General features: G+C 53.7%; 51 protein-coding genes and 3 pseudogenes (2 of these 54 running past the window's edge). 30 read left to right on the top strand and 24 right to left on the bottom strand.

All coding sequences use genetic code 11. The features are described from left to right. The 3 genes from AC6I7T_RS01655 to AC6I7T_RS01645 form a co-directional block, all read right to left on the bottom strand. On the bottom strand, positions 1-110 hold the 5' portion of the coding sequence (locus AC6I7T_RS01655; RefSeq protein ID WP_497788054.1) for a TetR/AcrR family transcriptional regulator. It extends 529 nt beyond the left edge of the window; only the first 110 of its 639 coding nucleotides appear in the window; its start codon is at positions 108-110; the stop codon falls past the left edge of the window. Between the two features lie 980 nt (positions 111-1,090). After that, on the bottom strand, positions 1,091-1,348 hold the full coding sequence (locus AC6I7T_RS01650) for a hypothetical protein (protein ID WP_497788053.1): 258 nt from the start codon (positions 1,346-1,348) through the stop codon (positions 1,091-1,093). Between the two features lie 222 nt (positions 1,349-1,570). Next, positions 1,571-2,164: a TetR/AcrR family transcriptional regulator gene (locus AC6I7T_RS01645; RefSeq protein WP_497788052.1), complete on the bottom strand. Its 594-nt coding sequence runs from the start codon at positions 2,162-2,164 to the stop codon at positions 1,571-1,573. Between the two features lie 154 nt (positions 2,165-2,318). Here AC6I7T_RS01645 and AC6I7T_RS01640 point away from each other — a divergent pair, with 154 nt between their 5' ends. After that, positions 2,319-3,203 carry an SDR family oxidoreductase gene (locus AC6I7T_RS01640; RefSeq protein WP_497788051.1) on the top strand — a complete coding sequence of 295 codons (885 nt, stop codon included), beginning with the start codon at positions 2,319-2,321 and terminating at the stop codon, positions 3,201-3,203. Positions 3,204-4,081: 878 nt separating this feature from the next. On the opposite strand, the gene AC6I7T_RS01635 is transcribed toward AC6I7T_RS01640, so the two are convergent. Continuing rightward, positions 4,082-4,720 (bottom strand): TetR/AcrR family transcriptional regulator, encoded by a 639-nt coding sequence (locus AC6I7T_RS01635; protein ID WP_497788050.1) that lies wholly within the window; start codon positions 4,718-4,720, stop codon positions 4,082-4,084. A 98-nt stretch (positions 4,721-4,818) separates the two neighbouring features. Here AC6I7T_RS01635 and AC6I7T_RS01630 point away from each other — a divergent pair, with 98 nt between their 5' ends. The 5 genes from AC6I7T_RS01630 to AC6I7T_RS01610 all read left to right on the top strand — a co-directional run bounded on the left by AC6I7T_RS01630 (position 4,819) and on the right by AC6I7T_RS01610 (position 14,828). Then, positions 4,819-5,739, top strand: a complete 921-nt coding sequence (locus AC6I7T_RS01630) for an NADP-dependent oxidoreductase (RefSeq protein ID WP_497788049.1) — start codon at positions 4,819-4,821, stop codon at positions 5,737-5,739. A gap of 2 nt (positions 5,740-5,741) precedes the next feature. Next, a complete protein-coding gene (locus tag AC6I7T_RS01625; RefSeq protein WP_497788048.1) occupies positions 5,742-6,479 on the top strand; it encodes an SDR family NAD(P)-dependent oxidoreductase in 738 nt (245 codons plus the stop codon). Next, positions 6,476-7,672 carry a TCR/Tet family MFS transporter gene (locus AC6I7T_RS01620; RefSeq protein WP_497788047.1) on the top strand — a complete coding sequence of 399 codons (1,197 nt, stop codon included), beginning with the start codon at positions 6,476-6,478 and terminating at the stop codon, positions 7,670-7,672. The genes AC6I7T_RS01625 and AC6I7T_RS01620 overlap by 4 nt, the downstream gene beginning before the upstream one ends. Positions 7,673-9,085: 1,413 nt before the next feature. Further along, entirely contained in the window at positions 9,086-14,191 is a 5,106-nt protein-coding gene (locus AC6I7T_RS01615; RefSeq protein WP_497788046.1) for an Ig-like domain repeat protein, read from the top strand. A gap of 13 nt (positions 14,192-14,204) precedes the next feature. Beyond that, positions 14,205-14,828: a hypothetical protein gene (locus tag AC6I7T_RS01610; RefSeq protein WP_497788045.1), complete on the top strand. Its 624-nt coding sequence runs from the start codon at positions 14,205-14,207 to the stop codon at positions 14,826-14,828. Between the two features lie 35 nt (positions 14,829-14,863). Here AC6I7T_RS01610 and AC6I7T_RS01605 read toward each other — a convergent pair whose 3' ends face one another. Further along, on the bottom strand, positions 14,864-16,186 hold the full coding sequence (locus AC6I7T_RS01605; RefSeq protein ID WP_497788043.1) for a site-specific integrase: 1,323 nt from the start codon (positions 16,184-16,186) through the stop codon (positions 14,864-14,866). Positions 16,187-16,998: 812 nt separating this feature from the next. Here AC6I7T_RS01605 and AC6I7T_RS01600 point away from each other — a divergent pair. The 6 genes from AC6I7T_RS01600 to AC6I7T_RS01575 all read left to right on the top strand — a co-directional run bounded on the left by AC6I7T_RS01600 (position 16,999) and on the right by AC6I7T_RS01575 (position 20,524). Beyond that, positions 16,999-17,283, top strand: coding sequence for a hypothetical protein (locus AC6I7T_RS01600; protein ID WP_497788042.1), 285 nt, complete (start codon positions 16,999-17,001; stop codon positions 17,281-17,283). Between the two features lie 28 nt (positions 17,284-17,311). Further along, complete coding sequence (locus tag AC6I7T_RS01595) at positions 17,312-17,764, top strand: hypothetical protein (protein ID WP_497788041.1); 453 nt, start codon at positions 17,312-17,314, stop codon at positions 17,762-17,764. A 136-nt stretch (positions 17,765-17,900) separates the two neighbouring features. Then, entirely contained in the window at positions 17,901-18,857 is a 957-nt protein-coding gene (locus AC6I7T_RS01590) for an AAA family ATPase (protein WP_497788040.1), read from the top strand. Next, positions 18,854-19,342, top strand: coding sequence for a lytic transglycosylase domain-containing protein (locus AC6I7T_RS01585; protein WP_497788039.1), 489 nt, complete (start codon positions 18,854-18,856; stop codon positions 19,340-19,342). The genes AC6I7T_RS01590 and AC6I7T_RS01585 overlap by 4 nt, the downstream gene beginning before the upstream one ends. Continuing rightward, complete coding sequence (locus tag AC6I7T_RS01580) at positions 19,339-20,316, top strand: hypothetical protein (protein ID WP_497788038.1); 978 nt, start codon at positions 19,339-19,341, stop codon at positions 20,314-20,316. The genes AC6I7T_RS01585 and AC6I7T_RS01580 overlap by 4 nt, the downstream gene beginning before the upstream one ends. Next, positions 20,294-20,524 carry a hypothetical protein gene (locus AC6I7T_RS01575; protein WP_497788037.1) on the top strand — a complete coding sequence of 77 codons (231 nt, stop codon included), beginning with the start codon at positions 20,294-20,296 and terminating at the stop codon, positions 20,522-20,524. The genes AC6I7T_RS01580 and AC6I7T_RS01575 overlap by 23 nt, the downstream gene beginning before the upstream one ends. 33 nt (positions 20,525-20,557) lie before the next feature. Here the strand turns inward: AC6I7T_RS01575 and AC6I7T_RS01570 are convergent, their stop codons facing one another. Continuing rightward, positions 20,558-21,154: a hypothetical protein gene (locus tag AC6I7T_RS01570; protein WP_497788035.1), complete on the bottom strand. Its 597-nt coding sequence runs from the start codon at positions 21,152-21,154 to the stop codon at positions 20,558-20,560. A 341-nt stretch (positions 21,155-21,495) separates the two neighbouring features. On the opposite strand from AC6I7T_RS01570, the gene AC6I7T_RS01565 reads away from it, so the two are divergent. Continuing rightward, on the top strand, positions 21,496-22,437 hold the full coding sequence (locus AC6I7T_RS01565) for a LysR family transcriptional regulator (RefSeq protein ID WP_497788034.1): 942 nt from the start codon (positions 21,496-21,498) through the stop codon (positions 22,435-22,437). A gap of 445 nt (positions 22,438-22,882) precedes the next feature. Here AC6I7T_RS01565 and AC6I7T_RS01560 read toward each other — a convergent pair whose 3' ends face one another. From AC6I7T_RS01560 to AC6I7T_RS01540, 5 genes are all read right to left on the bottom strand, one after another. Continuing rightward, positions 22,883-23,671: a nucleotidyl transferase AbiEii/AbiGii toxin family protein gene (locus AC6I7T_RS01560; protein ID WP_497788033.1), complete on the bottom strand. Its 789-nt coding sequence runs from the start codon at positions 23,669-23,671 to the stop codon at positions 22,883-22,885. Continuing rightward, positions 23,664-24,455 (bottom strand): type IV toxin-antitoxin system AbiEi family antitoxin, encoded by a 792-nt coding sequence (locus AC6I7T_RS01555; protein WP_497788032.1) that lies wholly within the window; start codon positions 24,453-24,455, stop codon positions 23,664-23,666. Before AC6I7T_RS01555 ends, AC6I7T_RS01560 begins: the two co-directional genes overlap by 8 nt. A gap of 911 nt (positions 24,456-25,366) precedes the next feature. Beyond that, positions 25,367-25,735, bottom strand: coding sequence for a calcium-binding protein (locus AC6I7T_RS01550; RefSeq protein WP_497788031.1), 369 nt, complete (start codon positions 25,733-25,735; stop codon positions 25,367-25,369). A gap of 180 nt (positions 25,736-25,915) precedes the next feature. Continuing rightward, a complete protein-coding gene (locus tag AC6I7T_RS01545; protein WP_497788029.1) occupies positions 25,916-26,938 on the bottom strand; it encodes a nucleotidyl transferase AbiEii/AbiGii toxin family protein in 1,023 nt (340 codons plus the stop codon). Continuing rightward, positions 26,935-27,543, bottom strand: a complete 609-nt coding sequence (locus tag AC6I7T_RS01540; RefSeq protein WP_497788028.1) for a DUF6088 family protein — start codon at positions 27,541-27,543, stop codon at positions 26,935-26,937. Before AC6I7T_RS01540 ends, AC6I7T_RS01545 begins: the two co-directional genes overlap by 4 nt. Positions 27,544-28,020: 477 nt before the next feature. On the opposite strand from AC6I7T_RS01540, the gene AC6I7T_RS01535 reads away from it, so the two are divergent. Both AC6I7T_RS01535 and AC6I7T_RS01530 read left to right on the top strand, forming a co-directional pair. After that, complete coding sequence (locus AC6I7T_RS01535; protein ID WP_497788027.1) at positions 28,021-28,251, top strand: type II toxin-antitoxin system Y4mF family antitoxin; 231 nt, start codon at positions 28,021-28,023, stop codon at positions 28,249-28,251. A 3-nt stretch (positions 28,252-28,254) separates the two neighbouring features. Next, the gene (locus tag AC6I7T_RS01530; RefSeq protein ID WP_497788026.1) at positions 28,255-29,517 is read left to right on the top strand and encodes a type II toxin-antitoxin system HipA family toxin; all 1,263 of its coding nucleotides are present in this window, start codon (positions 28,255-28,257) and stop codon (positions 29,515-29,517) included. Between the two features lie 98 nt (positions 29,518-29,615). Here AC6I7T_RS01530 and AC6I7T_RS01525 read toward each other — a convergent pair. Together AC6I7T_RS01525 and AC6I7T_RS01520 are read right to left on the bottom strand one after the other, a co-directional pair. Continuing rightward, positions 29,616-30,637 (bottom strand): annotated as a pseudogene (locus AC6I7T_RS01525) (RtcB family protein). 109 nt (positions 30,638-30,746) lie between these two features. Next, positions 30,747-31,157, bottom strand: a complete 411-nt coding sequence (locus AC6I7T_RS01520; protein WP_497788025.1) for a hypothetical protein — start codon at positions 31,155-31,157, stop codon at positions 30,747-30,749. 433 nt (positions 31,158-31,590) lie between these two features. On the opposite strand from AC6I7T_RS01520, the gene AC6I7T_RS01515 reads away from it, so the two are divergent. Both AC6I7T_RS01515 and AC6I7T_RS01510 read left to right on the top strand, forming a co-directional pair. Beyond that, on the top strand, positions 31,591-32,331 hold the full coding sequence (locus tag AC6I7T_RS01515; RefSeq protein WP_497788024.1) for a hypothetical protein: 741 nt from the start codon (positions 31,591-31,593) through the stop codon (positions 32,329-32,331). Between the two features lie 248 nt (positions 32,332-32,579). Then, complete coding sequence (locus AC6I7T_RS01510) at positions 32,580-32,933, top strand: hypothetical protein (RefSeq protein WP_497788023.1); 354 nt, start codon at positions 32,580-32,582, stop codon at positions 32,931-32,933. A 189-nt stretch (positions 32,934-33,122) separates the two neighbouring features. Here AC6I7T_RS01510 and AC6I7T_RS01505 read toward each other — a convergent pair whose 3' ends face one another. Continuing rightward, on the bottom strand, positions 33,123-33,398 hold the full coding sequence (locus AC6I7T_RS01505; RefSeq protein WP_497788021.1) for a hypothetical protein: 276 nt from the start codon (positions 33,396-33,398) through the stop codon (positions 33,123-33,125). A 58-nt stretch (positions 33,399-33,456) separates the two neighbouring features. On the opposite strand from AC6I7T_RS01505, the gene AC6I7T_RS01500 reads away from it, so the two are divergent. Both AC6I7T_RS01500 and AC6I7T_RS01495 read left to right on the top strand, forming a co-directional pair. Then, a complete protein-coding gene (locus AC6I7T_RS01500; RefSeq protein ID WP_497788020.1) occupies positions 33,457-34,149 on the top strand; it encodes a hypothetical protein in 693 nt (230 codons plus the stop codon). 24 nt (positions 34,150-34,173) lie between these two features. Further along, the gene (locus AC6I7T_RS01495) at positions 34,174-34,692 is read left to right on the top strand and encodes a hypothetical protein (RefSeq protein ID WP_497788018.1); all 519 of its coding nucleotides are present in this window, start codon (positions 34,174-34,176) and stop codon (positions 34,690-34,692) included. Between the two features lie 170 nt (positions 34,693-34,862). Here AC6I7T_RS01495 and AC6I7T_RS01490 read toward each other — a convergent pair whose 3' ends face one another. From AC6I7T_RS01490 to AC6I7T_RS01470, 5 genes and pseudogenes are all read right to left on the bottom strand, one after another. Next, positions 34,863-36,077, bottom strand: a complete 1,215-nt coding sequence (locus AC6I7T_RS01490; protein ID WP_497788017.1) for a hypothetical protein — start codon at positions 36,075-36,077, stop codon at positions 34,863-34,865. Between the two features lie 60 nt (positions 36,078-36,137). Then, positions 36,138-36,515 (bottom strand): energy transducer TonB, encoded by a 378-nt coding sequence (locus AC6I7T_RS01485; protein ID WP_497788015.1) that lies wholly within the window; start codon positions 36,513-36,515, stop codon positions 36,138-36,140. 915 nt (positions 36,516-37,430) lie between these two features. Next, positions 37,431-38,375: pseudogene (locus AC6I7T_RS01480) on the bottom strand (macro domain-containing protein). Positions 38,376-39,222: 847 nt separating this feature from the next. Continuing rightward, entirely contained in the window at positions 39,223-40,290 is a 1,068-nt protein-coding gene (locus tag AC6I7T_RS01475) for an MBL fold metallo-hydrolase (protein ID WP_497788014.1), read from the bottom strand. Positions 40,291-40,964: 674 nt separating this feature from the next. After that, a complete protein-coding gene (locus tag AC6I7T_RS01470; RefSeq protein WP_497788012.1) occupies positions 40,965-41,498 on the bottom strand; it encodes a YybH family protein in 534 nt (177 codons plus the stop codon). Positions 41,499-41,741: 243 nt separating this feature from the next. Between AC6I7T_RS01470 and AC6I7T_RS01465 the strand changes: the two genes are divergently transcribed. Together AC6I7T_RS01465 and AC6I7T_RS01460 are read left to right on the top strand one after the other, a co-directional pair. After that, on the top strand, positions 41,742-42,848 hold the full coding sequence (locus AC6I7T_RS01465; protein WP_497788010.1) for a sensor histidine kinase: 1,107 nt from the start codon (positions 41,742-41,744) through the stop codon (positions 42,846-42,848). Next, a complete protein-coding gene (locus AC6I7T_RS01460) occupies positions 42,829-43,614 on the top strand; it encodes a LytR/AlgR family response regulator transcription factor (protein ID WP_497788008.1) in 786 nt (261 codons plus the stop codon). The genes AC6I7T_RS01465 and AC6I7T_RS01460 overlap by 20 nt, the downstream gene beginning before the upstream one ends. 1,175 nt (positions 43,615-44,789) lie before the next feature. Here the strand turns inward: AC6I7T_RS01460 and AC6I7T_RS01455 are convergent. Together AC6I7T_RS01455 and AC6I7T_RS01450 are read right to left on the bottom strand one after the other, a co-directional pair. Continuing rightward, positions 44,790-45,458 (bottom strand): annotated as a pseudogene (locus AC6I7T_RS01455) (zinc-binding dehydrogenase); the annotation flags it as partial. A 240-nt stretch (positions 45,459-45,698) separates the two neighbouring features. Continuing rightward, a complete protein-coding gene (locus tag AC6I7T_RS01450; RefSeq protein WP_497788007.1) occupies positions 45,699-45,839 on the bottom strand; it encodes a helix-turn-helix domain-containing protein in 141 nt (46 codons plus the stop codon). 81 nt (positions 45,840-45,920) lie between these two features. Between AC6I7T_RS01450 and AC6I7T_RS01445 the strand changes: the two genes are divergently transcribed. The 9 genes from AC6I7T_RS01445 (at position 45,921) to AC6I7T_RS01405 (ending at position 55,710) form a co-directional block, all read left to right on the top strand. Next, on the top strand, positions 45,921-46,706 hold the full coding sequence (locus tag AC6I7T_RS01445) for a helix-turn-helix domain-containing protein (protein ID WP_497788005.1): 786 nt from the start codon (positions 45,921-45,923) through the stop codon (positions 46,704-46,706). A gap of 77 nt (positions 46,707-46,783) precedes the next feature. Further along, positions 46,784-47,173 (top strand): VOC family protein, encoded by a 390-nt coding sequence (locus AC6I7T_RS01440; protein ID WP_497788003.1) that lies wholly within the window; start codon positions 46,784-46,786, stop codon positions 47,171-47,173. Between the two features lie 9 nt (positions 47,174-47,182). Next, a complete protein-coding gene (locus AC6I7T_RS01435) occupies positions 47,183-47,488 on the top strand; it encodes a TfoX/Sxy family protein (RefSeq protein WP_497788002.1) in 306 nt (101 codons plus the stop codon). A gap of 1,072 nt (positions 47,489-48,560) precedes the next feature. Beyond that, positions 48,561-48,911: a PadR family transcriptional regulator gene (locus AC6I7T_RS01430; protein WP_497788001.1), complete on the top strand. Its 351-nt coding sequence runs from the start codon at positions 48,561-48,563 to the stop codon at positions 48,909-48,911. Then, positions 48,908-51,637 carry an ABC transporter permease gene (locus tag AC6I7T_RS01425; protein ID WP_497788000.1) on the top strand — a complete coding sequence of 910 codons (2,730 nt, stop codon included), beginning with the start codon at positions 48,908-48,910 and terminating at the stop codon, positions 51,635-51,637. Before AC6I7T_RS01430 ends, AC6I7T_RS01425 begins: the two co-directional genes overlap by 4 nt. 309 nt (positions 51,638-51,946) lie before the next feature. Beyond that, positions 51,947-52,462, top strand: coding sequence for a DUF6431 domain-containing protein (locus AC6I7T_RS01420; protein WP_497788341.1), 516 nt, complete (start codon positions 51,947-51,949; stop codon positions 52,460-52,462). Positions 52,463-52,544: 82 nt separating this feature from the next. Then, on the top strand, positions 52,545-53,534 hold the full coding sequence (locus tag AC6I7T_RS01415; protein ID WP_497787998.1) for a CHC2 zinc finger domain-containing protein: 990 nt from the start codon (positions 52,545-52,547) through the stop codon (positions 53,532-53,534). Then, positions 53,531-54,574, top strand: coding sequence for a tyrosine-type recombinase/integrase (locus AC6I7T_RS01410; RefSeq protein WP_497787997.1), 1,044 nt, complete (start codon positions 53,531-53,533; stop codon positions 54,572-54,574). The genes AC6I7T_RS01415 and AC6I7T_RS01410 overlap by 4 nt, the downstream gene beginning before the upstream one ends. After that, entirely contained in the window at positions 54,544-55,710 is a 1,167-nt protein-coding gene (locus tag AC6I7T_RS01405; RefSeq protein WP_497787996.1) for a tyrosine-type recombinase/integrase, read from the top strand. Before AC6I7T_RS01410 ends, AC6I7T_RS01405 begins: the two co-directional genes overlap by 31 nt. Before the next feature lie 116 nt (positions 55,711-55,826). Here AC6I7T_RS01405 and AC6I7T_RS01400 read toward each other — a convergent pair whose 3' ends face one another. The 3 genes from AC6I7T_RS01400 to AC6I7T_RS01390 all read right to left on the bottom strand — a co-directional run. Then, entirely contained in the window at positions 55,827-56,309 is a 483-nt protein-coding gene (locus AC6I7T_RS01400; RefSeq protein ID WP_497787994.1) for a YybH family protein, read from the bottom strand. A 129-nt stretch (positions 56,310-56,438) separates the two neighbouring features. Continuing rightward, entirely contained in the window at positions 56,439-57,293 is an 855-nt protein-coding gene (locus AC6I7T_RS01395; RefSeq protein WP_497788339.1) for a DJ-1/PfpI family protein, read from the bottom strand. 121 nt (positions 57,294-57,414) lie between these two features. Beyond that, positions 57,415-57,671, bottom strand: partial view of an SDR family oxidoreductase gene (locus AC6I7T_RS01390; RefSeq protein ID WP_497787993.1) — the end only. It continues 490 nt past the right edge of the window; only the last 257 of its 747 coding nucleotides appear in the window; the start codon falls outside the window, past its right edge; it ends in the stop codon at positions 57,415-57,417.

The following is a 57,671-nucleotide window of genomic DNA, read 5'->3' as shown; positions in this document are numbered from 1 at the left end:
CGCACACTCACGTCGTGTATGCCTTTTTCGGTAAACAGACGCAGGGCCGCCATCTGAATACGCTGCTGAGCTGTGGTGAGGGGCTTGGGGAAGAATGCGTGTCTCGCCATCGAATTGAGATTGAACAATAGTGTTCAATCAGCTGTCAACAGATTTCTGAACGCATGGTAAGAAAAAGGTTTTGTTGACAGTATTGAACACTTGTGTTCATAATGGCGAACCCCGAATAATAACTATGTCATTGGGGCTTGCCATTCCGTTGGCAGCTGCTTCTCGGCTGTAAATCTGAGTAAATATAGAGATGCCGTATTTTCCAATCGGCCGCCAAGTCCAGGTTATTGCAGATTCCCAACAGATTCAACAGCTACGGACGAAGCGACGTGTCGATGAACCAAGTATCAACGAACTGTTTGGTAGAGTTAAGGTAAATTATCGAGTCGGCCTTGTTTGCTACATTTCGCCGACTAGGTTCCGATGAATGTCTGACGCTGTACAGTGAGATTTCCTGTTCATCTCAATAACATATGAGTTATAGAGATCTAGTGATGGATGAGGCGCAGTTGCGATGGTGTGTCCAGATCAATTCGTGACACAACATGTCACGAATTGGAAATGCCTGCTAAAACAGGCGTACGTAACAAAGGTTGGAGTTATTAGATATAGCTCATTCATCCGAGGGCTTGCCCTCTACACTCTCTGTGGGAGCAGGAAGCGGTTATCCGTTTCCGGCCACTTTGGGGAGAGACGAAGCCTATTCGCTCTCTATCCAGCAACTTGTTAACCGCGGTATGACGTACTGATTGCCTTAAGTGAAGAAAGGGAACCAACCGCAATTACGCCCACACGAGCCCAGTCATAAAGGAACCAGTGTCTGACCAAAGTTTTCACTTCCTGGGCATCCATGTTGAGCTTGTCATTTGGCCACGCGATACAGCGTGGTGATAATCGGCCAGAAGATATGATTCACTCTTGAACGAGACATCTAGCGACCTCCTTATAATGGGGACGAAACTGCAATGTTGAATTAGATATTGAATTAGAACCACCGACATCCGCAAATGGGATTATTCGCGGTCTCCTGTATCCATAGCTAACGGCCTCCCAAGCGTACTTGGATGCCTGTCGACAGACGCAGATCGTTCTGATGCTCGTCTCGTCCGTTTGAGAAGGTTGTGAGCAGGTATGTTGCGCGGAAAGGAACCAGGGTCCACCTCTGACCTAAAGGGATATCAAATCCACCTCCAGTTTGAAACGAGAACGCATTTGCACCTCCCAGGCCGGTGCGGTCCGGGGCCAGACTTCCAGAGGCGTGCGCGCCGCCCAAGAGCAGATCGCCAAAAGGGCGCATTCTCAAAAGGGGGGTGCGGAGAAAAATACCGCAACGGAAGTTCGAACTGGAGTAACGGAGGCTTCACGACTACCAGTAGCACTGTGATAGATGATTTTGATTGGGCCGCTTCAGAAATCCGCTGCGGGTGTTTGGAATAAATCCTATTGTGTCGGCTTTGCGGCGTTTCTCGCAGACATCGACCATACCTGCTGCGAGGCTGGCGAGCCAGCTTCCCAATACCTATTTTCTCTCCGACTTGGAACCTGCAATGAGAATGTCGACGATTCTGCGGGCGCTCGCTTCCCAACCTGGCAGCGCCATCGTGTGAAAGGTCCCGACGAGAGCACGGACGAAGTCGCTCGGTTCAGTGTCTGAACGCAGATCCCCACTATGGATGGCCCGCTGGACCAACGAAAGAAATGTACCGTGAATACGACCTTGCGCACCTTCGATGAGTCGCTTGGAACCGCCCGCGACGGTGTCCATAGCTGGAAGAATGAGTTTCTTACCGGCTACGTGATCGATGAAGAGAATCATCCAGGCTCGAAGCGCATCGAGCGGAGGTAGCTCGACCACGAAACGCTGCCCGGCAGCAGTGAGCTTTGCGACTTCACTGGCGTAAACGGCTTCGATCAAGGCGTCGCGGGTTGGGAAATGGCGGTAAAGTGTGCCGGAACCGATACCCGCTTGACGAGCGATATCATCCAGCGAAGCCTCTGCTCCGTGCCGGGTAAAGGCAAGCTTAGCAACCTCCAGGATGCGCTCGCGATTGCGCTGTGCATCCGCTCGAGGCTTACGTGTTTGTATAGGCTTTGCAGACTGTTTTTTAGGCATCAAGATTCTTTTCAGAAATTTTGTAACCGGAGACAGTCTCCGTTTATCTGATTATTCGGAGACAGTCCCCGTTTTACCTGGCGGGGGCTCTGACGTCAACCCTGGCATGGAGTTTCTGTACTCAGGCCAGCAAACGATGGAAGGACGGGAGTCTATGCGAGTTTTTGTGACAGGAGCAACAGGCTTTATTGGAACAGAACTGGTCAAGGAACTGATCGAGGCGGGCCACCAAGTACGAGGGCTCGCCCGTAGTGATGCCAGTGCGGAGCAATTGAAGAACATGGGCGCTGAAGTGCATCGTGGCAATCTTCAGGATCTGGACAGCCTACGCAATGGAGCAGTGGGTATGGATGCCGTTGTCAATCTTGCATTCAACCACGATTTTTCTAAGTTCGCACAGAATGGAGAGGATGAACGCAAGGCTGTCGAGGCGCTGGGTTCAGCCCTAGAACCCGGAAAGCTGCTGGTCGTAACCTCCGGGATCGGATTAACGAGCGGTGGACGCGGGCATGTGCGTACTGAGAACGATCCTCCGGCGAGCGTGACGGAACTTCCGCGACAGCCCGAGGATACAGCGAGAGCAATCGCCGAACGAGGTGTACATGTGGCGATCGTACGGCTACCTCAGGTACATGACACGCGCAAGCAGGGACTTGTGATACTGCTGACGCAAATGGCTCGGGAGAAGGGGATCTCTGCTTATATCGGCGATGGCAGTAACCGCTGGGCCGCGGCTCCGCTGAAGGACGTAGTTCACCTGTATCGTCTGGTGGTCGAGGGGGCAAGGAGGGGCGTGGCGGTATATCACGCGGTGCAGGAAGAAGGCGTGGCATTAAGGCAGATTGCGGAAACTCTTGCTGAAGGACTGAATCTATCGACTGTATCGATTGATCCTAAGAAGGCGGTTGAGCACTTCGGGTGGTTTGCCCATTTCGTTGGGCTGGATATGCCGGCTTCGAGCGAATGGACACGCAAAGCGCTGGGCTGGGAGCCAATCGGACCAGGATTGATTGAGGACCTGCGCAATATGAGGTACTAACTGAGTTGCTGTTACCGTTTTAAGCCACTGTGGACATCGAAATACGAAGGACCCAGCCTTGATGGGTCCTTCATCGCAAAGCGCTGGGTAGCCTGGGCAAGCAGGCTGTCACGATCTAGATGCAATCTTTTCCATTATTCTGGTCCATCATTGTAGCGACGCATTCTTCTCAAGAAGCGTGAGTACACAGGTGCTCTGTTGGTTACAGGAGGAGCATGGGAGTGTCAAATCTTTGGTGTAAACGAGTTTAGGTTAGGGTTGATGATGAGTTAGAGGCATTGCTGTGGGATGCGAACATCCCACAGCAATGCGAAATGTTTGAGGGCCTCTTTCACAGCACAGCAAACATCGTGAATGAGAGCTGGATCACTGCATTCCAACCAAGCCTTTGCTGGGTTAATTCTCTCGGTACCTGATTATCTGCGGCGATAAATGGATTGAGCCAGCCAAAGTGTTTGCGAGACTCCCCGCGTGAATTATCTCCGGCGTTTGTGTACGCTGAGGTCCCTTTTCCCCTGCAATCTCTACCGTCCTGGTGACGAGGCTGTTTTGCCCCCGTCGTGCACTCAAGGCGGAAGACGCACGAGCTGTGCGCGAATAAGTCCATTGCTAAACTTTTGTAGCTTCCCATACTCGACGAATGCTTTCACAAAGTCTTCGCGAAATGAGTTATAGGCGTAGGACCGCTTGACACCTGCACACCACTCCCCAGACTTATCGATCACTTCCCAGAACAATTGCGAGCTGATCGACCTAAGTCCACGTCTGCAAGCACGATAGCTGCATCATGGCCATCCATTTCCATTTGTCACTAGTTAGATATTGCTCGCAGACCTACGGAATACGCGGTTGCCACAGGATCATAGGACTTGAATCGCTCAAGCATACGGTGTGCCTGCCATTGCAGCTTTTAATCCGATGGCTCCTTTATCCACGATGGTAAGAAATGTTGTTCGCGCTTTTTTTGTGTTCTGAGTGTGTCGAAAGATACGGTGTGCCTGGACGAAAGCCACGGTCCATGTCGCCATTTGCAGGCCAGCCAACAGATGAGCATCGGAATCGGCAGGCTCTCGCCCTACAGATGCGGATAGTGCCTCTGATAGTAATTGTGCGAGTTCGTCCCGTATCGCCCTGGCACGGGCTTTGAGAGTTTCGCTGTGCTCTACGGTTTCGATAAAACTTTGGCTCGAAATAGAGAAATCAAGGTAGGGAACTCGTTCGCTCACGAGCCGATGAGCGAGGAGGCGTAACGTCTCGATCGGAGTTATGTGGGGATCGCGCTTGCGCAATGCTTCGCGCAGGACCTCTCGTGCCTCTTCATCGCGATCAAAGAACATGTCTTCCTTGCGGGCAAAGTAATTGAATACCGTCATTCGTCCCACATCGGCAGCATCCGCGATTTCGTCCACGGTTACATGATCGAAGCCTCGCTCCCGAAAGAGACGGTCGGCTACGGCCGATATGGCCCGCCTTGTAGCGAGGCGCTTGCGAGATCGGCGATCAGAGGGCATGGACATGATTCATCCTTGACATGAATTTGTACTGAGTACATACTAGCATCCAGTATGACTATACTCAGTACAAATATAAATCGAGTACATATTCGGAGAGGTACATGAAAGCCATCCAATTCAGCGAATACGGAGGCCCCGAGGTTCTGCGTGTTGTCGAAGTCGAGGAATCCCACGCGGGTCCGGGCCAAATTCGGATTGCGGTTCGCGCCGCCGGTGTCAATCCTTCAGACTGGAAAGATCGTATGGGAGACGCTCGCGATTCCGAGCCGGTTCCATTGCCATCAGGGGTTGGCTTCGAAGCATCGGGCGTGGTGGACGAAGTTGGCCCCGGGGTTTCCAACACCGCAGTTGGTGACGCCGTCTTCGGCTACGGCATAAACACCGTGGCTCAATATGCAGTTCTCTCGCATTGGGCACACATGCCTTCCAGTGTGCCGTTTGAAGTCGCTGGCGGTCTTCCTGTGATTGCCGAAACGGCATGGCGTTGTCTTGAGCAATTGGGAGCACAATCCGGTGAGACGCTTCTGGTGAACGGAGCCGCCGGTGGGATTGGTTCGGCCGTCATCCAGTTTGCGCGTCTTCGCGGAATGACCGTAATTGGCACTGCGAGCACACCAAAGCATGATTATTTGCGCAGCCTGGGCGCGATTCCGACCACCTACGGATCAGGCTTAGCGATGCGCGTAAGAGAGCTGTCCCCAGAAGGTGTGGATCGCGCTCTCGATCTCGCCGGATCGGGAATCATCCCGGAGTTGATCAAGATCGTTGGCGATCCCGCGCGCGTAGTTTCTGCCGCTGATTTATCAGCTCCTCGGTACGGCGCGAAGTTCTGTTATGGTCCGCCGAAAGATCCCGAGCGAGTTTTTGCCGAAGTAGCTCGACTTTGCTCCGAGGGTCGATTCCATTTGCATGTGGAACGGACTTTCCCGCTTGAACAAACGGCAGAGGCGCAGAGAGTCAGCGCCGAGGGGCACGTGATGGGCAAGCTCATTATTGTCGTGGCCTTCTCGAAGGAGAAGTAGAGATGAAAGCGCAGAACGCCTTGGTAACCGGCGCTAGCCGCGTGCTCGGTCTGGGATTCGAAGTAGCTCGGCAACTTGCCGAATTGGAGTACCACGTCATCCTGACCGCGCGCGACATTGGTCACGCGGAAGAGCTTGCCATTGAACTCCGCCGAGCGGGCCACACAGCAACTGCTCTGTGCCTCGATCTCACTGATCGGACTAGTATTGACAAAGCTGCTTGTTGTCTAGCCGGGACTATCGATCATCTCGATGTGCTGGTAAACAATGCGAGCAACATGCCAGACTATCTCACCCGTTCTGCTCTCGATGTTGATCTTGATGTGCTCCACTCCGCATTCGAGGTTAGTGTGTTTGGGTGTTGGGGGCTTATTCAGGCACTGCTGCCACTGCTTAGGCGAGCCCCTGCGGCTCGTATCGTCAACGTCTCAAGTAGCGCAGCCCAACAGATCGGAAATCTCGGCACCGACGTTCTCTTCTCGCCAGCGTATTCGCTCGCTAAGTATACGCTGAATGCACTGACGACCACACTTGCAGCGGCGCTTGCAAACACGCCGATCTTAGTGAACGCTGTCGACCCAGGACGAGTAGCCACTCATCCCGAGAGAGGCGCCGATAACGATGATCGGTCTCCGGCCGAAGCCGCTAAGGGCGTCCTGTGGGCCGCGACTCTTGCCCCTGGTGGACCTACCGGTGAACTCTTCTTTGATGGCAAGCCTGTGAATTTAGCCCTAAGATGAACAGACCTCTTTTTGTTATCTACACCGCAATCGCCCTCGACGCCATTGGGATTGGGATCATCTTTCCTATTCTGCCGCGCCTTCTTGAGCAGATGACACACACTCATAATGTTGCGCCCTACATCGGGATCATGACCGCGCTCTATGCGTTTATGCAGTTTCTCTTTGCGCCCATGCTTGGAGCATTGAGTGATAACGTCGGCAGGCGTCCCGTCCTGCTTATTTCTCTGACGGGCGCTGCAATCAATTATGTTGTCATGGCATTTGCGCCGCAGCTTTGGATGTTATTCCTCGGCCGTGGACTTGCAGGCCTGACCAGCGCCAACATTTCGGTGGCAACGGCCTACATCACCGACATTTCACCCGAAGACAAACGAGTCCATCGCTTCGGCCTGTTCAACGCCATGTTTGGCATCGGCTTCATCATTGGGCCGGTTCTCGGCGGACTGCTCGGGAACTATGGTCTCCGGCTCCCATTCATTGCTGCAGCCGTCCTGAATGCGTGCAATCTTTTCCTGGCTTTGTTCCTCCTGCCGGAGTCTCGCACGCCTGCCCACCAGAAGTTCGATCTTCCTGCACTCAACCCCCTTCGACCGCTTGGTTGGATCTTTGCAACAAAAGGGCTTCTGCCTGTCATTCTTGTTTTCTTCCTTATAAGCGCCACAGGAGAAGCCTACGGTACTTGCTGGGCGATGTGGGGTTTCGACACCTTCCAATGGAATGGCCTCTGGATAGGCTTTTCCTTGGGCGCATTCGGAGTCTGCCATATGCTGATGCAGGCGCTCTTGCCCGGCCCTGTGACGAAATGGCTCGGAGAACGTTGGGCAGTAGTTGTAGGGTTTGCCTGTGCCTCAACCGCTCTTGTCGCCATGGCTTTCGCTACTCGCGGCTGGATCGTGTTCGCCATCATGCCCATATTCTCTTTCGGCGACATCGGCACACCGGCATTTCAGGCGCTAGCCACAAGGCGGGTTCCCGCGGCCCTCCAGGGGCAGTTGCAAGGCGTCCTAGCATCGGCAATGAGCCTGGCTTCCATTGTCGCGCCTCTCGCTTTCTCCACAATCTACTTCGTCTTTCAGGAACGATGGCCTGGGGCCATCTGGCTTTCGGTGGTTACTATTTATGGAATCGCAATCCCACTGGTTCTTCTCATTACCAGTAACGCCCGGTTAGGGGCAGACTATCCAGGCTAAGTCTCGAGCCAGTATATGAATCTCATGCGGCAGGCCAGTACATCATGGAAAGATACACATGCCTGGCCAGTTATGGTGCGGGTTCTGGCATTTAGCCCGCTCCCGTGGAGTCTCATTCCTCAGATTACCGGTTAGCTCCCTATATGCATGTTTCCGGTAAAAATCTGTTCCTACTCGCTATGCGGAACTGGACAATAGATGCTATAGAGATTATGGGAGTGAGAGTTGCCGTTGCTACTGACGAAGCAGCAGTTGTTGCTCTGTGGTGCTCGTGCGAACTGATTGTTAGCTACAACGAGCCTGGTTCGGATGTCTTACCGCTTGAACAACCAAGACCGCTGTAATTGAATGTATTCAGGTTGGTCAGCCCGGCTGGTTGCGCTAACTACATCTTCCAGTAGGATGTTAGCATTCGCCGCTGTTAAGATAGTTCCGTTGATAGCTGCATAGACTTTGCATCTAGCGCAGTATCGGTCGAGAGATCATCCTAAATTTTCAAAGCGTTGAATCTGAGGCTGGTAAGAAGCTTTGCGAGACGTGTCCCAAGGTCTGAATGCGGGAAGGCTCTGAAGGCACAGATCCCGAAAGTGGTGGAGTCAACACTATCGCTTTGTCTTTCCTTTCTTTGCTGTGCAATAACTCCCCTCACCTATGCACATCACATAACGGGTATTCTGGTAGGGGACTAGACAGAGCGTGATACTCGGAAATGATTATGGTATGTCTTTTAGCCATGAAGAGTTATACCTCTCCATGGCACCTTGGAACAAAATTTCTGTAATACAAATGAATTCAACATTCAGTTGACTTTAGTCTCACTGGTTTTCTGGCTGAGGATAATAGCAGCTTCTATCGCCTGGGTTGAAACGGCGCCACAACTCAAGGCATCTTTGCGATCTCTATGATGCACTGCCTTATTGGTAAGTGCTGGACTGTCTTTAGGATATCCTCGTATTAGTATCAATATCGATTTCATATATTAAACCAATATTTCTCGGTAGGGGAAGCTGCATCTGTCAGAGACCAATTCGGAACTTCAAGAAACAAAATTTATACAGAATTAGGTGGACCTACTGATAATTACGCCTTAGAGTGACGTAGATGTGAATTATCGAGCGTCCTTATCACGCAAGAGGCTAGATCGCGTGTGTGTTTTATGTGGATATAAAGAGAGAAGTTATCGCCATGCGAGAGTTGCCCTGTCTTTTCCCGAGCCTATTTGCCATCAAGTCTCGTTATAGCAGATCCCTGCTGTATGCGTTCTCTACATTGTTCTTCGGCACCGGGACGACTTCATCGTCTATTTCTCGGCGGAGAACCTCTAACCTGGAGTGTACAGTGCGTCCTTCTTTTGTAAATTGCCGCAGCGCTGTAAGAATTGCGTGCCTTTCGTTTCTTGTCTTGGGAATGTGTGTGGCCTCCGCCTTTGCGGGACCAGGTGCATCGATTACCCTCGTGCCATCGATCGGCACTCTGGCGGGCAACGGGACTTTCGGTTTCACCACCGGTCCGGGTGTGGCGACAGCTCTGCCGCTGGAACAGCCTATCGGCATGACTACGGATGCGGTTGGCAATTTCTATTTCGCCGACGGTAACCTCAACGCTGTCTGGAAGATCGATCGCACCACGGGAATCATGAAAATCATTGCAGGTATTCCAGGCCCCTCCGTTGAATCCGGAGACGGCGGTCCGGCAACCAGCGCAAGGTTCCGTGGCCCGGAAGGTGTCAGGTTCGACCAGGCAGGCAATCTCTACATTGTCGATACCGGCGGCTTTGTCGTCCGTAAGGTAAATACCTCGGGTATCATCTCTACCGTGGCTGGAACCCCCAAAACCCCCGGCTATACAGGGGATGGTGGACTGGCTACCAGTGCGACTCTTGGCGGTGCATCCTACATTGCATTAGATCACTCCGATAATCTCTATATCACCGATCTCGCGAACAATGTGATTCGAAGGGTGGATGCGACCACTCATATCATCAGTACCTTCGCGGGAAACAACAGCGGAACCGCCACCGTCGGAGATGGAGATGTAGCGACAAACACCAAGTTCAATATTCCGAATGGAATCGAGTTCGATTCCAAGGGTAATCTCTACATTTGCGAGAGAGGAAACAATGCCGTCCGTATGGTGGCGGCCGGCACAGGTATCGTCTCAACGGTGGCAGGCAATGGAACACCCGGCTCCTCAGGAGATGGTGGAGCAGCGACCAGCGCGGAGCTGAACTCACCCTGGTCCGTCACCCTGGACAGCAATGACAACCTTTACATCACGGATTTCGGTAACCACACGGTTCGGAGGGTCGACGCAATCAGCCATATTATTACCACCGTGGCTGGGACCGCCGGAAGCCCAGGGCATAGCGGAGACGGAGGGGCAGCTACTAATGCTTTGCTCGACACCCCGACAGATGTGCTCTTCGAGAGGAAAACAGGCAACCTGTATATCGCCGTTCCCTCCTTTAATTTGAATATGCCGGTGATTCGTACCGTAAACTTGCAGGCTGCCTTTCCCAACACCACAGTTGGGTCGACTTCCAGCTCGCAAAATCTGGTTCTAGATATCACAGGAACGCTCACGATTAACAGCATCACCGTACCCACTTCTCAAGGTGGCACTGCGGAGTATGCCGTCGGTTCACTAAGCGGAACCGGTTGCAGTGTGGGTTCGCCGATAGCGGGAGGGGCAGGTACGAACTGCACCTTGCCGACAACCTTCAGCCCTCTCTATCCGGGAATGCGTAACATTCCACTGATCATTTCTGCTACCGTCAGCGGAACGCCGACGACCTTCCGTGTAGGTTTGGTCGGAGACGGCTTGGGACCCCAGGCGGCATTCTCTCCAGCGGTGATTACCACGGTGGCAGGAACGAGCACCGCAGGTTATTCCGGAGACAGCGGCCTTGCTACTGCCGCCACATTCCATAGTCCCGCGGCCGTTACGGTAGACTATGCCGGCAACCTCTATATTTCCGATACGGGCAACAACGTCGTCCGACGCGTCGATGCAAGCACCAACATCGTCACCACTATCGCCGGCAACGGCACTGCGGGCTACAGCGGAGACTCTAATGCGGCTACCGCGGCCGAACTGCATACTCCCGACGGCATATCGTTTGACAGTGCAGGGAATCTCTACATCAGCGATTCCCAAAACAATGTAATTCGCAAGGTAAGTGCCAGTACGGCAAATATTTCCACGGTTGCCGGAATCGGAGATCCGGGTTATACGGGCGATAACGATCTTGCTGTCAGCGCGACCTTGAGAGGTCCCGATGACCTGATCTTCAACAATACAGGCAACTATTTCATCGTCGATCATCTGAACAGTGCCATTCGCCGAGTGGAGGCCAATCCCGATCCGAATCAGGCAATTATCAATACCATTGCCGGCAACGGAAGTGCCGGCTCCAGTGCAGACGGCCTTCTCGCCTTCGATTCCCTTCTCAATCTGCCATCGGCGATTACGATTGACTCTGTTGGAAACCTATACATAGCCGATAATGGGAACTTTCGCGTTCGCAAAATTACCGCCACCGGAGGAAGTCTGAATACCGTTGCAGGAAGCGGTGTTTCGGGATCCAGCGGAGACGGCGGCGCCGCCACCAGCGCGACATTGAATAGTGTGCTGGGCCTGGCGGTAGATAGCGCCGGGAATCTCTATATCGCAGACTCCGGCAACAACGTATTAAGGGAAGTCAATGCCTCAACCCAGATCATCAGGACGCTGGCAGGTGACGGAACCGGTCATACCAGCGGCTATTCCGGCGATGGAGGTACTCCAGCTTCTGCCTTGCTTAACTCTCCGGAACACCCGGCAATCGATAGCCTCGGCAACCTCTATTTCGCCGATACGGGTAATCATGTCGTCCGCAAAATTGGAATGGCGGCGGCGCCTCTGACCTTTACCTCAACTACCCTTGGGTCGAGTTCTTCCTCCCAGAACGTGACCATTACAAACAATGGAAACGCAACGTTGACCATCAGCGCCTTGACTTCGCCAGCCGATTTTAACCTGAGCGGCGTCGACAATAGCTGTACAACCAGCACCAGCCTGGCTCCGGGAGCAAGCTGCATTCTTGGTATTGTCTTTGCTCCGACCACTGTCGGTTCATTAAGCGAGACCCTGACCATCACCGACAATCAGGGTACGCATACCATTAGCCTCTCCGGCACGGCGACGGCTGCCATTACTACCACAACACTGCAGATTTCCCCCAATCCAGCAGGCCCCGGAACTGCAGTTACTTTCACCGCAACCGTGTCACCCACACCTACCGGCACGCCCACGGGTACGGTGAGTTTTTACAACGGCACGACCCTCTTAGGCACAGGCAGTGTGAACAGCTCCGGTGTTGCCACGTTCACCACCAGCAGCCTGACAGCAGGAACGCTGAGTGTGACGGCGACGTATTCCGGTAACACCGGCTACGACACGTCAACATCTTCAGCCCAGACGCTGACCGTGAATGCTGCTACCACAACGACGCTGGCTGTAACCCCAAATCCAGCTACAGCTGGACAGACAACCACTTTCACTGCAACTGTAACGCCTCCACCGACTGGAGAATCTACAGGAACGGTGAGTTTTTATAACGGCACGTCGCTACTAGGAACAGCCAGCGTAAACAGTTCCGGTGTTGCCACGTTCACGACCAGCAGCTTGACCGCGGGAACAATAAGCGTATCGGCAGTGTATTCCGGTACTTCAGGATTTACTGGATCGACCTCTGCAACTCAGACGTTGACAGTGAATGTCGCTGGAGCTTCAACTTCCACTTCTTTGGCCATAACTCCGGGTTCACCAACCACTGGACAGTCAGTTGCCTTCATAGCAACTGTGTCTCCCGCGCCGAGCGGCTCGACTAGGGGCTCTGTAAGCTTCTATAACGGCTCGACCCTCCTAGGTACGGAACCTGTTAACGCCTCGGGAGTGGCAACCCATACGATTACCAGCTTGACGGCAAATAATTACAGCATCACCGCAGTATATAGCGGCGTAAGCGGAGTCTACTTGTCGAGTACCTCAACTGCGCAATTACTGACCGTTAGCAAGGCTGCTGTTACGGTAACTGTTCCGGCGCTACAGGTTACTGTCGGCCAGACCGGTTCCGCCTCTGTAACTGTGACAGGGCCCTATCAAACTCTCTCGGCCCCTTCAGGCACTGTCAGCTATGTTCTGCTGAATGCCTCGGGGACACAGGTTGGGTCCGGAGTGCTTACTCTTATTGCCGGAAGTACCTCTTCTACGGCAACGGTATCCATCCCGAGCACGCTAGCCGCAGGTACATACACACTGAAAATTGTGGCGTATAGCGGTGATAGTAGCTATGCATCGTTATCCAGCGTCCTGGCCACAACATCGATCGTAATAGGGCAGATCACGCCCACCATCACCTGGAATCCGCCTTCATCCTCCATTCCCTATGGCTCTACACTGAGCGGAATCCTGAATGCCAGTGCGTCGAGCGGAAGCGCCTCGATCCCCGGAACCTTCACCTACAGGGCGGTACCCAGTGGTGGAAGCGCCAGTACAGTAACCAGTGCAAGTGTATTGGGAGCGGGAAGCTATGCCTTGACCGTGACCTTTACGCCAACAGACTCCACAACCTACGCGACAGTTACAAGGGCCATCGACTTTACAGTCGCCAAAGCGGGTGCGGCTTCTACCGTCGTAAGTTCTTCCAATCCGGTATTCGTTACTACAGCAGTTACCTTTACAGCAACTGTAACTTCATCTGTAGGTACGCCAACCGGTTCTGTCGGCTTCTATGATGGAACGACGCTCCTGAGCACAATTACTCTGTCAAAGGGGTCGGCTACTTATACGACATCCAGCCTCGTCTCTGCGATTCACTCTATTACGGCTGTTTACTCTGGGGATGCGAACTTTGCCACGGCAACCAGTGCTCCTCTTGTAGAAACGGTACAGGACTTTGTTCTGGGTGCGCCCACTCCTGGAGGCGGGGGAAGCGGAGGTAGCGGAGGTAGCGGAGGTTCGGGTGGCGGTGGAGATACTACTCCCACTCAGACTGTATTGCCCGGTGACACGGCGACATTCTCTGTACCATTGGGTCCCACAAATGGAAGCACATTGGCGGCGCCCGTAGTCCTCACCGTTACTGGCGCCCCTCCGGGAGCAACCGCAACGTTGAACCCGAGCTACCTGCCTGCGGGCGCATCGCTCACGAATGTGGTTCTCTCTGTGGTATTGCCCAAGACAACGGCTGAGTTGCATCAGCATGAGATGTTCAACGGCAAGCTGGGTATGACACTGCTGGGAACGCTCCTGCTTCCGTTTGCTGCAAAAATGCGGAAGACTGCCCTGAAGTTGAAACATCTGGCTTGTTGCTTATTGCTTGTCCTACTGGGAGTCGGCTTCGCGATAGGGCTTTCCGGATGTGGAACTACTGCCAGCGGTTTCTTTGGGCAGAAGCAGAAGAGCTATACCTTGGTAATTACAGCTACGTCTGCAGGCATTTCCCGGTCAACCTCTGTAAATCTTACGATCCAGTAAAGGAGCACCCTTCATGTTCGATATATTTCGCAAGAGTGTGCTCCTGATAGGAGCAATAACAATGGGCCTGCACCTGCAGGCCCAATCCCCCCATCCTAAAACCCTTAATACGACGTCGGCCGATATAGCAATTACTTATACGGCAGAAAGAGGAAAAGTCGCCGCGGTGGACTGCGGCTGCTTTTGGCTGCAGGGAGGCAGCGTTGACAGCGCGATTACTTTCTTCCATGGTCTCGGAGTTGCAGCCAATCTTACGGGCGTGCATGCGTCTGACGTCACGTCGGGCGTGGATCTGGATAAGGTGTCATTCATGATGGGGCCTCGCTACACCTTCCGTCCGGAACACTGGAAAAACCGGCTTTTGGGACAGGGTCACGGAGTCGCTGTTTTCGGCGAGGGATTAATTGGAGGGGTCCATGGATTTAATTCTGTTTTCCCCTCTTCGCAGGGAGTGCGGGGAGCTGCAAGTTCCTTCGGCATTCAGGTCGGAGGAGGACTGGACTGGACTGCTGCAGAAAAAATAGGAATCCGGCTAGTTCAGGCCGAGTATATTCGCTCGACACTACCCAATAATAGTAATGATACTCAGAATGACTTGAGAATCTCGGGCGGTATCGCTTTCCATTTCAGATATTGAGTTTCCAGTTCCTTCGATTCATTCAGCCAAGACTCTCAAGGTGGATTTCCGCCTGAGAGTCTTTGTCGCATTCTTGTCGCAAATTCCAAAATCACTCCACGCTTCGGTTGTTCTTTTCCTAAGGAAACAGCGGTTGCTCCATTTGCTTTTCGGTCTGCTTCGAACTGCCTCCTCGAGTGCAGTTGTGGCCCTTGTCCGCTCGTACGCGGCCCCATCAACTCTGCGTGGATCGAGTTAACGGCTGCCCTCACCTCCGGTTCGAGAGACTGCATATAGATATGGGTTGTCGTCGAGGCCTTTGAGTGACGCATCAGCCCCTGGATGTCTTTGACATGGCCCTTGGTTTTACCAAGCGTTGCGATGGTGCGGCGGATCACCTGGAACGTCAGCTTCGGCAGTTCCAACTCCACGGCCAATTTATGTAAGACGCGCTTCCGATAATTGTTCGGATCCATCGGTTCGCCAAAGCGTCCGGCGAAGATGAACCCATCCGGGGAAACGTCCTTGCCTTTCCTTCTGCACTGCTCCCGCCAGACAAGCAGTTCGTCAGCGAGCACGTCGGCAATGGGAACTTTGGTCAGACTTCCCTTGGTTTTCCCGAACGGTCGGATTTTTCCCTTGTAGAGCGTCTCCTGAATATCCAAGACACGTTCTTCTTCGAGAAAGCACCGCCACCGGAGAGGAAACAGTTCGCTCGGCCTAAGTGCATTCGACATCTCCAGCTTCATCAGGATCCAATCTCGCAAGCTCAGTTCATCCAACTTCTGAAGCACCAAGCGCAGCTGATCCCAGCTCAGAGTGGTCTTGTCCACCGCCCGCAGGTTCGCGGGGGGCTTGATTCTGCGCGCAGGATCCTTCGAAAGAAAATCCTGATCGACGGCTTCCGAAAAGATCGAACGCAGGTAGGCACGCATTTGCAATACCCTGTCGCGGGAGCGGGTTTTGGCCAGCTGATTGAGATGGTTCTGCAGGATGAATTTGTCGAAGTTCTCCAGCCGGATATCTTCGAACTCCTTCACGAGATCGGCCTCAAGCAAATACTTCTTTGTCTCGACCGTTCCTTCTCTCCAGTCCGCCTCTTTCAGTGGCAGATACCGATTGCGAACAAACCATCCGAAGGTGACGGTTCCGTTCTTGATGGTTCCGTCTTCGGCGAGTTGTCCAGTAAGTCTTGCGATTTCCACCTCCAGCTTTTCTCTTGCTTCGTGCTTGGTCATCTCCGACCGCAAGCCCAGAGCTACTGGAGTGGAGATGTTTTTCGGTTGCTTCGTCAGAGGGTCTGTAACGGTCCTGCGGAAATAGCCGTACCATTTCTTTCCGCGGATCGATACCCACCCTTTTTGGTGCGATTTACCCATCCATTCCTCATCTTCTGTGTGGAGGGAATAAGCGGGCCAGCCCTATTTTACCGGTGCTTTCGCCGTAAAGAGGACACCTGCTCCCTTTGTCTGAGGAACTCCTCGATTCCGTTTGCCCGATAACGCAGGGCGCCGTCGCTCATGCGAATGACGGGCAAATAAGGCGCTCTGCGCGAGGAATGGTCCCAGACCCAGTCGATGCTGACTTTCAGCCGTAGGGCGACGTCTGCTGCGGTGAGGAGAGGCCCTATTTCTTCCTCCTCCCGCCTGAGCGGCAAAGAACCCATATCTTTATTTCTCCCTCTTAATGGTTGCTGGCACAGACTGGCCAGCGAGTGGGGAGATCATGTTGCCCTTTCGGTTTTCGGTCAAATTTACGCCGTCTACTTCCTTTTGCTCCGGCTGAACGGGGAAGCGCCGCGTGCGCCGCTCGAAAGTACACTTCTGCGGCGGCTAATTCTTTAAAGCGAATCTTTGCGGGTGGGGCATTTTCTGGCTCCAAGTTACTTGCAGCACACAAACGTCTGCTTGATTCAGCTTGGCATCAGGGAACATCTCCCCAATTGCGCACTTGGGTGCAAACCCTCCCCGAATTTCCTCAGGCATTCAAGGAACAATAGTGAACGAGGCGAATAGTGGATCTGCGGACTTCCGCACTCCCTGTCCACTTTCGTAGAAGAGACGAGTTGTCGCGTTGCTCAACGATCCCAAAGGCGAGAAATTTCTAGGCAGGACTGATTAGGGCAGACCACTTCGCTCCATGTTTTCCGGGGTGTCACTTGAACTGAATCTACGAAGAAGGAAGTAACCATATGACAGAAGGAAATGGGCGTGACCATTGGCAAGAGGATCCTCTTGCGCAAGCCAAGCGTGTTGTAGAAGAGTTGCAGGACAAGATTCTTGCGCTTATCGACTCTTGTGCGAAAGAACATTCGGAGTGCAATCCTGAGGCTTTTCCTGTGGCAGTGGGACAAGCTTTTGTTGCTCAGTGCCTGAAGACCTATGGAGAACAGGGATTCGAGGAGGCGCGAAAACATACCCAACTCATTGTCGAAGCAATGGAGGCCGCGTTTCATGAAGAGGCGGGTGAATTATGAGCCTGCTCAACGTATGGAGGTGAAATTTATGAAGAAGGTAACAGCGGCTGTCTTTTTCCTCGTCGTCAGTCTTCTGTCGGGATGCAAATCCACCCCGCCTCAGGTTGAGGGGAAATGGCATGGGGCAACGCAGTTAACCGCTACTTTTACAACGGCTCTGAGCAGCAAGCCTCGAACGGAGAATTTTCCAGCGGATTTTATTCTGGTCCTCACGCAGACCGGCCAAAGCATTCATGGAGACGCCTCTGTCACTGCGGCTAAAGCTCCTCCGCTTCATATTCCAATCGGCACGGGCGTCATCGAGCAAGATGGGAAGATCTCACTCGAAGGTGATGGGAACTCCACCTTCTCTCGAGCGCATCTCAGTTTCGATGGCAAAGCTCAGGGAGGAAAGATAGCCGGCACGATCGACGTTGCGTTGAACGGTGTAAGTGGAAGCGCGGAAAATAAAGGCCCGCTTACGCTAGAACCAGCAAACTAACGTAGGTTTTTGGCGCTTTGCTCAGAGTAGTCTTCTCTTCGTAAGCCTCAGAACCATCGGATACTCGAAAACTTGACCGAAGATCGGATGTGTTTCACTGTGTCCTTCGCACAGCTTACCTGCGCGGAGGTGACCAGTGTTTCAAAGTCCGGCTCAGACGCTCGAAGCGCTTGCACGGGTCGGTTATCTGACCGACCCCATTACTGCAACTACCGTCTATCTGGCCGACCAACTGCATAAGCCCCTGTTGCTTGAAGGGCCTGCTGGCAGCGGTAAGACGGAGTTGTCGTACGCTGTCATGCGTGCAGTTGATGCGCCCATCGAGCGGCTCTCGTGCTTCGAAGGCATTACTCCCGAACATGCGATTGGAAAGTTTGATGAATCTCTGCAACGCCTCTATGTCGAGTTAGCCACGCAATCGGGAACCCCGGATTGGCAAGCCCTGGCTCGGGAGATTAGTACCCTGAGTTTCTTTGTTCCCGGACCACTCCTCAAGGCATTGCTTTCGAAAAGACGCTCCGTTCTACTTATTGATGAACTGGATAAGGTCGATCATGCCTTTGAGGCGACCCTGCTAGAAATCCTCTCTGTATGGCAGTTGTCGATTCCACGTCTGGGAACAATCAGTGCCGAATCCATTCCCTTTACTGTGCTCACCTCAAACGAAGAACGCCGTCTCGGTGACCCTGTTCGTCGCCGCAGCCTTTATCTGAGGATTGAGTATCCAACTCCTGAACGTGAAGCGGAAATTGTCGCACGCAGAACACCCGAAGCTTCTCATCAGACGCAGCGGCTGATTGCGGGATTCGCCAAAGCGTTGCGTGCCTATCGGCTGGAGAAGCCGCCGTCTGTAGCGGAAATGATTGATATCGCCTTAGCGATTGAATTGCTTTCGATCAAGGAAGTCACGGTAGAACATCGCGATGTGCTGCTGCCGCTATTTGCTAAAACTCATCGCGACCGTAAAAAGCTGGCTGATTTGAAGGATGCCTTTGCAGCAATTCTTCATGCCGCCAAACTTTATGCGAAAGAAACTGCGGCTAGGAGTGTCACGGAGGTGCTTGAGGAAGTTATCGAGGAGCAACTTGTATGAAATGTTTGCTGCTTTTCGTTCTATCTGCTTCGCGCGTCTCTGGCTTTTGCTATACCCAGCACGAAGATCCGGAGTCACGATACTACGTCAATGCCTATGCGAGCCACTACAGGATTCCTCGCGCACTGATCTACGCAATCATCCCACAGGAGTCGGGTTGGGATCCGATGGCGATCTCCAGCAAAGGCGCGCTCGGTCTGATGCAATTGATGCCGGCCATGGCGCGACGATATGGAGTGCGGAATCCCTTCTCGAAATCCGACAACATCGGCGGCGGCGCACGTTATCTACGACATCTTCTTGAGTTGTTTCACGGCGACCCGAGGTTGGTTCTTGCCGCCTATTGCACGGGTGAGGATCGCATAGGACGCCGCGGACTGGCTTACAGCAACCCCCAGGTCGTCGTCTACGTGGAGCAGATACGGCGGCGATACGTGCGGGAGTTTGAACGCGAAGAACCCGTTCTACTGAAGGAGAATCAATGAACAGCTTAAAGACCGTCTGCTGGTTTCTGATTTGCTGCGCTATTCCCGTCGCAGCACAAACTATCTCGTCTCTATCGTCTCTCAACAAAGATGCAGCCAAAAGCGCTCCGCCGCAAATTTGGGAGCTGGTCATTTCTCCTGAAACTATCTCGGAGATTCATCTCAAGCCGAATTTTGCCACGACTATCCTGATGCCTGAGCCGGTGACCAATGTTGTACTTGGTGCGCCGACGCTCTTCGATGCCGAGCACTCCGAGCACGCGCCGGAGTTGGTTGTGGTGAAGCCGCTCACCGAGCATTCTGCTACCAGCAATCTTTGGATTGCAACGCGCTCCGGCCAGCACGTCAGCCTCAAGCTGCTTAACGACGGGGATACTAGCCCTGCGGGATCGGTAGATTACGTGCTGATCTACAGGAAAAGTCACGATTTTCTGATTGCCTCGGACGATCCGGCCGATGCAGTTATCGCTGATCAATCGCTCGGCGCGAGACAGCCTTCTCTTTTCAAGACCGCATTTGAGAACCAGCAGCGTATAGCCAGTCCCTCCTGGAATATGCAGCGTAATGCCAAATCGCTGTTGAAGATCACAGCCTCCATCGGCTCTGTAATCGGCGATGGAGACAGCACAATCGTTGCCTTTTCTGTTCTGAACCAAAGCAAGCAGTGGGTGGAAGTGCTTCACCCACAGATCGAACTGAACAACCCCGGAATGCGGGAAGAGAGTAGCAAAGCAAAGAAGAAGCAGAAGGACATACTCGCCGATCAGGTTCCGATCCGCGAGTATCGCTACACACAGCAGAAGCTTGCACCCGGTGCCCGAGCCGATGGCGTGGTCCGCTTTGAGCGTCCGGCCTATAAACAGGCGCAGGAAGGGCTCGAACTCGAGTTGACGACGGCGGATGAACGTCATGGATGTCTTGATTGCACCCAAACCTCGGCCGAAGTCTTCCGTGAGTGCATCGGAGCTTCATGATTCGGAGATTCAGAAGATTGCCGATATGGTAATGACGAAGGCATTGTTGCAAACGCAACAGGTGACACAGCACGGTACCAAGCTCGTACACAACGGAGTGAACATTCGTATTGAGGCTGTAGTTTCTGCGAAGCATGCGATGTACATCCGCTATGTCGTCATCAACAACAGCAAGGCTCCCTATCGCGTGCCAGATCCGGTTTTCTAACTTCCGAGCCAGGCGCTCTGGAGGCCGTCACTTTCAGCTCTCGACGCCCTGACTGTCATTCAATGGCTCTGCAAGAACAGATCGAGGTTCGGTCTGTGTATTCGAGTCTCGTTTTGCCGCTTTTGCCGTCATCACAGTTTGGATTTCGTCAAAGTGCCAAGGCCGAAAGTTATGGACATCAACGCCTACGTCAAGGGAGAGCGATAGAGGTTCATCCGGCAGGTTGCCATGTGAGTGTCCATACAGATGCCACGCGCCGCGCGCATGGTGATGCCAGACCCTCATCGCATAATGACATAGCACTATCCTTTGCTTAGCTACGTTGATCTCCGATAGGCAAGCCCAGGAGGCAAACAGATGTTGGAGCTTTCGTGTCGGCTTGTCGTGATTGCCTTCGATAAAATGAATCGTTTTGCAGTGCAGCCTCTTGCGATAGGCTGTTACGTGTTCCGCTCTCCCCAAACAGAAATCGCCGAGGAAATACAGAACGTCATTTGCTTTCGCACATGCATTCACGCCGTTCGCGATTGCATCGTCCATTTCATCAGTGTTCGCGAAAGGACGATTGCAGTACCGGATGATGTTGAAATGTCCGAAGTGAAAGTCGGACGTGAACCAAACGTTACGCATCTTTCCATGCTCGTCTCTATGAGTCGTTGATACAAGATAACTGTTGCGGTGGGATTTGAACCAGCAAGGTTCAGATGAGGAAGACATCTCTGGGCCTTGCTGTGAGTTCTGCCTAGGCAACAGGGCGCGAGCGGAATAGACGATTGGTCGCCATTTCGTCTGGAAAGCCCGTTCTCCAAGCGCCCCATTTTTCTCTTTTGGGCGGACAGGAGGCCTATTGATTTCTCCTCAAAATTTGAAGATAGAAAGGACCCTTCTTGAACACGAGAGTCTCTTCTTCACCAAACTTCAGGGACTCTACATCAGCCTCGCTCATCTGAATGTTTCCCACCCGTACGAACATGTCTCAAATAAAAATCAATTTGCTCTGGATGCGCTATTTTCTGGTTGTAGCAGCGGAAGGAAGTTTCACCCGTGCGGCGGGACGGCTTGACATTGATCGCGGTGGATTGTTCCGGCGGATCGATGTAATGGAAGAGCGCCTAGGGGTAAAGTTGTTTGAGCGGCTTGCGACAGGCTCGCGGCTTACTCTTGCTGGAAAACTCTTCGAGGCTGAGGCGATTAAGGCGGTTGAGTATAGTGATCGAGCGATCCAAGTTGTGAGCAGCTTCGTAAGAGAAGAGGACAAGAAGTTAAAGATCGGAGTATCCCTCTTCTGCGATCTTCCTAGAATACTGGGCCTCATCGAGAGGTACCGAAGGTCCAAGCCACAGCTTCTGGTCGAATGCGTTACCGCACGCACTCGTGAACTGTTGCCTGCCTTATCGCGCGGTTCCTTCGATCTGGCTTTTCTTGACATGCCTGTTCAAGGCGATGAAATAGAAACCATTCCCGTAGTAGCAGAGTCGTTGGCCGTCATCTTGCCTCGCAAGCATCCCTTGTCGGAAAGAGCCGTTGTGAGGCTCTCCGAATTGAGGAAGATGCGAATGATTCTTGTTTCGAGAAGAAATGATCCTGGTTCTGTCGCCTTGATGTCCTTGCTGGAGGAGGCTGGAGTCGAGCCTTCTTTGGCTAGTGAGGCTGCGGATCCTGCTGAAGTGATGGATCAAGTTACTTTGGGCCACGGGGCCGGAATCCTGCGAAGGTCCGCGACTCGCTTCCAGAGAGAAGGGACTATCTCCCGGCCACTGAGGCATTCTTGTCATCTCCAGACTGCGATCGCCTGGCGCAAGGATATTTGGAGAACAGGCGCTCTAGCGTTTCGAGACTCGATTCTTCGCTTTAGTCATTCGGGGCTTCGAGACCCTAAGCGATCCATCGAGCCGGCTAGGCGTCAAGGTTGAGGAAGCGATCTCGGAGCAACGTCGTTCGTGATTCATGAACAAGCAAAGAAGATGAACGTAAAACTGGGAGAGCTAAAATGAAGGATACGGAGGTTCTGTGAAGGGAAGACCCCATTCGATAGACCACGCCGCGTAACTCTGTGGGCGGCAGGAGAAATCGAATGCCTCATCCTCGTTCTATCGCTGAGCGGCGCCAGAATCGCAGAACCATCATGGCTCGCCGCCGTGAAATTATTCGGAATTGGTATGCACCGGATGGAAATACGAAGCCCGAAGATAACCGAGCTTGGGCTCTGTGCAATAAGTGGAATCTCAACTGTAGCTGTATGCTCTGCCATCTCGAAAAATATTATTCTGCCCGGAGACAACGCCGAGATTGATTGAAGAAGGATATCTTAGATAATCTTGCAGCTTGGAGGTAAGGGGAAAGCAGACTCGATTCAAGCTACAGAAAGCCCAGACCAAAGGTTTGAATCTCAGAGAGGGCAGAGTCCTCAGAATGTCTGGTACTTAGTCGGGCGGCCTTTCTGAAGACTTCGAATTCCCTTGTTTCTACTTTCGATACCGATTCGATAAATCTGCGGACTAAAGCAGTCTCTTCTTTAGAACAGATGGCTCTCAGATCCCTACCTAAAAGAAAGGCCGGAGCCAAAGAGATATCGGAAAGATTGGCTTCCATAACCTCATCTGAGAATTCTCGATCCGAATTGGCCTCATAAAGGTGGAGCAAATCTCTGATATCGTAAAGATCTTTTTCCCGCCTATGCGGATCATCCAGAAAGGCGGCTATTTTTAATAGGGACAGGACCACAGGCGGAATCACGTTGAACCTTAAATCGGCGGCGAAATCGTAGGGGATCGCTCGGCTGAATACGTGCTCGAAGCCTATAAGGCTCATCGTCATTTCGCTTTCGGGCCAGGTGATCGATTTTGCAGCCCGTAATTTCGGTCCTGCCAACAGGATGTCCAGTCTTGTCTCCCTCGCGCTCTTCCATTCATGCTCTCTGTGCTTGCGTTGTGCCCACCCGCGAGAGGCCAACTCTTTGCGCAGTGTGTAGAAGCTTTCCAAATTGAGTGCGACAGCAACATCGACATCTTTGGTGTGTCTCCCTTCGTCCGGAAAATGAGCTTGGAATGCCACGGCTCCGATCAGGACACACTCTGCTCCCAGAAGAGTGCAGACTTCGCGCAATTGCTTGAGATCTTCGATGGCAGAAGGAGAAAGGTCAACCATTCTGGAGGTACTCCGTTCTGAATTCCTCTGCCGCCTCATGCGCACGAGGATCGTTCGAGTGCATGAGTTCACAATAAATCAACAATGGATGAGCAATCGAGATGCCTTCCACCATTTTCCAGAAGGGAAGACCTCCGAAACTCCTCAAGGCAATAACACGACCGTCTTTATCTGGGATCAACTTGAGTTTTCGTGCAATCTCCGGAGGAAAGTACTCGAGGAACAAAGGAAGCTCCGGCCCTTGATAGAAGTGGTTGAGCAGATAAGAGGCTGGCCCTCCACTCAGAGAATATCGAATGGAACTGCCGTCCAGCTGTTTCTGAATATGCTTGATGACCTTGTCAAGTGTGGAACCAGGAATTTGATATCTGTTGATATAGAGGCGTGGCCGCAAGAGTTGCTCGTATCCGCTCAGTAGTTGCTCATGCAGTAAAGCAGCTTGCTCCTTTACACGAGCACCATTCTTTGTAACAGTCAGCACTCCTTCCTCAATCAATTGCTGGCGAACATTCGCAACAGTGCTCTTACTGATTCCAGAGGCTTCAGCAAACTTTCGAACATTCCATCCGGCGGCTTCTGGATAGGCCGCCAAAGTGAAAAGCGCCTGTACCTTGGCCTGTGTGGTGGTTTTTGCTTCTCGATCTTTCGCGACCTCTTTTTTGCCAATAACTGTCCGCTCGTATCGGTCTCCGAGCTGGAGGTGCATATTGCCAAGAGCATCGACGAAATTCACCCCCGCTTCGATCAGTCTTTCGGCAGTCTGCAGCGGAACATATCTGGCCAAGAGCAGTACCTTTCCCTCTTCACCAAGTCGATGTTTCTGTGCCCGTGCAATCAAGAAATTCACGAAAGAGCGGTCTAGAAAGGAACTTCTTGACTCGGCAAAAAAAAAGAACTCGCCTTCCGGTGTTCGGACTGAGAGCTTGGCATCAAAACCAGCATTCCCGGCTGGAATACTCCTATGCCTAATATTTCGGATGAAATCGAGTGCCTTTAGATGCTCTAGCTGGGGTCCGTATTGTGTCTCCCACTTCATTGTCCATTAATATATCATGTCCATTATAATTGGACACATCGAATTACCGTACGCGTCTTGGCTAGGTGAACGTGCGCTCTTCTTTCGATTTTAGGCTGGGCACCGGCTCCTCCCGAACCTCCGCGTTCCTCTCCCGCATCCGTCCTATACGGCGTGGTCACGACGAAAGGATGATCATGACATATATATCAATTTGTTGTAAGGACAGCCCAAGTCGGGGATAGAAGACTTCTGTGCTCTGCTGGGCCTGCGTCCAGCGCAAAAGTATGAGACTACATGGGAGCGAATCGCACGCGCTGTTCCTCTTGTCCGTGACAAGATGTCCGAGCTTCCGGACTTCAGGGACATAGGCAAGCGAATACTGCTGGCTTGGCGATAGGGGGTAGAGAGTCTGCGTGATCGCCGTGTTTATTTCCTTGGAGACTGGCCGGCAAACAAGGTGTTCGAGGGCATCTCCGACGTCCCTCGGCTTGAAAGCCCTCGATCAGTTATAGGTCGTTCGCCTCTGCTGGCCAAACGCTCACGGCGTCCGCCGCAATAGATTCGGACGGCGACTGTGTGGTGCAGAGAAACCCATCTCCAGAAATGAAAGCGGACGCAGGGCATGTTTGGGCTTGAGACAATACCGTTATTGAGGAGTTTCGGCAGCAGTGCGTAAATCAGAAGCAGTATCCTTGGGCGATCCAGTAATGCCAGTCTTCGATAGCCTGGGTGGTTGATTCGTCCACGTTGAGAGGCTTCAACTGAGAGAGTGGCACCGCGAAATTTCGATTGTTCCAATGTGTCATCACGAGCATGTCAGTCGAGCAGCTATCTTCCGGCGCCATCTTTCCGACCTCGACAGAGTCTCCTTTGCGCAGCGGCGAGGCTGGCACAGAAGCAATGCATTGCGCACGGAACGGGAATTGGATCTTGTCTTCAAGATAGTAGTACCAGCTCATAGCCTGTTCTTCTGGACCATGGGCATCTACGATGATTTCCTCGTGGATACGGTATTCCCGCTCGTGATTTCGCTGTGCTGCTGTCATGATTTTCTATGCTTGAAGAAGCTCACGGATGCGAGAGAACCTGAGCCGTTCTTCTGCTTGTGATCATACTCGAAGGTGGGATTTTCCATGCTGCCGCGCAGTTCGTCGCACGCGGCTCAGAGAGAGGAATAGGAATCGGATTTCTTGATTGCCATTGATTAACTACCTTGTTTGAACAGCTCAACGAGGCTCATTCAGATTTATCTCTTGTTCCAGCGCAGCGAGGACTTCCATGATCTCCCCGAATGGCGGCGGCTCTCCGAAAACCATCACGCTCATACTGCGGTAGTCCCGCTCCAATGCTGCGCGCCGCTCTTCGGTCGGGACGAGACATAAGCTTCCAATCTGCGCCAGATCATATTTCGCCCAGCCGGACGGGTAGAAAGTCTGCTTGTGGCGTACGACCTGCTCCAGGAGAGCAAGGTCTGCCAGAGCTTCACTGCGGACGGGACTTTGCGCCAGCATCGCAAGATCGTAATAGTGCCGCGAATAGCGGTCAGGCAGGGCCTTCTCTGCTGGTCGATAAAACTCGGCATGAAGAATGGTCGCCTTTTCCCAAAAAGTGCGCTTCGCCAGAAGCGAAGTAACGGATACGTCGGGTTCATCGAACAAGGCAGGAAACTCTTCCGACGCAAAGGCGCGTACCGTAAAGCGATCACGCGGCACGAATTCAGCATGAGTGCCGAGTTCCAGGATCACGTGAGGCTTGATGTAGTCGAGCGTCGACGCTACCGACGGATACTGGAAGCGGACCACATTAGCGTCCTGTTCGCTGACGGCCAAAGTCCAACCTTCTCCATTACCGAGGATTTCTTCGCAGCGACCCCGAAGAACTGAGATGAATTCACTGCCAATGTACTGCTGACAGGCAACCATCATTTCCGCAAGAATAGTGGCGCGCTTGGTTTTCGACAGCCCATCCCGGCGCGGATCGCGCTCCCCCGCGAATCCAAGGGCGACGTAGTCTACGGCCAGATCGATATCTTCCGAAAAACGGTTGATTGCGTGATAGATTTTTGACAACGATGTGCCGCCGTTGAAAAGCAGGCGGTCTCTCAGGGCATCAATCGCAAACAACTGTTTCAGCGTCCAGCAGACCCAGAAGTCCTTTTCAACGACGGCATCGGAAAGGGCGCGTCTCTCCGCCGTTTCGGCGAACAAGTCCGCGCGGTCGCGTTTCGTCATTCGTGCAACTTTGTTCACGCGGTCTCCTCTGCAATTCGGCTCGCGACTTCATAAATCCAATCCACGCCAAAGCGAGCGTTCCGGACGAACTTCTTCCTCTCGGACGGGGTAAGCGCTGCTCGCAACACTTCCATCTCGTGTGTCCCGACGTTTTCTTTGCCGAGATGACGCAATGCCTGGACAACGAGAGCGATCTTTCCCTCAAGCCCGGCGAGCACCTTTGGACGAGCGTGTTTGAATACTATGCTACGTCTTCCAATCGGCACTTCGTTATTCGGACCGTCGGTGAGATAGATGATTTTCGACGGTACCTGCGTCGAAAGCCCCAGCAGGTTTGCCGCCCATGCTCCATCGGGCACGATCTTCCAGCGTTGCCGCCGCGCAATTGCGCGCGCGGCTTCGTCGATGTCAGGGCTGAGCGTTCCACCAAGGGCGGGATTGACGCGTGGCGTGTCATAGAGTCCCCGGCGGATGCGGCGTACCGTTCCTTTGTGAGTCAGTTCTGCCAGCGTCACGTCGATAGTCGTCCGGCTGGCAATATCGAGGAAGTCCTTCGCCGAGAAAGCTTTCCCTGTACCGAGCCGTTTGATCCGTGCAACTATCTGATCTCGCATGGTTTCCATGCGGTTATCTCTCCCCTCTATTAAGAAAAAATATACCTCTTTTTCTTAACAAAGCCAAGGCTCTCTTTCATTCGGAATCCAACTCAGGCACTCCTTTCAGGTTTTTCCCTCCTGCGCTCACAGCTAGGGAGCAATCGCAACGCAATGTTGATAGCAGCACTCTATTTCTCCCCAAGGGCTTATAGCTGAGTGGTTGTGCTGACCGGGAGAGTTCGAATTGGAATCCGGAGACACTACGGCATTATCCTGAGCGCGATAATTATCGTGGCCAGGATAATGCCGTCAGGCCTTGGGACTTTGGGGCAATCTTGCAGAAGTATGCAGGTTCCTCAACGTTTATTTAAATGTTCCCGAGAGGGAACATCCTTTTCAGTTGACCGATGCTTAAGGCTTAAAAGTTCCCGTACGGGAATGTTTGGATGGATTACTTGTGGGGATTGCAGTAATATTCCCGTACGGGAACTTTGTGTTTAGCACATGCGCTACACCTCGCAACAGATCGGAGCTCTGATCAAACAGACACGCAAGAGTCTGGGCGTTACCCAAAAGGATCTCGCCTTGACCTCGGGAACCGGACTGCGCTTTGTCATCGATCTCGAAAAGGGTAAGGAGACCTGCGAGATAGGAAAAGCACTTACCGTTCTACAGACACTCGGAATCAGGCTGACGCTGACACCGCCGATGCCGGTCTCGGTAAAAGGAGAGTAGGGCATGGCGAGGACACTGGATGTCTACTTGTTCAGGAATCTCGTCGGTCATTTAATCCAGGATGACGGCGGGCAAATGGTGTTCGATTACGCCGAGAGTTGGCTAGAAAGACCCAACGCATGCCCTCTTTCTCAATCGCTGCCTCTGCGGAAAAAGAGATTCACGCGCAAGGAATGCCGCGGATTTTTCGCGGGTATCTTACCTGAAGAGAGCAAGCGAGAAATCATCGCACGTAATCTGGGCATCAGTACCCGCAACGACTATGCCATGCTGGAGCGGATCGGCGGTGAATGCGCGGGTGCCGTCACATTTGTTCCCGCCGGTGAGTCTCTTCCTGAGCGCAACAACAGCTACCAAACGCTCACCAACCAAGAATTGGTTGCAATCCTGAAAGAACTGCCGAAGCGCCCGCTTTTAGCTGGGGAAAAGGGGGTACGCCTTTCCCTGGCAGGAGCGCAGGACAAAATTGCAGTTCGAGTTGACGGGGACAAGGTCAGCCTTCCCTTGGATGGAGCACCCAGCACACATATCCTGAAGCCAGCGATTGAACGATTTGAAGGCTTGGTTTTCAATGAAGAACTTTCGATGAAACTCGCTGCCGCGGTTGGCCTGACAACGGCCCCGGTCGAATTCCGAACGATAGAAGATATGACATTTCTGCTTGTGAAGCGCTATGACCGCGTTCCTAGGCAAACATCAGAAGATGATGAGTCCCCCGTCGAGCGGGTTCATCAGGAGGATTTCTGCCAGGCACTGGGTTTCGTTCCTGAAACAAAGTACCAGAAAGAAGGCGGCCCATCGCTCAAGGATTGCTTCCACCTTCTGCGGGAAGTTTCCAGTGCCCCGGTTATTGATCTCGCGAGGTTGCTTGACGCGGTGATCTTCAATTATCTGGTCGGAAATAACGACGCCCATGGCAAGAACTTCTCACTCCTCTATCCAGGCGCAGGAACGGTTGATTCGCAGATTCGGTTTGCACCCCTCTATGACGTTGTGAGCACAATCTACTATCCGGAACTCACCCGGGAAATGGCCATGAAGATAGGCGGTGAGTATTCGTCGGAAAGAGTTATGCGACGGAACTTCGAGAAGCTTGCCGAAGAAGTTGGCTTGGCCAAACCACTGGTACGCCGTCGCGTCGGGGAGTTGGCAGATGCAGTGCTCTCCTCCCTAGCCAAACTCGATGTTCAGAATCCTGTGGCAGAGGGCGTGGCGGCATTGATCAAAAAGCGCTCAGAAAAGACTCGTACAAGTTTCCAAGGTTGAACTTGCTCGCCTATTTCATTTGTGGGTTCACATGCGCTGAGGTTGACTCCCCGGGGTAGGCGTGATTGGTGCGCCTACCCGAGGTCAGCCATGGTCGACTACGTTCCTTTGTAGTTCAACAGTGGCCTGAGTGTGCGGCGAATTTTGACAAGGTCGTGTTGTTCCTTTAGAACCGCACGAATGTCCTTGTACGCCGATGGAGCTTCGTCGCGGATGGCATCGGCGAGACGCCAGTCGAACCAGACTCCCTTCATTTGGCGTTGCAGTTCTGAGCGGCTGACCTTTCTCGCCGCCTCGGACCGGCTCATTGCCCGCCCAGCACCATGAGCACTGGAATTGAGAGCTTCCTCACATCCCCGGCCTTCGACATGGAAGCTGAGCGTCCCCATGGAACCTGGCAAGACGCCCGGTTCACCGGCCTGCAGCGCCTAGCGCCTTTCCGGTGAACCCACAGTCTGCTGGCGCCATGCTGCTCCAGAGCGACGTGGTTGTGATCGGTTGAGATCGACATTTCCCACAGCAGTCGCGCCCCAATCACGTGCTGAATCAACTTGTCTGCCTCGGCAGCCATGGCTCGTCTTGAAGCTGCTGCATACTGGCGAGCCCAGTCGAGGTCATGCAAATAAGCCGCTCCCTGCTCGGATTGAGCTTCCAGAGCGCGAAAGCGGCCATCAACTACCTGTGCACCTGCAAGGTGATGATCGCGAATGGCCTGGCCAAGAGCACGAGAACCGCTATGAAGCATCAGCCAGAGCCGGTCCTCGTCGTCAGTCTGAAACTCCAGAAAGTGATTCCCGCTGCCCAGAGTTGCGAATTCCAGTGCGCCTTCGCTTTTCCGGATCGACTCCAGCTTGGCATTGCTCAATTCAATCGAGTCCAGGCTCTGAGGCTGCCCAACGATAGCCTGCCGGTTTCGACGCCGACTGGGGATTGTCTTGGCAAGTCCGGCTAGAATCTGGCCGGCGGCTTTTGGATTCCGTAAGGACTCGGCAGTGGAGTCTGTTGCCACAGCAAGCATTCCGCAGCCGATGTCACCACCCACTGCTTGCGGGTAGATCAGTCGCGAGGTTGCCAGCACCACTCCCACGCAGATGTCGTTAGCCAGGTGAACGTCTGGCATGACAGCAATTTGCTGGACATCAGGCGCATGCTGGAGACGCTTCAGAGCTTCGGTGACTTCATGGCTCAGTGGAGCCGTCAGCCACATTCTGATTGGAGGCAAGAATCGATCAGTCATTCTCGCCTCCTGTCACAAACACTGGCACGAATGCTACATCTGGCGCCCTCTTTCGTGCGATGGCCATGGCAACTTCAGTACGTAGTTGCGGTCGATTCTGCCGAAGCCATGCCATGGCCTCTGAGATGGGACAGCCTCCTGAAACCACGATATGTGCCAACAGATGCCCGCAATCTGGAGCCGGAGAAACCTCTTCGACAAAGATCTCGCAGCCTTGTAATTGCGAACAACTGCTCGCGAGCGCCAGATTCAAGGCGCGCTGGACCTGACGGCAGAATTGCTGTGTCTTCCGCAGTACCTTCCGATCAGTTGATGAGTTCTCTGGACTGTTGCCCAGAAGTGCTTCGGCGAACTCCGGATCAGCGGACTCCACCGTTTGATAACGACGATTATGCAACTTCACAAACTCTCCCTTGACGCGCAGGCGCGCGACTTGCCGTCCCGCGCATTTTGCGCAGGTGCGGCTTCAACTCATGGGTTGAAATGGGAGCCAGCCCGGCCGGCTGGATCAGGCGGCGACGAGAAGGCTCGACGGCATCGGACTATTGGCAATCGGCGACATAGTCTCCTCCGGTTTTCGTCGAGTCTGGAATCGGCCTGTGAAGTTACCGATTCGCCTTATGATTATGCCCGCATTCGAGCTTTCATTCAATCTTGATTCGGTAATTCGTTTGCTCGGAAATCGAAGCCATGCTACTTTGTTCAAGGAAAGGAGACGTCCATGCAGATCAATCTTCGATTGCGTGACTGTGTGAATGGCACGGCACAGGACGGCTCTGTTTCTGCCTTCCTCTGCCGCGTATAACGGCAACCCGCAAACAATTAGAAGGGAACGTATGACGACCCAGGAGTATCTGTGTCGGCACTTCGCCCGTATGGGTGCGCGCGTAGTAGTGCGCGAACCTCGCCCCAGGCAGCGGACGAAGATTGCAATTGATGTAGGCAGGGACCGTTCCGGCGAAGTATTTGTCATCGGGTGTGAGGAAGAGATTGCAGTCGAGGTTCTCGACGTGCAGCCGCATTCGCACCACCTGGTGCTGATGGTTCGAGATGGAAGTGACAAACACAAGTTCCTGCTTGGGCAGGATGAACGCCACTGGTTTGCCGCAGCCGTGCCTGGCGATAGTGTTCGCGATGTGCGAACTGCGATTGCCAACCTGCGTCCCACAGAGGTCGAGGGGCGCGAGGCGATCCGGCAGGGAGAGTGGTTCTTTGTTCCGGAATCCGGCGTAAACGACAAGGACGCCGTGATTCTGCGCAACGAACCCTTGAGCCGTGGTGGTGGCAGCAAGCCTCACGTCTGTGCGCAGATGATGAGGAAAGGCGGCGAAGCTGCAATGGTGTGCCGTGCATATCCGACGGGCATCAGTCTCGCGAGCTACCACGAACTCGTGGCAAACAACCCCGACGCGCGCAGTCTCGGCTGGCGCCAAATGGTACGTGACGCAGCCGTCTATGTGCGTGGCGAGGTCAGACATAAAGATCACAAGACCATCGATCTTTGGTGCTGGCATCGCGTATTCATGAACCGGGAACGATTTGCGAAGCATGCTCCGCAAATTGCGTTCTTGGACTAACCCTGGTACTTCAGGCCTCCACAAGAGGCCTGAGGTACAGGCAATTGTATTGCTGAACTCGTGGCATTGAGAATTGCAGATAGCAACGGAATATGCGCGATCAACTGCGGCTGATAGAGCGGCTTAAATCTTTCGAACCGCAATTTCGGGTAGTTGGATTGGTGTTGGATTGACAGTGTATTCCGATCCACCAAGCCGTTAGACTAGAGCTCACCGCAAAATACAAGACATTCGTGGAGATGATTGGCATGGCTCCTGTAGTTTTATTTCGACCTGTAGGGGAAGCAGAACTTGCATTGGTTCGCGAGAGCGGATGGAAGGCCTTTCCGCCGCGGCTGCCGGAACAACCAGTTTTCTATCCAGTGTTGGAGGAGGGATACGCGATTCAGATTGCTCGGGATTGGAATGCACGCAATGGTAAGAAGGGATTCGTTTTGAGATTCCAAGTGGCCTCTGAATACATCGCTCATTATCCCGTCCAGACTGTGGGATCTCAAATTCATCGCGAGTATTGGATACCAGCTGAAGACTTGCTCGAGTTTAATAAAAGCATTATTGGGCCAATCGAAGTGGTGCACACATTTGAAAGTCAAGATTATTGAGGCGCGGGTCTCAGGAGTAAGCAAACCTGCCACAAATTGAGCGCCTTTGCATCGTCTGCATCCGTGATACACACGGACTTCACTGGCAACTGCTTAACTGCATGCGTATTTTTGGCTACAGGGTTCGTCACTTGAGTCTGTGATTTGCAGGGGAATGAAGAAGATCGATTGTTTTCCAATTGAACATGTCTAGAACCAGTGATCGTGCATCCGTTGAAGGAAGTTAACAGTGAGCGGATACCCAGAGGCAGAACCAATTACGGAGTCGATACCGCACTTCGGACAGAGGGCAGTCTGGTCGTCGTCTACCCATTCCATAATCTCTGCCGGCTGGAATACCGCAAAGCAGTAGAAACATCCACAGCATGAGCTGGCCTCCAACTCTGCGCGATGCTGGCTGCAATGCCTATGCGCCTTAAGATGGTCCTGATTGGGACCAGGCGCGTTCAGGTTAAGCGTCTGCATGTCCTACACTGTACAGGCACGTTGAGATAGGATCTAGAGCTGTGGTTGAAATGCTTCCATGAAAAGGCGTATACGGCGGTGGTTCAACTCAAAGTTGAATCCCAAGGAGCAACTTGATCTCTCCTCGCTGTATTCGCAACCGCCGCAGTCGCTCGCCGAAAAGTATCCCGACGTTCCGGTTCCTGAGCCTGAACTTTCTCCGAGACTGCTTGCAGCACGATGGGCAAGCCATGATCTATATGGAGAAGATATGCCTGGCATCGCAGCGGATCTTCTGGAAGCAGGTTATGATACGCCAACCCTTAGGCGGCTTGCTGGTGAAGTACAGATAAACGCTTCAGCGGATGTTGAGCCGATGGTCGGACGAGTATTTCATGAACTAGGAGTGACATATCCGATTTCAGAGAGCCAAGCAAATCTCATTGTTACTCGACAGATTGCCAGGGAAGTGATTTCAGGGCGGCGTAATGTCTGGGCTGCGGCTAGCCATTTAGAGATTGTAGTTTGGGCCTGGAAGCCTGCCGGGGCCGAACTCGAGACGATCTTTCTCGTCAATGATGAAATCGATTGGGACGCTTCAACGCGTCGTCCGATACCTGCGTTGACCTTCGCTCTTCACGAAGCGTTTTCCCGTCTGGCAGCTTTAAATGACGAAGAGAGATTTTTGGCCAGCGAAATATCGGCTGATTGGCGGGGAGGCTACCACACAGAGCGAACTCCCGCCTATGCCGCGCCGAGCACGCTAATATAAGAGGTTCGATGTCGGGAGAATCTCTTGAAAACCCCTTTACCGAGTGCTATTGAGCAATTGAACTCTGTCTCTTATGTTGACCTGCGCGAAATCTCCGAACCGAACAAGCAGGTGTTCAACTCCTTGAGGATCGTTGTTGAAGAAGCCGTGGTCAATGAGAACGCGGTGTTAATTAGCGACCGACCGGAGCTTGCAAATCTGCTGGAGGGAGCACATCCGATAGAGGCCGTTTACGGCTGCAAAATGTTTCAGTTGTCGTGGAAACACTACCTAGCATATCTAGTGACCGAGGAACTCGTAGGGTCGAACGCCCCGAACGGCTATAACGACGAGATCTATACCGGCAAGATTCTGCGCGTCTACACAAGATCTCACTTTCTCGACCATATAATGCGCGATACAGGTGGTCATATCCAAGAACTCTTGCATTACAAGCTGATCTGCCTGAATCACCTGATTGACGTAATCTCTTACTACCCGCCAGAGGTGGAGGTGCATGTGCCCGATCAAGGTTCTCCCCAGCAAGAGGATTGGCTTCAGTAGCTCAGGTCGGGTGATGCTCCCGGATCACCTTGATCCGCCGAAACACTGATCTGAATGGGCTCTAATTAAGATAAGTCTGACATTCGTTCCCAACCATGTCGAACGGGAGGAGCACTCAGTGGAGATTTGCCATGCCCTGGAGGAACTGAACCGGTCTATAGCTCGGAAAGTTATTTCGGGCAGTCTCCATAGTCTCCAGATGGTTGTGTGACTTTGATCAGGCGAGGTTTCTCTGTATTCCTTTGCTGGATAGTGAAGTAGAAACGTCCTATATCGTCGGCTGTAAAACAAACGTGTTCGAGATCGCCATCGCGTCTCACGGAAACATCCCCAAGCATCCCAACAGAGAACCAGTTAGGATCAATATTCTTTGATTCCTCTCGCGCTGATATGATTTGCGGTCGAAGCAAATGAGAAACCTTAGTGGTTGCTATATCCGCGACTGGCTTGTTGTTTGAGAGACGCCAGAACAGTTCGTCTATCAAATCGAGTTCAGGCGTTGTAGATGTCTTCCCCAAATCGAGGATATCTGTGGGCGTAATCCGCAGCCGCCTGGTCATCTGCCTTGCCTCGCAGGAACCACATCCATAAAAACTACGAAATTCGTCCTTTTCCCCAATTGTCAGAACATCATTGGCAAATTCCGTGCCAATTTTCTGATCGATCATGAAGTCATGCCAATCGATCCACAGAAGGGTGGCGGAATCTCCGTTCCAACGCCACACGCTGGTCTGATGGCCGACAGTGGCTCCCATAATCTGTGCATATCCAGCGTCAACGTAAAAGCGGGATCTTCCTGCCGAATCGGAAGGAAGTACTCCGATAGCCGCATAGAGGGGGCCGCAGGTTCCCGGTGGATGTCCCGAACCCTTTTCTCGGCATTTGTCGCCAGCGCGTTCTGCCTTCCAAGCGCCGAGAAGATCACCTGAGTCAATTTTCTGTGGCGTCGCATTGTGGATGGACCAAAGAAGAGCTGGCTTACCTCCACGCAAGCCGACAATGAACACAGTTCCAGCTTCGCCGCTGAATTGAGAGGCCAGGAAAAGATGTGGGCCAATTTCTATAACAGAACTCTGTGCCCCCTCTTTTTCGCCGCAATCTCCGGCGCTGGATGGTAGTAAGCATAGAGCTGCATCGAGATCTCCAGCAGTGGCTTCTGGCTTTGTCGACAAAACTTCGATTACTGCTTGAGCGCTGGCATTCCACATCTGCTCTAAAGCTTGGATTCCCTCTTTTGAGTCGTCGTGAAGAAAGTCACCGCTTGTATGTGTGTGGAATTGCTGATTGGCCTCTTGATAACTTTGTGCTGCCCTTTGACCGAAGAGGCATAAGTTTGAAGTTGCAAGGAAGAATAGAAAGGCAACGAACCAGCGACGAGAAAACATTGTGTGGTGTCCTAAATGAGCGTTGCACAAGCTCACATACATATGCATTGACAGTTATGGCTAAGACGCCTGCCGCATGATTTGTGGTCCAGCACCGCAGCCAGGAGGTAGGGGTAGAAGGTTTCCGCCTTTTGTACCGCCTTTCCCATCAGGCAAATACATTGGAGAGGCTTCTCCATCGCCAAGGTAAAAGATTGACACCTGGGTTTCGACGGTAACTGGATGACGATCCAATTCGTAAGGCTTATATGACCAATGCTTCACGGCCTCCACGGCGGGTTCGCGTAATTCCTCAAATCCGCTCAGAAAATCGACGTTGGTTACCCTCCCGTTTCTATCCACTACAACCTTGAGCACTGCCAGTGCGTTGGAACACTGGTTTGCAAGCGGAGGTTTTGACAGAACCGGTATGGGGAAATCTAATAAGCGTGCTGCCATCGTTTTTTAGGTACCATTATTGGCTTTGAGTGAGTATCTGTATTTTGAGTTAACGAACAAGACACGACGGCAATACTGAACAAGAGCGACTTCAGAGGGCCAATCGTAAATTGGAAGTTCATTGCCAATTACTATAGCTCGGAGTCCGCCAGTTTAGTTACGAAAACGGCCGTTGCTTTGACACAGACTCCGCTTCCTCTGCATGTTCTCGGCGAATGCCAAATGCCAAAATCCAAGATTGGCTGCCCAGGGCCTCTGCGCACTAAAGTTCCGTATATCCGAAAATGATAGTGGGGGTACAGCAGCGTTCAGCAAATTATCTGAGAGGAGCAAGATGAAAAAGATTGGCGGCAGTCAATAATCGCGGAAAGCAGATGTCAATTTGTTTATGCAAGAGAACTATATTGACAGCAGCGCCCTATTATCTTGACAGTCCGATGATCCTGGATGTGGAGAAATTTCTATTGATGCTTTCAATAGACCTGAGCCCTGCGGAGCATAAAGTTCAGCAGCGGACTCAGAGATCGATACAAAATCGCTGATCTCGAAAAAAGGGGTTCTGCTGACTCTGAATCCATAGCAGCGAAAAGCACTGCGCATCGCCGATATCTTCTCCTCATTGAGGCCATGGCATATTGCGTCTGCAAGAAAATAGTTGCATTTTTTCTTGCAGAAATAGACTGGTTATATGGTGCAAACAATTGAAAATCAAACAGCATAGCGCATCAGAAGATCCGGTGGAGGATGGTCGTTCTCAGCATAGGGCTTCCCGACCTAGGCAGTTGCCAGACCGCCGATTCTGCTCCACCCCGGTTGGAACAGAAAGGTAGTATCCACTTCGTTATTCGAGGGATCTATGGAGTGTGCATAGTTAGCGTGCACGCTTCGGGCCGAGAGTCAATCTGATTTTCCGAATTATAGAACGGTGGGAGACGTGAGCCAGTTCTTTTGGCTGAGCACCTGGTATGCGAGTTTGATCTGGCGTTCGCTGAATTGGCGCTTCCGTTCGTTCCAGCCATAGACGCCCCGCAGCACGTCGCCCCATATCCGTTGTGGCACGATGTGCTGCGACCCAATGTGCAGTGGCTAAGAGTTCCAGACCGAACGGCGTCTCGAAGCCATCGGCCAAATCTGTCACGCGCTGGATTTTCGACATCGTATCAGGGCTGGTTGCGAGGATACGTTTTGCATCGTCAACCGCACCGGGAACCAGTTTTAGTTCCTTGCTGGGAGACTCGCCACCATCCGCATACCCAGTCAGGAAGTATTCCTCGATCCTCTTCAACAAGTGACGAAGATTGGTTGGGTAAGGACCGTATGTCTCAGGGACAAACTGCAACCGCAACGGCTGCCCTGCCTCCTGCAGGAAATACATCAGCTTCTGTATCTCAAGCAAAGTGACGAATGGATCGAGCAAACCTGCCAGATAACGATTCACCAGTCCCACCAGAGCGGCGCGACTCGGATTCATCTCTGGAGGAGTGGCGTTTTGAGCGGGCGCTTGAGATTCGCGCTCAGAATTCGGCTCGAAGACTGTTACCTGGAGGTTGTCCAAAGCCCCCAAGGCCCGTTCGATCCGGGGCCGGACTAGCTTCCAGTCGCGTCCTCCCAGGCCAGCACCGAGCGGCGGGACGGCGATTGAATGAATCCCTCGATCCTCAATCTCCTCGTGTAGACAAACATCCGTCCCGGTTCCACTTCACCGCGCTCACAGGCCTCTGCATAGGCCACAAAATTCGCCGGAAACTTGTTTTTGAATTGCAGAGCAATGCCTCGGCCCATCACGCCAACGCAATTGACTGTGTTGACGAGTGCTTCGTCATTCGATTGCAGGATGTCCCCTGTCCGAAATTCCAGCATGGCAGTCGTCTCCATGTCATCAAGTCTTCAGGAGTACTAGTAAGAAAAATGCAACAAATTTCTTACGAGAGAATTCGTTGAGTGTATCCGATATCAATTCACACGGGGAGAGCCCGAGAAATGGGGCACATACTCAGGCCAGTCTGCTTGTCCGGCTGTAGCCTTCCAAACGGTCGATCTCGCTTTGGGGGCGTATCCGATTTGAGGTTGTCAGGATTTGCCCCTCATTCGGGCCAAGAAGTCTTCCAAAGGAAAGAATTTATGTCTGTGGAGTTTTGGCCGTGGGTGTTGGGCTGATTCCACACGATCAGCCCGGTGGCCCGCAGTTAAAAAGCTTGTTGCATTTTTGTCGCAAACACTGCCCAGAGGGCCGTTTTTGCCGGTTGCGTCGGTTTATAAGTGCTTATCCGTATATAAGTTACAGTTTTCTTGGTCTCATGGCATGCAGGTGTTCATGAAGTTCCAGCTTTTTCATAGATAGTTACGATTACCAAGGATCGAGATGCCGAACTCTCCCCCTGTCCAACAACCCTCCTTTGTGGTGCCGACTTTTCGTATCCCTTCACTGAAGTAAAAGACTTAACCTCGAACCGCATTCCTTATTGCGAAAGTCGAGCTAGACTCGACTTTTGCGTATTTGGTCAGATGCGGGCTTTCCGGAACGCGGTCAGAGGTCTCGATTCTTGCTTCTGACTACTTCTCGACGCATTCTTAAGTGGGGCTTGTGGCTTTGCTGTCTTCAGAGATTCAATTCAAACATGAGAAGCAAAGCATGACGAACTTGGCATTCCTTTACGACTTCCAACTTGACAGCTATCGCACCAAGGGGTCGATGGCCCGAAGATTGTTACTGAACAGGTGCCTCGTTCGGCGTCGAGAGTTCTTGGAAGAGCCCGTCGACACTGCTTCGAACAATGTCCTTGATACCCGTAGGCTTGACATAAGGAAAACGAGCGTTGATGCGTTCCACTGCAGCTTGCTTCGCCGCCTCTGTGAACCCAGAGCGGGCGATCTCCTCAGCTGCGATCTTTCGGCAGGTTCTCAAGTAGACGCGTTCGTCTTGGTACAACGTCGACGGCGGACCGGAGGTGCCGTGTCCGGGATGGGCCGTGCGAGCGTATGGAAAAGTCGTCTCAAGGCGGTCCAGGATACCAAGCCAAGATCCGGAGGCCGCTTCGAGGATCGGTCCGTGAAGTCGATTGAGTACCGCGTCACCAACAAACAGATCCTGTGTCGCAGGAAGGTAGTAGGCCGTCGTACTGTGAGCCTCGCCGCGCCCTAACTCACGTGCGACGATGGTTAGGCCATCGATTTGAAGCGTGGTGTTGCCCTCGAAGGTTTCACCCGGCGGTACAAACACTTGCGGAGTAATTGAGGGCGCGTCGCGCTGCGTTGCCGCACTCGCTCCATAGGTATCGTTGCGGATCGTGTCGGCAGTCGCCTGCGATGCATACACAACAACTCCCGGAAACGCCTGCCTGAATAGACCAATACCGGTGTAATGATCTGGATGCGGATGCGTGATCAGGATCGCTCGCACTGGTTTACCTACAGCACGCACAGCGGCTAGTGCTTCTGCCGCGTGAATAAGGTCACGTTGGACATCAATCACGACTATGCCTCCGCCTGGCGTTGCTATCCAATAGGTGTTAACGGTTCCTGTCTCCGCGTAAGTCCAAGCACCGACAATTCCTGGCGACACTGAGGCATGCGGCGCCCGGTCATCTTTGTCCAGCGAGGCTGTCGTCAACTCTCTCTGTTGGAGCATTGTGACTTCATGTCGTGGTTCGTTATGACCCACGAGAGGCGAAGTTTCTCGTTGAGCAGACACGACGCTGGGCGTCACGACACCGAGACCGAAACAAAAGAACATTGCCAGTCTCCGAGGGATAGTCACAACTGTAGTTCGCTTCATGGCGCTCCTTATCATTGCTGTATGTGAAGGTTGTGGCTCTTCTGCCAGACAGCGCGGGCTTGCATCGAGGAGACTCAAGAGTGTCGGATCTATAGATCCACATCCGCAACCTGTGGGTCTACGCCTTACCGACGCGGGCGACTGCCTACTTGGGTTGGCACTTCCGTGCGGACTTCTTTCCGATTCTTAACGCCGAGGTTACGACTGACTCCCTTCACAACAGAGTATGTGCTTCAGCGCCAAGACAAGGAATGATCGGACGTTCTTATTCCATTGCAATTCGTTCTAAATAAGACTCCGTGGACGTGGTCATTGACTTTTCTTTGGGGGAGAGGTTCTCAGAGAGTGGCTACGAAGAGCGACCCAATGCGCGGCTTAAGAGCAAGTTGTCGTACAAGTTCCAAGCGGACAGGATCTGAAAGGGCCTGAAAGATTGTGACGAGCTGTTCAGCGGATGCTGGCTTCTTGGACGCTGTTATACAGTTCGATTGTAGTCGAACACACTTGCATCGAGTCGTCCGCCATGCACAGCGGGAACCTTTGTCTTTCAATCACCACGGTTGAGCCGCGGTAAATGCAGTGCTTCTTACATGTGAGCGTTGTTCTGATGTCTCTGCGTATCACCGACCAAGCGACAGTTCTATCGTGGAGTGTTGGCGCTCTCCGGTCATTCGTTACCGGACGGGTGGATTCGATGAATAGGTCATTCCGGCTATCCTCCAACCGTCGCTTCCTTTAACCAGAACCCATGTTTCACTCCCCCGATTTGTTTCTTTCCCGTCCGCCAGGAAGACGAAGTCGAAATAAACCGAGGCAATGGTACCGTCGCTGTTTTGCTGCAGGTGGGTATGGGTCGGATTGAAGCTGATCTTGGCTGTTGACACTTGCTTTGCAAAATCCTCATAATTTCCGATTCGCACTTTCAACGCTGCCGGGTTCTTGGCCTTCTGAAGCGCGAACGCTTCATCCGAAAGCACATTGAGCCACATGCCGCCCTGTGCGAGGAACAAGCTTGCGAGTCTCGTGCCGTCATGAGCGACTACCGCTTCGTGGTAGGCGTCGATTACGTGCTGGACGTCGACGGTGTCCGCTGCGACATTCGAACTAGTATTCTGGATGCCGTTGTTTGCTGAAGGGCTTTGAGCCGAGCCTACAGTGCCAAGCAAACCTGTGAGAGCAAAGACGCAGCTAACGATGAGACGTTTCATGAACTACTCCTCATTGACGAAGAGCTGCAGAGGTCGGAGAGACTTAGCAACGACGTCAACTGCGACTTTACGCAATTTCTCAGAACGGTTACCGAATATGTTCCGAACTGGCCTCTATGAGTGGCAGGGCGGTTTAAGGACGCAACGGGCCGCCTTCGAGTGAACGAACTGAGGTCGAAACGACCACTCCGCGCGACGTTTCTAGAGAGGATAACGGCTCAGCGAGGAAGACAATCTGTCAGAATGGCATTACAGGCGACGATGAAGAACACTTCCAAATGGTTTGGCGCTTCTGTCATGTTTTGGACCGCGATCGCCGTGGTCTTCGCCTTGCCTCAACTAGGTCCGAATAGGCCTTTCCACAGAGCTCTCATCTCGGCGCTGGCGCAATGGTGGTCGTGGGGGCTCCTCGTCCCCGTCATCGTAGCTCTTGATCGAGCCCTTCCATTTCGAGTAAACCGAATCCTGCCTCGCGTCCTTACGCTGTTCTTCCTAGGTCCGCTAATTACCATCCTTTACGGTTATGTCGAGGCGACACTGAGAGGTTTGCTTGGAGTGGCGGCATGGTCAAGCCTCACCAGTTTGGGGATACTCACGGAAGTTCTCCGAGAGATGTTTTGGAGCATGCTTGTCTACTGCCTCATTGTGGGGGTCTTTGAGAGCTATCGCTATCATCAACGCCTTGTTTCGGCTGAATTGCAGATGGAGCGTCTACAGCGGAACTTTTCAGAGGCTCGCCTCAATGTGTTGCGGATGCAGCTTGACCCGCACTTCCTCTTCAATGCGCTCAATACAGTGTCATCGCAGGTCGAGAGGGATCCCAAACTTGCGCGGAAGATGATCGAACACCTGGGCGACTTGCTGCGCCTCTCTCTGGACTCGCTGGGCGGACAAGTTACAACTCTTGGCGAGGAGATGGCGTTCCTCGATCACTACCTCTCCATACAAAAGATTCGTTTTGGCGAGGCTTTGAAGATTGAGAAGAGAATCGACCCAGAAGTGACCGATGCCCTTGTTCCCAGCCTTTTCATCCAACCTCTGGTGGAGAATGCGACCCGCCACGGCATCTCCAAACGAGTCCGGGGCGGGTCCATCGTTTTGAGTGCCCAGCGTTTCGAGGACAGGCTCGTCGTTCAGGTGTTAGACGATGGCGTGGGATTGCCTGCGGGTTGGTCGTTCGAAAGTCATAAGGGCGTAGGGCTCTCGGTGACACGAGAACGATTCGCGGGATTGTACCCGGACAACACGAGCCAGTTCGACGTCCGGCGTAGACGTGAAGGCGGCACGGAGGTGTATCTTTCACTTCCATTGCATAAGCGAAAAGAGACACATGATGGAGAAAAAGCCTGACGGTATCCGAGCACTCATTGTGGATGACGAAGCACCGGCTCGCCAGCGTATCTCCGACCTGCTCAATCAGGATCCCGAGGTAATTTCTCTGCGAGAGGCGGGGGATGGAGAGACGGCAGTGCACATGATCCTGAGCGAACGGCCCGACCTGGTACTTCTGGATGTGCAGATGCCTGAACTGAATGGATTCGCGGTAATTGAAGCGGTTGGCTCGGAGCATATGCCGCTTACGGTTTTTGTGACCGCGTATGACCAGCATGCCATCCGCGCCTTCGAAGCAAATGCTCTGGACTACCTGCTCAAGCCCTTCAGTGATGAGCGGTTCGAGACCATGATGACACGAGTGAAGAGCAGCAGGAGCGATTTGCAGCTTCGGGAGTTTGGCCAAAACGTTGCCCGGGTGATGGCGATGCAGGCGACGGAGACGCGCTACCTGGATCGACTAGCCATCAAGGCAGATGGAATTACACGATTCCTGCATGTGAAGGACATCGAATGGATCGAGGCTTCGGGCGTATATGTCACGTTGCACAGCTCGGGGAAAGAACTCCTTTATCGTGCTTCGTTGACGGAGCTGGCGCGAAGTCTCGACCCGCGCCGCTTTCTTCGTATTCACCGTTCGGTGATTGTCAATATTGACAGTATCGTGCAGCTGGAGCCACTCTCCCATGGAGAGTTTGAGCTTTTATTGAAGGATGGTTCCCACGCCCGTGTCAGCAGAACCTATCGCACCACGATCGAGAGCAGATTAGGGCAAAAGCTGTAGACCGGAGTCCCGATAGGTCCGTAGCGGAATAGAGCCGATCTCTCTTCTCTAGGCACCTCGCAGTTACCGAGCGAGACAGCATTGGAACGGTTCGCCGCTGAAATGGGAAGGCCTTCGCTCCTTAGGTGATCGTTCCGCGGAGAGACATTGAACGCCTGCAGCGAGGTGGATGTGCAAATCAAGTCGGCTAGAGCCGGTGTAAAAATGCTTTGGCGAGCACCTGTCAGTTTGGGAGAATGCCATACTGACAGGAGCTCGAAGACTAGAACCCAATCGCCAAGGTGATCTTTGGCCAGGCCCATCCTCCATTTCTGCATATACCTCGGCTTGCTCCTCTACGATTCACTCCAGATATGAGAAGCAAAGCATGACGAACTTGGCAGCGTTAGCTCCTGGGCAGAGAGCGACGAAGCCGAGCTTGTAGTCTGGTCGGCTCTCGGCATCCGGCAGGTAGACAATAAGTTGCAAATCGCAGCCTGAGGCCGGCTCTTCGCAATTATCTGCGAACTATACCCAGAGAAGGCCAGCAGCGCAGGAATTCCGAGATATCTATCCTGCAGCTTCAAACCGTTCGGGATCGGTTTAGCTTGTTTTGGGAAACAGATCCTCCCAACCTACGAGAATGGATAGTGGAAGCCGAATGATTCGTACCATTGGGTCTTTTTCGCTGGTGGCGCGAACAGCTACGCACTTACCCTCGGTAAATGGATCCGAGACGACCTCAAAATGTTCGCCATACAGGTTCATGTGTCTGCCCGCTATGTAACCGAGCCGCTTAATTCTTGAGCAGTCCTCGGAAGGTGAGCGGTGGCTGATATCAAGGTTAGGAAGGACTGTTGACATGGAAGTGGAAGCCTGCATTGGGCACCTCGGCGGGCGGAAATCAGGCAACTTGCTGAGTTGTCGCAGCTAACTAACACATGCGGCTTCGTACAGAAAGCTTCAGAGCATTTTCACTTTAGTATGAGTGATAGGTTTGGGCCATTCTTTAGCAGAATGGCCACGCATACTTTAGTTCTTTCCTCTGTGCCGGAAGTGAAAATGCTCAAGCCCAGGATTCAAAAGATAATTAGAAGAAATCTGCTCTCTAACCCTGATTATCGGTCATGCGTGCAAAGATCGCTGATCTGAATTGCTCATGTGTATTGGGTCAGTCCATCCAGGCGGTCGGCCTGTTAGCCAAGATTGCCACTTGTGAGAACCACCTTGAGCGCGCCCTCTTTGGCCGCGTTCCCAAACGTGTCGTAAGCCCTCATGATGTCGTTCATCGCAAACCGATGAGTTACCAGCTTGCCCGGTTGTAGCTTACCTGACTCGACAATCTTCAACAGCATGGGTGTCGTGCTTGTGTCTACCAGCCTGGTGGTAAGGGAAATGTTATGGTCCCAGAGCTTTTCCAGATGTAACTCCACTGATTTGCCGTGGACTCCTACATTCGCCAGTCGCCCGCCAACCGCGACAATTTCTTGGCAGATTCCAAAGGTAGCCGGAAGCCCAACTGCTTCTATGGCGACATCGACACCTGCGCCCTTGGTGAGTTTCATTATTTGCCGGGTGGCGGTTCCATCTGCGGAATTGATGAGAGTGGTGGCGCCAAATTGTTTTGCGGTTGCTAGGCGATTCTCGTCCAGGTCGATCATGAAGATCTCTGCAGGGGAATAGAACTGCACCGTCAGCAAAACCGCAAGCCCCACTGGGCCGGAGCCGACTATGGCGACCGTGTCGCCGGGCTTCACTTGGCCGTTCAGGACACCGCATTCAAAGCCCGTCGGAAGAATATCGCTCAGCATCACGAGGGCTTCTTCACCTCCGCCCGGGGGGAAGTTATAGAGACTTCCATCTGCGCGCTAGAAGCCCAAAGAATCAAAAAAAAGGCGTGGGCGATTGGATGGTTCAGCTTCCAGTGGCGCAATTCTCCTAACGACGGTTGCAAACATAATTTATCCCTAAGTACGCACAAATTAGGCCAGGAATCGTGGGCCGCCATGAGTAATGTCAAAGAGAACATTGAGCAAAGTCCGGTCAAATATGACCAGAAGATTGGCTGCTCATTATTGCCCACTCCCCGCCAAAGTAAAATCAGCTTAGGCTACAGACTTGAGGATGGTTCGGTAGAGAGTGGACCGGGCGACGCCGAAGCGGGCAGCAATCTCGACAACCGGGATGTTGGCTGTTTTTGAGCAATGCGCGGATGGTCTTGATCTCTTTGGCAGGGAGCTTGGCAATGAGGATGGCCCCGAACAGTAGGTCTGGCCGCTTTTACCTTACGAAATAGCGTGGGAAGAGAGGATGTTGATAGTAAATTTATGCCGCTACCCCCTGGATATTCGGAATCTCCTGATAGTGCCTATGATCGTCGTTGCGTTGAATCCGTCTGGACGTATTGGGGACAAGACAATACAGAGTATCGTGTGCTCCCAGATGGGCGCTGCGACATTATTCTCCGCTTTGTAAATGATACTGGGCGTCCGATAAGCCAAATCAGCGTGTTAATAGCGGGTCCGTCGACGACGTATCATATGGCACCGATCATCCATGGATTGGGTTTCGTCGGTATCCGCCTGAGACCGGGTTTCGCCATGTCCGTACTTGGCGTAGATTTATCGATGATCGTGGATCAGGTACTGGACAATGATGCCTGCATCAAAGCGATACCGGAAATTGCAGCGTTGTGCCGACCCGCTGTCGGGATCAAAGACCTCATTGATCGGCTAACCAGTTTCGTTGCAGATCGTCGCGCGGCAAACGGTGAAAATGGTCCCTCGTCAAGGTCCTTGGCGCTGCTGAATACTATTCACGTCAGCGGTGGACAACTCACCGTCGCCGAACTTGCTCGAATTCACCGCGTTGACGAGCGCACCGTTCTGCGTGACATTAAAACCGACACAGGTCTTACCCCTAAACAGTTTGCGATGATCATTCAATTTCATCGCGCGATGCATCTGCTGTGCGACCATGGTCTCGACACTGCATCTGCAGCAGCCGAAGCTGGCTATGCCGATCAGGCTCATATGACGCGTGTTTTCCGACAGCTGGCAGGTTTTACTCCCGCAGATAAGCCAGAAGTCACCCTCGCTAGTCTCAAGGAGTAATTGTCCGATTTATTCAAGACGGGCGTTTGGGCCAAGGATAGAATCGCTCAAAGTCCAAGCAAGGGTGAAACAACACCATGAAATTCGGATACACCATCATCTACGTCCCTGATGTTCCAGCCACGGTCACGTTCTACGAGTCGGCATTCGGTTTGACCCGAAGATTTGTACACGAAAGCAATCTATACGCCGAAATGGAAACCGGCAGTACCACACTTGCCTTCGCAGGTGAGCCAATGGCTGAAATGAACGGACTTTCTGTTCGTCCCAATCGCAAGGGTGACCTGGCGGCAGGATACGAGATTGCAATGATTGCCGAGGACCCAGACGCTGCCTACACCGCAGCTCTGGAAGCTGGCGCAAGTGCGGTGAAGCCTCCAACCCTGAAGCCATGGGGGCAAACCGTAGCCTATGTGCGCGATCTCAATGGCTGCATCGTCGAGATTTGTTCTCACCTCTCCGTGTGAGGAACCTTCATGGCCAGCCGACAAAGCACTATCGACTACATTCTTGAGCAGATCTCTTCAGCCGGAGCCGTATCTGCACGGAAAATGTTCGGCGAATATGGAATTTACTGCGATGGAAAAATCGTTGCATTGGTTTGCGACAATCAACTCTTTGTCAAGCCAACCACTGCAGGGCGGGGCTTTGTCGGCACCTGCAATGATGTCAGCCCCTATCCGGGAGCCAAGCCCTGCCTCTTGATTTCTGGAGGCGCAGGCATAGGGGCTTGGTACAGTGTTGGTCGTTCTGCTCCTGTGCTATTTGTTGGGAGTTTTTAGATGGTGAGATTTACGGAATTTCACTCACGCCGCCGACATATCTTCATGGCTCCGCAACTGCTTAAGAATCGTGCCGCTCGGGAATGAGCGAGGATGCATCTGCTTGGGTACTTCGAACGGACGATGCGTGTCCTCACTGGAAAATACTGTCTGAAGATCTGCTGGAGATCATTGATCCAAACGACTCTTTCGCGACAACCGTAACCCTAGATTGCGGTCGTAGCAAACTATTGTCTGGGCAATAAACTGACAGTCACATACCCGATATAGAGCCTCTTCCCGAGAACACGCTATCGAAAAACGGGTTCACATATGGCAGATGGCCTTTGGAGATCCAGACACTATCGAGCAGCAGGGAACTGTTCTGCCCTGGCTAGCTGATTTTCCCGTTTAATGATATTTACGGCGCGGTGCGTGAGCGCCTAGCGAGTGAAACTAATACCCATCTGTTTTGCATTGACGCACGTCGCAACGAAGGATGATCGAGTTCAGCAATCCGCCAAGCTGCCCTCTTCCGGTTGGCGGTGCCCGATCTGTGGCGGAACTATGCACTTCATAGAACGGATTTCTGCAGCCCAACTTCTGCTCCGTTCTCCGCCCCAGTCTGTCAGGTGTGCAGCGTGAACTGGCATTCCCAAACTCGACGTTTCTGCGTTGTCTGCAACGAACAGGGAGCCTTTGTCTCAATCTGTTTTGTGGCGCAAATCGCCGACCTATACACTTCCTATCGGGCTTCTAAAAGCCCTCGTTCCCTCCGAGGGCTCTCCTCAATGCTACAAGCGAAAGCTCTATCCACTATCCTTGCTAATCTGCCAGCATCCATTAGCCCCTTTCAAATTGCATAAGCGCCCGTCGCCCCTGCGACTTCTTTCAAACCGCTGTATCTGAAGCGCCCTCTCAGCATCAGTCCCGCCTCCTCAGTCTTGCGGGCGCTTCAGATACAGCCCAAAGGTTTCTGGACAGTTTGCCGGTGGCCCACAGCCCAAAAGCTAGGCACGTTTTAGAGCGACCCTCCAGGTCTCAGATGCCTTGACCTTCTACATATTGAAGTGTATATGTAGAAGCGATAGGTATGAAGACCTCTGACAAATTTGACCTTCCGCAAGGTACCCTCGATCTCCTAATCATGAGGGTTGTTGCGCTTGGCCCCGTTCACGGCTATGCGCTCGCGCAAAGAATTCAGCAGATGTCACGCGACGCTTTGCAGGTACAGCAGGGATCGCTCTATCCAGCTCTTCACCGCCTCGAGTACAAGAAGTTTCTCAAGGCTACGTGGAAAGAGTCCGAAACGGGTCGTGAAGCCAAGTTCTACGAGCTCACTGTCCAGGGGCGCGCACATCTCAAGGCCGAGACCGAGAACTGGAGCCGCCTCACCGATGTCGTCGGCCTCATTCTCAAGGGAACACTGGAAGGAATCTCATGAGTTGGCTGACGAGAGTTTTCGCCCGCAAGCGACTGGAAAACGATCTGGAAAAGGAGTTGCGCTTCCACTTCGAAACGCAGGTCGCCGACAAAGTCCGATCGGGTCTCTCCGAAGTTGAAGCTCGTCGGACCACGCGCCTGGAATTTGGCGGCATCGACCAGATCAAAGAAGATTGCCGAGAGAGCCGCGGCACAATGTGGCTCGAGTCGCTTGTCCAGGACATCCGCTACGCGCTGCGACAGCTCGGAAAGTCACCCGGCTTCACCTTTGTCGCCATCCTCTCCCTCACCCTGGGCATCGGTGCCAACACCGCCATCTTTACGCTGCTCAACGCGATTTTGCTGCGCCCGCTTGCGGTCCAGAAGCCCGGTGAATTGGTTCTATTCGGGAACGGCCACGCACAAGGCAGCACCATTTCAGTTCCCGATGGAGACACGAAGCTGTTCTCCTATGCCTTCTTTCGCGACCTTCGCCAGAAAAATGCTTCGTTCTCAGGTATCGCCGCGGTAGACAGCAACCAGTTTGCGACCAAAGCTTCAATTAGCGGCGCCGCTTACCAGACCACCCACGTCGATCTTGTCTCCGGTAGTTACTTTTCTGTTCTTGGCGTACCGGCGGTTCTGGGCCGTACGATTGGCGAGTCCGACGATGGTGCCGAAGGCGCTGGCCCGGTCGCGGTAGCCAGTTACTCCTGGTTCCAGCGGCAATTCAATGGCGATCCATCCGCGCTTGGCAAGACCATCCGCATCCAGTCGCACGACTACACTCTGGTTGGTATTGCCCCACCGGGCTTTTACGGTTACACAGTTGGTCAATCGACCGACCTCTGGATTCCACTCTCGATGGAGAAGGCGTTCTCTCGTCCAGGCTGGAATGGACTCGGGGCAAACTTCTTTCAGTCGCTCTATCTCATTGGCCGCTTGAAACCCGGCGTCACCGTAACCCAAGCAAGGACCGAAACTAATGTGCTGTTCAACCAGATCATTCGCAGCTACCTTGGGCCTCAGCCTTCGCAAAAGCATCTCGACGACCTTGCCCACGCCAGCGTCCAACTCACTCCTGGAGGCCGCGGCGTTTCTTACCTGCGCTACGCCTTCTCGGTGCCGCTCGAAATCCTAATGGCGATTGTGGCGCTGGTGCTCTTGATTGCCTGCGCTAACATCGCCAACATGCTGCTTGCCCGCGGGGTGGCGCGCTCGCGCGAGTTCGCCGTGCGCATGGCCCTGGGCGCTACCCGCCGCCGCATCATGGTTCAACTGTTCACAGAGTCCGTGCTTCTAGCGATTCTCGGCGCCGCTGCTGGCACCGCAGTGGCGTGGAAGGCGAGTGTCGCACTGCTGAATATGACCACGTCCGGCCCCGATCCAGTTCCGTTGAGTCTCACCCCCGACTTGACTGTACTCGGCTTCACGCTCGGTATTGCGGTGGCAACGGCGCTGCTGTTCGGCATGCTGCCGGCATTCCGCGCAACGGGCGTTGAGTTCACGCCCGCGCTTAAGGATGGGCGCGGCGGTTCTTCGGCTAGTACGCGTGGCGCTCTGGCCCGCTCGCTCATCGTGGGACAGGTTGCGCTTTCGGTCGTGCTGCTCGTTGTTGCTGGACTCTTTGTCCGCAGTCTCATTCACCTCTCTGACGTTGACTTGGGTTTCGACAAGCACAATGTCCTCGACTTTTCTCTCGACTCGAGCACCGCCAACCTGCCGCATGGAACCGCCGATGAGATTCGCTCCGTCCATCTCCAGGAGCAGATTGAAGACCGTGTGCAGAGCATTCCCGGCGTCCAGGCAGATAGCTTTGCCTTCTTCACGTTCAATCAAGGGGGATGGACCGACCTGGTTCTCTTCCAGGGCATCCCGCGGACACCGGCAAACAGCCACGACGTCTTCTTCAACATTACTGGCAAGGGATTCTTCTCCACCATGAATATTCAGCTTGTCGAAGGCCGTCTGTTCAACGCCCAGGATACACAGTCGTCTAATAAGGTCGCGGTCATCAACGAGACCATGGCGCGTCGATTCTTTCCCAATGGCTCGGCGATCGGACGCCGCTTTGGTATTGGAGAGATTCCCGATCATCCTGGCGAGAAGGAAGTGATCGGCGTGGTCAAGGATGCGAAGTACACCTCGCTGGACGAAGGGACGCAGATGGCAGCCTATTTCCCCTGCACTCAAAATCCAGGCTTCTTCGGGAACTTTGTGGTTCGCTATGCGCCCGGGGCAAACCGGCAGGAGATCATCTCGCGAACGCGCCATGCCATTTCGGAGGTCAACTCGAACATTCTGGTCAACAACATTACCAGTCTTGAAGAGCAGGTGGACCGTTCCTTGGCAACGAAATCGCTGATTGCCCGGCTTTCGACTTTCTCTGGAGTTGTGGCTGTTTTCCTCGCCTGCATTGGCATTTACGGCCTGCTTTCGTATTCGGTCGCCCGCCGGACGAGTGAGTTTGGCGTCCGTCTCGCCCTTGGGGCGCGATCGCACATGCTGCTTTGGATGATCCTTCGAGAATCCATTCTGGTTTTGGCTCTGGGGCTCGCAATCGGTGTGCCCATCGCGTTGAGCTCCACACACATTCTGAAGAGCCAGCTCTACGAGTTGAGCCCGCTGGACCCGACGGCAATCTTCATTGCCATTACCGCTGTCTCTTCAATGACCCTTGCTGCCGCTTGGCTCCCTGCAAAGCGCGCTACCAAGATCAACCCCGTACAAGCTTTGCGCACCGAATAGTTCTTGGAAGACTAGACATCTCGTGGCTGGGATTCAACTCAATCCGCGTGCGATCGCCTGTGCATTGACGCGCAATCGCCAAGTCGTAAACCGAGGCTGCAAACAGGCGCTTGGAGGCTCGATGAGCGCCTCGGCGGAGATAACCGGCCAATAAGCCGAACCAAGCCACGCAATCGTAGTTGGCAGTAAGAAGCTATATTCTCTTTCAGTTGGATTTCTTCAGGAGGCGGAGCCCCGCTTCCTGCCAGCATCTTGGCGGATCGGAGCAGGAAGCGGAACCCGTGTGAGGTTACGATCCTCTTTTTCCCAGTGTCGGCCCCGCTGGAGCGGCTTGCTGCCTGCTGGGCCGAAGACTCGGACGAGTTCATCTTACGCCGATGCCCGGTCTGTGAACAGGATTCGATTGTTGGTCATGGGCGGCGGCGCAAGCAGGCGCACGACGAGCATCACGACTGGATCAGGATTCGACGGGGCCGCTGCAGAAGCTGCGGCATGACCTTCACGTTTCTTCCGGTATTTTCTCTGCCCTACACGCATTACAGCCTGATGGCGCGCTGCCAAGCATTGTTGCGTCGCTTTGCGGAGCGCTGTACGTGGGAGAAGGCCGCGCCGAAGTTCAAGGATGCTGACCGCGTACCCGATTCCTCTACTGTGCGTCGCTGGTTCGAAGATGTGGACGAGTCACAGCCGGTCCCGTTTTTTCTTCGCAAGACGGCTGAGCAAGCGAGTAAGTGGCTGGAATCAACTTACTCGTATGAGGACGTGACAGCGCTCTTATCCCGGCTGGCTCCGTTGCTGGGAGTCCTCTGTCCGATGCGCTGCTGAGAAAAACTTATTCTCCCACCATCCTTGCCTGGGAACTCCGGCGTGGTCCTCCTACGCTGGGCTCCGGAGGCGAAAATACGCTGTGGGGGAAGACGTCGAAAGACTAAAGCGGCGAACGCCGCTGCTGGAGTACCTGCGACAGCACAACTGGACAGGGCGGCCCGCAGGACGATTCGAGTATGTAGGGCTCTGTCCGCTCCACAAGGAGACTCAGCCGTCGTTCTATGTGAACGTACGCAAAGATGTCTTCTACTGTCACGGCTGCGGGCAGGGCGGCGACCTGATCCGCTTCGTCCAGTTATCGCGCGGCTTATCCTTCCGCCAGAGCGTGGCCAGCCTCGACCCGGAGGTCGCTCCGGAAGCTGATTTCAGCACTGTGTTCGCGGAGGCCGCGGCGTTTTATCAGCAGCAACTGGATCGCTGTCCCGAGGCGCTGGACTATCTCCACCGGCGCGGAGTGCGTGATCCAACTCTGATCAAGGAACTCGATATCGGTTACGCTCCGGGCGGGATATTGCGCCGTTACCTCACAGTGCAGGGTCATTCGTTCGATCTGTTGCGAAGGATCGGCCTCATCAACGCTCACGGCGCGGACGCTCTCTGTCAACGCATCGTGTTTCCGTTGCGGCAAAACGGACACATCGTCAACCTCTACGGCCGCAGCATCGGCGCCGCCTTCTCCCATCGCTTCCTGCCCGGAAGCAAAGGCGGCCTGTATGCCTGGGAGAAGGTTCGCAGCTGTTCCGAAGTGATCTTGGTAGAAGGGCTGTTCGACTATGCCGCACTGCGACAGGCGGGTTTCCACAACGTAACCTGCTCCCTGGGTACACAGCTCAACCAAGGCCAGTTCTGCCAGTTGTGCGAAGGCAAACGCACTGTCTATCTCACCTTCGATGCCGATCAGAACCAGAGCGGCCAGCGAGCTGCAGGCCAACTGGTCCATCGCCTTGTCATGCACGGTGTCTCTGCCCGTCGCGTTCTCCTGCCTGAGGGACACGATCCCAACTCCTTCTTCGTTCAAGGAGGAGTTGCAGTCCAGTTCCAGGCTCTTGTGGAGGCGACCCAGCCATGAAGTTCCGCGTCATCAGTCAGAAAACTTCAACGGGCGCACATAGTCCGATTCAGGTGGTCGAGCAATCCACCGGCAAAGGCGTTGCGTGGATCAATCGGTACCTCGACCGTGAGTATGTCCGCCGTCTCGCAGACAAGTCTCTCTACAGCTACGCGCACAGCCTGTTGCACTTCGTGCGCTGGTGGGAGAGTGTTCATCATACTGGCGAGATCTCCGCCGCGGACCTCGCTGAGTCGACTCTGCTCGATTACGTCCGCTTCCAGTCCAGCCTTCAACCTCCGCCTTCCGCCACTACTATCAACGACCGTACGGCAACTGCCGATCGTGCGATCCGCGATCAGTTCCCCGATGCCCCATGTCAGGTTGCCCACGGCTTCCATCAGCCCTTCCTGCACCGCAGGCCGATGGGGCTGGGACGCCCCCGATTCGAACTGAGCAGACTGAGAGTGCGTGAGCCAAAACTCAACATCGTTCCTCTTTCTGTCGATGAAGTGGCACGCTTCTGGCGAAGTTTTCGAAATGCTCGCGACTTGGCCATCGTCGGCCTGATGCTGATGCAGGGGCTCCGCTCCGCCGAAGTGATGGCCTTGAACCGTGATGATGTGCTGTTCTCCGAAGGCCAGATCCGCGTCCGCGGCAAGGGAACCAAATTACGCTTGCTGCCTCTGGCGCCGGAAACCACGCAACTGCTCGATCACTATCTCCGCGTGGAGCGGCCAGATCCTTGCTCGGCGGCACTGTTCGTGGTGTTGAAAGGGCCTGCTCGTGGCCAACGCATGACACCCGCGGGATTACGTTCACTGTTCCGCCATCATCGCCGCACCACCGGAGTTCCGCTTGCCAACCCTCACAGGTTCCGACACACCTTCGCCTCAGATATGGTGCGCGCCGGCATCAGTCTGCCGGCGCTGATGCAGTTGATGGGGCACGCCGACATCGAGACCACTATGCACTATGTGAAGGTCTCACCGCAGGATGTCTATCTTCAGTACGCTCGCGCGGCTGCGCAGTGCATCCATCCTCAACCGAGGATCTCCTGATGCGCTGGCGCCGCCCACCGCTTCAGCATCTCCTGGCGCCGGTCTTCGCGCACGCGATCGAGTCTCTGTGCACGGCACTCACCCCTTCCAGCAAACGCAACTACGACATCGCGGTGCGCAACTTCCTCGTCTATCTGGGAACGAAACACCCTAAGATTACTCATCTCGAACAACTGCGCCGCGATCCTCATATCCTCGGATGGATGGCGCACCTGCGCGCCCAGAATCCGCCCCTGGCCGCGGCAACCTGCATCGGCCGGCTCTTCGCGCTGCGCACCATCTTCCATGAACTGGCTCGCAGCAGCCATCGCGCTGAACTGGCCCACTTACTGCTGCGCGAGGATATCCCACGCTCGCCTCACACTCTGCCACGACCGCTCACCCCCGAGCAGGATCAACTCCTCCAGCAGGAGTTCATGCGCCGCAACGATCTCGGCGGAAATGTCTTCCTGTTGCTTCGCTCTACCGGCATGCGCATCGGCGAGTGCGTCGATCTCTCTTATGACTGTCTGCGTTCCACGGGAACGAATCAATGGGCAATCCATGTGCCCCTCGGCAAACTCAAAACTGAGCGCATGGTTCCCATCGACGTCTTCGGCCGTGATCTGGTTCACCGCTTGTGCTTCTTCCGCTCCCTCGATCCGTTGCCGGCCGATGGGCGGCTCCTGGCACGGCCCGGAAGCAAAGTTGCAATCCTGGTTCAGCTCCGCGATTACTTGCATCAGGTCTGCCACTCCCTCGGACTCTCTACTCGAATCGTCCCCCATCAGTTCAGACACACTTATGCTACGGAGATGCTCCGCTCCGGCGTCAGCTTCCCAGTCCTGATGAAATTACTCGGCCACGTCGATCCGGGTATGACCATGCGCTACGTTGATATCGCCCTCACCGATCTCGAACGCGAGTTCCAGCTTGCTCGCTCCAAACCCAGGCATCTAGCGCCACAACCCAAAATATCTACCGCACCAGTTCAGACTAGCCTCGACGGACTCATCGACGCCTTGGGCGCAGCGCAACATGTCATGGAGATGTTCCGTCGCTCACTCCCAGACGGGAATGTTCGCAATCGGCTCTTGCGGCTCTCTAAACGCCTCATCAAGATCCTCACCGAGATAAGAAAACTCCACACCACCTGAATGAAAATGGGAACCGATTGGCCGGTTATGGCATGTTGGCAACAGTTGAAAATCCAGGTCAAGAGAAATCTGTCTGCAGTAAGCTGATCCGCCCCCAGGGTGCTTCCGCCGGATGCTCAATGCCCGTCGGACTTTACGGAGGGGTAATCATTCCAGATGTCGCGTTGCAGTTTCCAGATGCCGCCCAGCTTCACGAAGACGAGAATCTGTTTACCTCGATATTTGAGCCTTCCACTATGATCACGGATCTCAGCATCCGAAACTTCCGCGACGATCTGATCGTTGCCATAGAACTCGTAATTGTTGAAGGATACGGTGTCAGGCTTGGATCCGGCATGGCCTTTGGTGAAGTATTCGGCGATCGCGCGGGCTCCTGTGATTCTGTCACCCCCGGGTGGCAAGAGCGCGCCATCTTCCGTGTAGAGGCGGCCTATCGCCTCATAGTCGCCTCGCCCGAAAGCTTCCGCCCATCGTGCGTTCTCGGCTTTGATAGCCGCTTCGGGCGGACGCTTGGGACCCCCGGCAGTTGCTGGTATGGCAAAGGCGAAGAGCGGAATGCAGGCTGCAAGGGCAGCAGAATAAAGACAAATCTGTGGCATTGAATAATTTCCTATCTTGGCTTGAATTGGAGAGGACTGCACCTGACGGGGCCGGTGGAGCCTATGATGTCGGCCTGCGATCTTCATCGAGGCCAGCGATGTGGCCCTCGATAAAAACCTGTGAGCGTTTCAGCGAACTCCTGGGATACTTGCGAGGCCTTTCGTTGCGCCGGGTAGGACCTTTTCGACCATTGCAACGATCTCGGAGGGCGCACTCCTTGGATGACCGGAATGGAATGGCGGAGCGGGATCATATTCAATGAGTAACTGCGCCAATTCTGCACTCTGCCGGCCCTTTAGCTTTTCGCCGACTCGAAGCGCAAAGTCGATGCCTGAGGTTACACCGCCGCCACTCATGAACCTGCCATTGTCGTCCTCCACGAATCGATCCGCTACCGGGATGGCTCCGTATTCAGCCAGCTTATTGACCAGAGCCCAGTGACAGGCACTCCGCTTACCATTGAGAACACCCGCAGCCGCGAGCGCGAGCGATCCCGTGCAGACCGACGTAACATGCTTGGCACCATCAGCCAAACGCCGGATCTGAGCGAGGAACTCCGGCTTCATCGCAGCCGTCATATTCGGGGCTCCCGGAACCAGGATCAGGTCCGTCTTCGCTACGTCGGCTAGTCGGTCAGTCTTGCCAAACACGACGCCATATTCGAGGGTCACGGGACCACCATCGAGGCTCGCAAAGCGAATGGTTGTGTTCGGCAGCCGATGAAAGACCTCGCTGGGGCCGGCAAAATCGAGAAGCGTTCCGCCGGAATAAATCGCAATGACGATATCGAGTGGGCCGGACGGGGAAGGGATATCCCTGCTGCCCGCCTGCGCGAGAGCGGGAGTGGCACCGTCAAGCAAGGTTCCGCCTCCCAGGATGGTGCCGAGTGTAGCGATGCCTCCGAATTTGAGAACATCGCGGCGGGATTGGTTTACGTCGAGCGGTCGCTCGCCGGAAGCATTATTTTCGACATCGTTTGTCACGATAATTCCTTCCTGTGCTTCGGCCACCTCTGCAAGCGCAGCCAGTTGGGCCATATTGAAGAGCACTCCACGATGAAGAATGTGACGGACGCGGAGAGCTCTGGAATCGGGAGTTGAAGTCTCAAAGTTGTGAGGCGCCGCCATCGACGACAAGTTCGGTGCCAACGACGTAGGAGGATTCGTCGCTGGCGAGATAGAGTGCCGCGTAAGCAATGTCCTCAGCCTTGCCCATGTGGCCCACAGGAATCGATTTTGCGAGTTCCACCTTGAGGTTGCGAAGATCCTCGTCGGACAGGCCCCACTTGCTAGTCAGGGGCGTGTCCATCGCGCCGGGAGCAATTGCGTTAAAGCGGATCTTGCGGCTGAGAAACTCGTAGG

It is taken from the genome of Humiphilus diazotrophicus (assembly GCF_059726315.1).
Note: the sequence above shows the minus strand (reverse complement) of the source record. Positions and strands in the feature narration are given on the sequence as shown.

Coding starts and splice junctions, on each gene's coding strand:
- AC6I7T_RS01650 (WP_497788053.1), bottom strand. CDS start 1,348: ATGCGCCCTTTTGGCGATCTGCTCTTGGGCGGCGCGCACGCCTCTGGA.
- AC6I7T_RS01645 (WP_497788052.1), bottom strand. CDS start 2,164: ATGCCTAAAAAACAGTCTGCAAAGCCTATACAAACACGTAAGCCTCGA.
- AC6I7T_RS01640 (WP_497788051.1), top strand. CDS start 2,319: ATGCGAGTTTTTGTGACAGGAGCAACAGGCTTTATTGGAACAGAACTG.
- AC6I7T_RS01635 (WP_497788050.1), bottom strand. CDS start 4,720: ATGTCCATGCCCTCTGATCGCCGATCTCGCAAGCGCCTCGCTACAAGG.
- AC6I7T_RS01630 (WP_497788049.1), top strand. CDS start 4,819: ATGAAAGCCATCCAATTCAGCGAATACGGAGGCCCCGAGGTTCTGCGT.
- AC6I7T_RS01625 (WP_497788048.1), top strand. CDS start 5,742: ATGAAAGCGCAGAACGCCTTGGTAACCGGCGCTAGCCGCGTGCTCGGT.
- AC6I7T_RS01620 (WP_497788047.1), top strand. CDS start 6,476: ATGAACAGACCTCTTTTTGTTATCTACACCGCAATCGCCCTCGACGCC.
- AC6I7T_RS01610 (WP_497788045.1), top strand. CDS start 14,205: ATGTTCGATATATTTCGCAAGAGTGTGCTCCTGATAGGAGCAATAACA.
- AC6I7T_RS01605 (WP_497788043.1), bottom strand. CDS start 16,186: ATGGGTAAATCGCACCAAAAAGGGTGGGTATCGATCCGCGGAAAGAAA.
- AC6I7T_RS01600 (WP_497788042.1), top strand. CDS start 16,999: ATGACAGAAGGAAATGGGCGTGACCATTGGCAAGAGGATCCTCTTGCG.
- AC6I7T_RS01595 (WP_497788041.1), top strand. CDS start 17,312: ATGAAGAAGGTAACAGCGGCTGTCTTTTTCCTCGTCGTCAGTCTTCTG.
- AC6I7T_RS01585 (WP_497788039.1), top strand. CDS start 18,854: ATGAAATGTTTGCTGCTTTTCGTTCTATCTGCTTCGCGCGTCTCTGGC.
- AC6I7T_RS01580 (WP_497788038.1), top strand. CDS start 19,339: ATGAACAGCTTAAAGACCGTCTGCTGGTTTCTGATTTGCTGCGCTATT.
- AC6I7T_RS01570 (WP_497788035.1), bottom strand. CDS start 21,154: ATGCGTAACGTTTGGTTCACGTCCGACTTTCACTTCGGACATTTCAAC.
- AC6I7T_RS01565 (WP_497788034.1), top strand. CDS start 21,496: ATGTCTCAAATAAAAATCAATTTGCTCTGGATGCGCTATTTTCTGGTT.
- AC6I7T_RS01560 (WP_497788033.1), bottom strand. CDS start 23,671: ATGGTTGACCTTTCTCCTTCTGCCATCGAAGATCTCAAGCAATTGCGC.
- AC6I7T_RS01550 (WP_497788031.1), bottom strand. CDS start 25,735: ATGACAGCAGCACAGCGAAATCACGAGCGGGAATACCGTATCCACGAG.
- AC6I7T_RS01540 (WP_497788028.1), bottom strand. CDS start 27,543: ATGGAAACCATGCGAGATCAGATAGTTGCACGGATCAAACGGCTCGGT.
- AC6I7T_RS01535 (WP_497788027.1), top strand. CDS start 28,021: ATGCGCTACACCTCGCAACAGATCGGAGCTCTGATCAAACAGACACGC.
- AC6I7T_RS01530 (WP_497788026.1), top strand. CDS start 28,255: ATGGCGAGGACACTGGATGTCTACTTGTTCAGGAATCTCGTCGGTCAT.
- AC6I7T_RS01515 (WP_497788024.1), top strand. CDS start 31,591: ATGACGACCCAGGAGTATCTGTGTCGGCACTTCGCCCGTATGGGTGCG.
- AC6I7T_RS01510 (WP_497788023.1), top strand. CDS start 32,580: ATGGCTCCTGTAGTTTTATTTCGACCTGTAGGGGAAGCAGAACTTGCA.
- AC6I7T_RS01505 (WP_497788021.1), bottom strand. CDS start 33,398: ATGCAGACGCTTAACCTGAACGCGCCTGGTCCCAATCAGGACCATCTT.
- AC6I7T_RS01500 (WP_497788020.1), top strand. CDS start 33,457: ATGAAAAGGCGTATACGGCGGTGGTTCAACTCAAAGTTGAATCCCAAG.
- AC6I7T_RS01490 (WP_497788017.1), bottom strand. CDS start 36,077: ATGTTTTCTCGTCGCTGGTTCGTTGCCTTTCTATTCTTCCTTGCAACT.
- AC6I7T_RS01485 (WP_497788015.1), bottom strand. CDS start 36,515: ATGGCAGCACGCTTATTAGATTTCCCCATACCGGTTCTGTCAAAACCT.
- AC6I7T_RS01475 (WP_497788014.1), bottom strand. CDS start 40,290: ATGAAGCGAACTACAGTTGTGACTATCCCTCGGAGACTGGCAATGTTC.
- AC6I7T_RS01470 (WP_497788012.1), bottom strand. CDS start 41,498: ATGAAACGTCTCATCGTTAGCTGCGTCTTTGCTCTCACAGGTTTGCTT.
- AC6I7T_RS01465 (WP_497788010.1), top strand. CDS start 41,742: ATGGCATTACAGGCGACGATGAAGAACACTTCCAAATGGTTTGGCGCT.
- AC6I7T_RS01460 (WP_497788008.1), top strand. CDS start 42,829: ATGATGGAGAAAAAGCCTGACGGTATCCGAGCACTCATTGTGGATGAC.
- AC6I7T_RS01445 (WP_497788005.1), top strand. CDS start 45,921: ATGCCGCTACCCCCTGGATATTCGGAATCTCCTGATAGTGCCTATGAT.
- AC6I7T_RS01440 (WP_497788003.1), top strand. CDS start 46,784: ATGAAATTCGGATACACCATCATCTACGTCCCTGATGTTCCAGCCACG.
- AC6I7T_RS01435 (WP_497788002.1), top strand. CDS start 47,183: ATGGCCAGCCGACAAAGCACTATCGACTACATTCTTGAGCAGATCTCT.
- AC6I7T_RS01430 (WP_497788001.1), top strand. CDS start 48,561: ATGAAGACCTCTGACAAATTTGACCTTCCGCAAGGTACCCTCGATCTC.
- AC6I7T_RS01425 (WP_497788000.1), top strand. CDS start 48,908: ATGAGTTGGCTGACGAGAGTTTTCGCCCGCAAGCGACTGGAAAACGAT.
- AC6I7T_RS01410 (WP_497787997.1), top strand. CDS start 53,531: ATGAAGTTCCGCGTCATCAGTCAGAAAACTTCAACGGGCGCACATAGT.
- AC6I7T_RS01400 (WP_497787994.1), bottom strand. CDS start 56,309: ATGCCACAGATTTGTCTTTATTCTGCTGCCCTTGCAGCCTGCATTCCG.